The 56,917-nt window shown below is 68.2% G+C and carries 50 protein-coding genes and 4 tRNA genes (2 of these 54 only partly in view); 24 read left to right on the forward strand and 30 right to left on the reverse strand.

The genetic code is table 11. From position 1 onward, the window contains the following. Positions 1–55, reverse strand: partial view of a flagellar filament capping protein FliD gene (gene fliD, locus FQ377_RS10740; protein WP_148601271.1) — the start only. 1,301 nt of this gene lie to the left of the window's left edge; the window shows 55 of its 1,356 coding nt (coding positions 1–55); its start codon is at positions 53–55; its stop codon lies off the left edge, out of view. A 128-nt stretch (positions 56–183) separates the two neighbouring features. Continuing rightward, positions 184–1,014: a flagellin N-terminal helical domain-containing protein gene (locus FQ377_RS10745; RefSeq protein WP_148601272.1), complete on the reverse strand. Its 831-nt coding sequence runs from the start codon at positions 1,012–1,014 to the stop codon at positions 184–186. Positions 1,015–1,266: 252 nt separating this feature from the next. Here FQ377_RS10745 and FQ377_RS10750 point away from each other — a divergent pair, with 252 nt between their 5' ends. Together FQ377_RS10750 and FQ377_RS10755 are read left to right on the forward strand one after the other, a co-directional pair. Next, on the forward strand, positions 1,267–3,546 hold the full coding sequence (locus FQ377_RS10750) for a putative bifunctional diguanylate cyclase/phosphodiesterase (RefSeq protein ID WP_148601273.1): 2,280 nt from the start codon (positions 1,267–1,269) through the stop codon (positions 3,544–3,546). 70 nt (positions 3,547–3,616) lie between these two features. After that, positions 3,617–4,132, forward strand: coding sequence for a DUF2231 domain-containing protein (locus tag FQ377_RS10755; protein ID WP_148601274.1), 516 nt, complete (start codon positions 3,617–3,619; stop codon positions 4,130–4,132). Between the two features lie 21 nt (positions 4,133–4,153). Here FQ377_RS10755 and FQ377_RS10760 read toward each other — a convergent pair whose 3' ends face one another. From FQ377_RS10760 to kdpF, 8 genes are all read right to left on the reverse strand, one after another. Next, the gene (locus FQ377_RS10760; RefSeq protein ID WP_148601275.1) at positions 4,154–4,930 is read right to left on the reverse strand and encodes an SDR family oxidoreductase; all 777 of its coding nucleotides are present in this window, start codon (positions 4,928–4,930) and stop codon (positions 4,154–4,156) included. Positions 4,931–4,940: 10 nt separating this feature from the next. Next, entirely contained in the window at positions 4,941–5,447 is a 507-nt protein-coding gene (locus tag FQ377_RS10765) for a MarR family winged helix-turn-helix transcriptional regulator (protein ID WP_187393332.1), read from the reverse strand. A gap of 189 nt (positions 5,448–5,636) precedes the next feature. Beyond that, positions 5,637–6,344 carry a response regulator gene (locus tag FQ377_RS10770; protein ID WP_148601277.1) on the reverse strand — a complete coding sequence of 236 codons (708 nt, stop codon included), beginning with the start codon at positions 6,342–6,344 and terminating at the stop codon, positions 5,637–5,639. Further along, on the reverse strand, positions 6,341–8,875 hold the full coding sequence (locus FQ377_RS10775; RefSeq protein ID WP_148601278.1) for a DUF4118 domain-containing protein: 2,535 nt from the start codon (positions 8,873–8,875) through the stop codon (positions 6,341–6,343). The genes FQ377_RS10770 and FQ377_RS10775 overlap by 4 nt, the downstream gene beginning before the upstream one ends. Positions 8,876–8,878: 3 nt before the next feature. Next, on the reverse strand, positions 8,879–9,487 hold the full coding sequence (gene kdpC, locus FQ377_RS10780; RefSeq protein ID WP_148601279.1) for a potassium-transporting ATPase subunit KdpC: 609 nt from the start codon (positions 9,485–9,487) through the stop codon (positions 8,879–8,881). A 39-nt stretch (positions 9,488–9,526) separates the two neighbouring features. Further along, positions 9,527–11,686, reverse strand: coding sequence for a potassium-transporting ATPase subunit KdpB (gene kdpB, locus FQ377_RS10785; protein WP_148601280.1), 2,160 nt, complete (start codon positions 11,684–11,686; stop codon positions 9,527–9,529). 3 nt (positions 11,687–11,689) lie between these two features. Then, positions 11,690–13,363, reverse strand: coding sequence for a potassium-transporting ATPase subunit KdpA (gene kdpA / locus FQ377_RS10790; protein ID WP_148601281.1), 1,674 nt, complete (start codon positions 13,361–13,363; stop codon positions 11,690–11,692). Beyond that, positions 13,363–13,452 carry a K(+)-transporting ATPase subunit F gene (kdpF, locus tag FQ377_RS10795; protein ID WP_148601282.1) on the reverse strand — a complete coding sequence of 30 codons (90 nt, stop codon included), beginning with the start codon at positions 13,450–13,452 and terminating at the stop codon, positions 13,363–13,365. Before kdpF ends, kdpA begins: the two co-directional genes overlap by 1 nt. A gap of 381 nt (positions 13,453–13,833) precedes the next feature. Between kdpF and FQ377_RS10800 the strand changes: the two genes are divergently transcribed. The 4 genes from FQ377_RS10800 to FQ377_RS10815 are packed head-to-tail and all read left to right on the forward strand — an operon-like array spanning position 13,834 to position 16,968. Further along, positions 13,834–14,319 (forward strand): flagellar protein FlgN, encoded by a 486-nt coding sequence (locus FQ377_RS10800; protein ID WP_148601283.1) that lies wholly within the window; start codon positions 13,834–13,836, stop codon positions 14,317–14,319. Positions 14,320–14,326: 7 nt separating this feature from the next. Continuing rightward, positions 14,327–15,712, forward strand: coding sequence for a flagellar hook-associated protein FlgK (flgK, locus tag FQ377_RS10805; protein WP_148601284.1), 1,386 nt, complete (start codon positions 14,327–14,329; stop codon positions 15,710–15,712). A 12-nt stretch (positions 15,713–15,724) separates the two neighbouring features. Continuing rightward, the gene (gene flgL / locus FQ377_RS10810; RefSeq protein WP_148601285.1) at positions 15,725–16,600 is read left to right on the forward strand and encodes a flagellar hook-associated protein FlgL; all 876 of its coding nucleotides are present in this window, start codon (positions 15,725–15,727) and stop codon (positions 16,598–16,600) included. Further along, entirely contained in the window at positions 16,597–16,968 is a 372-nt protein-coding gene (locus FQ377_RS10815; RefSeq protein ID WP_148601286.1) for a flagellar assembly protein FliW, read from the forward strand. The genes flgL and FQ377_RS10815 overlap by 4 nt, the downstream gene beginning before the upstream one ends. Positions 16,969–17,049: 81 nt before the next feature. On the opposite strand, the gene FQ377_RS10820 is transcribed toward FQ377_RS10815, so the two are convergent. The 7 genes from FQ377_RS10820 to FQ377_RS10850 form a co-directional block, all read right to left on the reverse strand. Then, complete coding sequence (locus tag FQ377_RS10820) at positions 17,050–17,889, reverse strand: aldo/keto reductase (RefSeq protein ID WP_148601287.1); 840 nt, start codon at positions 17,887–17,889, stop codon at positions 17,050–17,052. Between the two features lie 77 nt (positions 17,890–17,966). After that, complete coding sequence (locus FQ377_RS10825; protein ID WP_148601288.1) at positions 17,967–18,425, reverse strand: hypothetical protein; 459 nt, start codon at positions 18,423–18,425, stop codon at positions 17,967–17,969. A gap of 109 nt (positions 18,426–18,534) precedes the next feature. Beyond that, positions 18,535–18,903: an MGMT family protein gene (locus tag FQ377_RS10830; protein ID WP_222861865.1), complete on the reverse strand. Its 369-nt coding sequence runs from the start codon at positions 18,901–18,903 to the stop codon at positions 18,535–18,537. Continuing rightward, positions 18,900–19,115: a hypervirulence associated TUDOR domain-containing protein gene (locus tag FQ377_RS10835; protein ID WP_148601289.1), complete on the reverse strand. Its 216-nt coding sequence runs from the start codon at positions 19,113–19,115 to the stop codon at positions 18,900–18,902. Before FQ377_RS10835 ends, FQ377_RS10830 begins: the two co-directional genes overlap by 4 nt. 12 nt (positions 19,116–19,127) lie before the next feature. Then, positions 19,128–19,337 carry a YbdD/YjiX family protein gene (locus tag FQ377_RS10840; RefSeq protein WP_148601290.1) on the reverse strand — a complete coding sequence of 70 codons (210 nt, stop codon included), beginning with the start codon at positions 19,335–19,337 and terminating at the stop codon, positions 19,128–19,130. Further along, positions 19,337–21,613 carry a carbon starvation CstA family protein gene (locus FQ377_RS10845; protein WP_148601291.1) on the reverse strand — a complete coding sequence of 759 codons (2,277 nt, stop codon included), beginning with the start codon at positions 21,611–21,613 and terminating at the stop codon, positions 19,337–19,339. Before FQ377_RS10845 ends, FQ377_RS10840 begins: the two co-directional genes overlap by 1 nt. Positions 21,614–21,838: 225 nt before the next feature. Then, the gene (locus FQ377_RS10850) at positions 21,839–22,810 is read right to left on the reverse strand and encodes an NAD(P)H-quinone oxidoreductase (RefSeq protein WP_148601292.1); all 972 of its coding nucleotides are present in this window, start codon (positions 22,808–22,810) and stop codon (positions 21,839–21,841) included. A 61-nt stretch (positions 22,811–22,871) separates the two neighbouring features. On the opposite strand from FQ377_RS10850, the gene FQ377_RS10855 reads away from it, so the two are divergent. Further along, positions 22,872–22,959 (forward strand) — tRNA-Ser (locus tag FQ377_RS10855). A gap of 256 nt (positions 22,960–23,215) precedes the next feature. Next, positions 23,216–27,709, forward strand: coding sequence for an ExeM/NucH family extracellular endonuclease (locus tag FQ377_RS10860; protein WP_148601293.1), 4,494 nt, complete (start codon positions 23,216–23,218; stop codon positions 27,707–27,709). A 96-nt stretch (positions 27,710–27,805) separates the two neighbouring features. Here FQ377_RS10860 and FQ377_RS10865 read toward each other — a convergent pair whose 3' ends face one another. After that, complete coding sequence (locus FQ377_RS10865; protein WP_148601294.1) at positions 27,806–29,758, reverse strand: FAD/NAD(P)-binding protein; 1,953 nt, start codon at positions 29,756–29,758, stop codon at positions 27,806–27,808. A 92-nt stretch (positions 29,759–29,850) separates the two neighbouring features. Here FQ377_RS10865 and FQ377_RS10870 point away from each other — a divergent pair, with 92 nt between their 5' ends. Both FQ377_RS10870 and FQ377_RS10875 read left to right on the forward strand, forming a co-directional pair. After that, positions 29,851–31,956, forward strand: coding sequence for a prolyl oligopeptidase family serine peptidase (locus tag FQ377_RS10870; RefSeq protein WP_148601295.1), 2,106 nt, complete (start codon positions 29,851–29,853; stop codon positions 31,954–31,956). A 73-nt stretch (positions 31,957–32,029) separates the two neighbouring features. After that, a tRNA-Ser gene (locus FQ377_RS10875) sits at positions 32,030–32,120 on the forward strand. A gap of 50 nt (positions 32,121–32,170) precedes the next feature. Here the strand turns inward: FQ377_RS10875 and FQ377_RS10880 are convergent. Beyond that, positions 32,171–34,285: a RecQ family ATP-dependent DNA helicase gene (locus tag FQ377_RS10880; protein WP_148601296.1), complete on the reverse strand. Its 2,115-nt coding sequence runs from the start codon at positions 34,283–34,285 to the stop codon at positions 32,171–32,173. A gap of 91 nt (positions 34,286–34,376) precedes the next feature. Between FQ377_RS10880 and FQ377_RS10885 the strand changes: the two genes are divergently transcribed. Beyond that, positions 34,377–35,783, forward strand: coding sequence for a phosphomannomutase/phosphoglucomutase (locus FQ377_RS10885; RefSeq protein ID WP_262364409.1), 1,407 nt, complete (start codon positions 34,377–34,379; stop codon positions 35,781–35,783). Between the two features lie 83 nt (positions 35,784–35,866). On the opposite strand, the gene FQ377_RS10890 is transcribed toward FQ377_RS10885, so the two are convergent. After that, on the reverse strand, positions 35,867–37,738 hold the full coding sequence (locus tag FQ377_RS10890; protein WP_148601298.1) for a phosphoenolpyruvate carboxykinase (GTP): 1,872 nt from the start codon (positions 37,736–37,738) through the stop codon (positions 35,867–35,869). Between the two features lie 291 nt (positions 37,739–38,029). Between FQ377_RS10890 and FQ377_RS10895 the strand changes: the two genes are divergently transcribed. Together FQ377_RS10895 and FQ377_RS10900 are read left to right on the forward strand one after the other, a co-directional pair. Next, positions 38,030–38,105: transfer RNA gene (locus FQ377_RS10895), tRNA-Arg, on the forward strand. An 89-nt stretch (positions 38,106–38,194) separates the two neighbouring features. Beyond that, positions 38,195–39,613, forward strand: a complete 1,419-nt coding sequence (locus tag FQ377_RS10900; protein ID WP_148601299.1) for a dihydrolipoyl dehydrogenase family protein — start codon at positions 38,195–38,197, stop codon at positions 39,611–39,613. A gap of 56 nt (positions 39,614–39,669) precedes the next feature. On the opposite strand, the gene FQ377_RS10905 is transcribed toward FQ377_RS10900, so the two are convergent. From FQ377_RS10905 to upp, 4 genes are all read right to left on the reverse strand, one after another. Continuing rightward, complete coding sequence (locus tag FQ377_RS10905; protein ID WP_148601300.1) at positions 39,670–40,206, reverse strand: SixA phosphatase family protein; 537 nt, start codon at positions 40,204–40,206, stop codon at positions 39,670–39,672. 31 nt (positions 40,207–40,237) lie between these two features. Then, positions 40,238–41,032 carry a winged helix-turn-helix domain-containing protein gene (locus FQ377_RS10910; RefSeq protein WP_148601301.1) on the reverse strand — a complete coding sequence of 265 codons (795 nt, stop codon included), beginning with the start codon at positions 41,030–41,032 and terminating at the stop codon, positions 40,238–40,240. Positions 41,033–41,441: 409 nt separating this feature from the next. Then, entirely contained in the window at positions 41,442–41,870 is a 429-nt protein-coding gene (locus FQ377_RS10915; RefSeq protein WP_148601302.1) for an Hsp20/alpha crystallin family protein, read from the reverse strand. A 120-nt stretch (positions 41,871–41,990) separates the two neighbouring features. Beyond that, complete coding sequence (upp, locus tag FQ377_RS10920) at positions 41,991–42,626, reverse strand: uracil phosphoribosyltransferase (RefSeq protein ID WP_148601303.1); 636 nt, start codon at positions 42,624–42,626, stop codon at positions 41,991–41,993. Positions 42,627–42,649: 23 nt separating this feature from the next. On the opposite strand from upp, the gene tadA reads away from it, so the two are divergent. The 3 genes from tadA to FQ377_RS10935 all read left to right on the forward strand — a co-directional run bounded on the left by tadA (position 42,650) and on the right by FQ377_RS10935 (position 43,847). Next, positions 42,650–43,162, forward strand: coding sequence for a tRNA adenosine(34) deaminase TadA (gene tadA, locus FQ377_RS10925; protein WP_148601304.1), 513 nt, complete (start codon positions 42,650–42,652; stop codon positions 43,160–43,162). A 38-nt stretch (positions 43,163–43,200) separates the two neighbouring features. Next, on the forward strand, positions 43,201–43,689 hold the full coding sequence (locus tag FQ377_RS10930) for a pyridoxamine 5'-phosphate oxidase family protein (RefSeq protein WP_148601305.1): 489 nt from the start codon (positions 43,201–43,203) through the stop codon (positions 43,687–43,689). A 70-nt stretch (positions 43,690–43,759) separates the two neighbouring features. Continuing rightward, positions 43,760–43,847: transfer RNA gene (locus FQ377_RS10935), tRNA-Ser, on the forward strand. 275 nt (positions 43,848–44,122) lie between these two features. Here the strand turns inward: FQ377_RS10935 and FQ377_RS15240 are convergent. Continuing rightward, positions 44,123–44,311 carry a hypothetical protein gene (locus FQ377_RS15240; protein WP_316245925.1) on the reverse strand — a complete coding sequence of 63 codons (189 nt, stop codon included), beginning with the start codon at positions 44,309–44,311 and terminating at the stop codon, positions 44,123–44,125. A 104-nt stretch (positions 44,312–44,415) separates the two neighbouring features. On the opposite strand from FQ377_RS15240, the gene FQ377_RS15245 reads away from it, so the two are divergent. Beyond that, positions 44,416–44,676 (forward strand): GNAT family N-acetyltransferase, encoded by a 261-nt coding sequence (locus tag FQ377_RS15245; RefSeq protein WP_316245926.1) that lies wholly within the window; start codon positions 44,416–44,418, stop codon positions 44,674–44,676. A 75-nt stretch (positions 44,677–44,751) separates the two neighbouring features. After that, positions 44,752–45,786 (forward strand): S66 family peptidase, encoded by a 1,035-nt coding sequence (locus tag FQ377_RS10945; protein WP_148601388.1) that lies wholly within the window; start codon positions 44,752–44,754, stop codon positions 45,784–45,786. Positions 45,787–46,003: 217 nt separating this feature from the next. On the opposite strand, the gene FQ377_RS10950 is transcribed toward FQ377_RS10945, so the two are convergent. The 4 genes from FQ377_RS10950 to FQ377_RS10955 all read right to left on the reverse strand — a co-directional run bounded on the left by FQ377_RS10950 (position 46,004) and on the right by FQ377_RS10955 (position 47,857). Further along, on the reverse strand, positions 46,004–46,321 hold the full coding sequence (locus FQ377_RS10950) for a hypothetical protein (RefSeq protein WP_148601306.1): 318 nt from the start codon (positions 46,319–46,321) through the stop codon (positions 46,004–46,006). Positions 46,322–46,339: 18 nt separating this feature from the next. Beyond that, positions 46,340–46,477 (reverse strand): hypothetical protein, encoded by a 138-nt coding sequence (locus FQ377_RS14865; RefSeq protein ID WP_187393333.1) that lies wholly within the window; start codon positions 46,475–46,477, stop codon positions 46,340–46,342. An 80-nt stretch (positions 46,478–46,557) separates the two neighbouring features. Beyond that, complete coding sequence (locus tag FQ377_RS14870; RefSeq protein ID WP_187393334.1) at positions 46,558–46,722, reverse strand: hypothetical protein; 165 nt, start codon at positions 46,720–46,722, stop codon at positions 46,558–46,560. Positions 46,723–47,089: 367 nt separating this feature from the next. After that, a complete protein-coding gene (locus tag FQ377_RS10955; RefSeq protein ID WP_148601389.1) occupies positions 47,090–47,857 on the reverse strand; it encodes a type 1 glutamine amidotransferase domain-containing protein in 768 nt (255 codons plus the stop codon). Positions 47,858–47,954: 97 nt separating this feature from the next. Between FQ377_RS10955 and FQ377_RS10960 the strand changes: the two genes are divergently transcribed. Further along, positions 47,955–48,410: a 23S rRNA (pseudouridine(1915)-N(3))-methyltransferase RlmH gene (locus tag FQ377_RS10960; RefSeq protein ID WP_187393335.1), complete on the forward strand. Its 456-nt coding sequence runs from the start codon at positions 47,955–47,957 to the stop codon at positions 48,408–48,410. Between the two features lie 62 nt (positions 48,411–48,472). Here the strand turns inward: FQ377_RS10960 and FQ377_RS14875 are convergent, their stop codons facing one another. Continuing rightward, complete coding sequence (locus tag FQ377_RS14875) at positions 48,473–48,772, reverse strand: hypothetical protein (RefSeq protein WP_187393336.1); 300 nt, start codon at positions 48,770–48,772, stop codon at positions 48,473–48,475. Positions 48,773–48,806: 34 nt separating this feature from the next. Between FQ377_RS14875 and FQ377_RS14880 the strand changes: the two genes are divergently transcribed. The 5 genes from FQ377_RS14880 to FQ377_RS10985 form a co-directional block, all read left to right on the forward strand. Further along, positions 48,807–49,286, forward strand: coding sequence for a DUF4232 domain-containing protein (locus FQ377_RS14880; protein WP_187393337.1), 480 nt, complete (start codon positions 48,807–48,809; stop codon positions 49,284–49,286). 118 nt (positions 49,287–49,404) lie between these two features. Continuing rightward, positions 49,405–54,420: an Lhr family helicase gene (locus FQ377_RS10970; RefSeq protein ID WP_148601308.1), complete on the forward strand. Its 5,016-nt coding sequence runs from the start codon at positions 49,405–49,407 to the stop codon at positions 54,418–54,420. Further along, on the forward strand, positions 54,413–55,231 hold the full coding sequence (locus FQ377_RS10975; RefSeq protein ID WP_148601309.1) for an Fpg/Nei family DNA glycosylase: 819 nt from the start codon (positions 54,413–54,415) through the stop codon (positions 55,229–55,231). The genes FQ377_RS10970 and FQ377_RS10975 overlap by 8 nt, the downstream gene beginning before the upstream one ends. A gap of 39 nt (positions 55,232–55,270) precedes the next feature. Beyond that, entirely contained in the window at positions 55,271–56,260 is a 990-nt protein-coding gene (locus FQ377_RS10980; RefSeq protein ID WP_148601391.1) for an RluA family pseudouridine synthase, read from the forward strand. 56 nt (positions 56,261–56,316) lie between these two features. After that, positions 56,317–56,917, forward strand: the 5' portion of a protein-coding gene (locus FQ377_RS10985; RefSeq protein ID WP_148601310.1) for a TspO/MBR family protein. 734 nt of this gene lie beyond the right edge of the window; the window shows 601 of its 1,335 coding nt (coding positions 1–601); it begins with the start codon at positions 56,317–56,319; its stop codon lies beyond the right edge, outside the window.

The raw sequence follows: 56,917 nt of genomic DNA on the forward strand, positions 1-56,917 counted from the left end.
CGATGAGCTCCTTGGTCTTCAGCCCGCTGGCGATGCCGTCGATGGAGAACGCCATGGAAGTGCCTCTCGTATGGGGCTGGAACTGGGGAGCCGGGATACTGCGGAGAGGCAAATGCACGGTGGCAGGACCGTCGGTCCAGGATCAATCCCGCCACCGTGCACTTTCGCCTACATTCCCACCGTCTAGCGGAGGAGCTGAAGGACACCCTGGTTCATCTGGTTGGCCTGCGCGAGCATCGCGGTACCGGCCTGCGAGAGGATGTTCGAGCGGGTGAAGTCCGCCATCTCCTTCGCCATGTCGGTGTCCGAGATGCGGGACTTGGCCGCCGAGAGGTTCTCCTGCGAGACGTTGATGCTGTTGATCGCGGACTCGAAGCGGTTCTGCACGGCACCGAGCTCGGAGCGCGTCGTGGAGACACCCTTGATGGCGGTGTCCACGGCAGCGATCGTGGTGAGTGCGTTTGCCGCAGAATCGAAATCCAGGGCGCCGATCGTGGTCCCGAGCGTCGAGATGTTGGCTCCCGAGAGGTCCACGCCGATCTGGTCGTTCGCCTCGACGCTTCCTGCACCCACCTGGAACTTCAGATCGGCAGTGCCGTCCAGCAGCTTGATCCCGTTGAAGTTGGTCGAAGCACCGATCCGGGTGAGTTCCTCGGATAGCGCCGTGACCTCGGTCTTGATGGCCGTACGAGCATCCGCGTTGTTCGAGTCGTTACCGGACTGGACCGCCAGGTCACGGACTCGCTGCAGGATGCTGTGGACCTCGGTCAGCGATCCTTCAGCGGTCTGCACCACGCTGATGCCGTCCTGGGCGTTGCGGGCTGCAACTCCCAGTCCACCGATCTGCGAGCGCAGGCCCTCGGAGATCGCCAGGCCGGCGGCGTCGTCGGCTGCACGGTTGATGCGCAGGCCGCTGGAGAGCTTCTCCAGCGACTTCGAGACGTCGTTCTGGGTGTTGGAGAGATTGCGGTACGCGGTGTTTGCTGCGGTGTTGGTGTTGATCTGGAAACCCATGATGTATTCCTCCGTGAAAGGGTTGCTTGCGCCGGCCCGTCCATGGGCCAGCACCAGGAGCTATCGGTCTGCGCCCCGGGGCGTGTTAGGAATCGATGGAAGTATTTTTTTCCAGGACGGCCAGACGCAGGCTCGACCAAGTTTTCGCCGTGGGTTGGGTCGCGGTGCGGCATCCTCGGTCCCCTCGGCCCGGCATGGCCCTATGCTCATGCTGTTGTGATCAGATTCCTGATCCTGTGGACAAGGGAGTGCATGGTGGGTGCTGGTGCCCGTGGAGCCGATCAGGACGACGCGGGACGCGCCGGGGTCTCCCCCCGTCTGGTGATCGCGCTGGGCCTCCTGGCGCTGGTCTGCGGAGTCGTTCTCCTGATCGGTGATCCGGACAGTCCCGATCTGCGCGGTGCCTGGCTGGGGGTCCTCACCCAGCTCGCCGCCGTCGTCGTGTGCGTCCGCGCTGTCGCCCGGACGCGGCTGACCCGGTGGCAGGTGGTCCTCGGCACGGCCGCCATCGTGGTCTACACCGCCGGCGACATCGCCTATCTGGTGCTGCTGGACGGACAGCGTGCCCTCGGCGTCCTGTCCGTGGCGGACGGGGCACATGCCACCTTCTACCCGCTGATGCTCGGCGCCCTCGCCCTGACCATCCGCAAACTCAGGGGTGTCGCCTGGCCGGTGCTGGTGGACAGCATGGTGGGAGCACTCGCTGCGGCAGCTGTCATGGCCCTGATCCTCGCTCCCGTCCTGCAGGCGGGGGAAGCCGGCGGCACCACGTTCGGCCTGGTCACCACCGTCGTCTATCCACTTCTCGATCTGCTGCTGATCACCGCCATCGGCGGTCTGCTCTCCTCCCGGGGACTCCATCTCGGGCCCCGCTGGCCTTTGCTGGTCGCCGGGCTGATCCTGTTCTGCGCCGGGGACATCGCCTTCGCCCTGGACAGGGATGCCTACATGGTCGGGTCGATCGTCGACGCCGGGTGGGTCCTGGGAATCGCCGGGATCGCCGCCTGGATCGACGGCGTCGCGGGGGCCGGTCCGGCGTCAGCGCAGCAGGACCGCCGCGCGCCGGCCCTGCCCACCCTCATGGTCTCCACGACGTCGGCGCTCGCGGTGCTGGTCATCGGATGCCAGCTGCCCATCCCGCTCCTCGCCCAGATCCTCGCCGCGCTGAGCCTCTTGCTGGCAGCCGTACCCCTCGTCTTCAGGAACCGGATGCTCGTGGTCCTCGCGTCCACGGACGAACTGACGGATCTGCCGAACCGCCGGGGCCTGGTCAGGGAACTGACCGGACGGCTGCGTGCCGGTCGCCCCGGCGCCCTGCTTTTCCTCGACCTCGATCGCTTCAAGGACGTCAACGACGCCCTGGGTCATACCGTCGGGGATGCCCTGCTGGTGCAGGTCAGCCAGCGCTTCGCGGGCCGGCTCAAGAGCGGGGATTTCCTCGCGCGGCTGGGCGGGGACGAGTTCGCGGTGTTCCTCGATGGTGCAACCCGGAAGGAAGCCATCACATCGGCACTCCGGCTGGAGGCATCACTCGAGGACCCGATCGAGATCGGTACGGCGTCCCTGAAGCTCAGCGTGAGCATCGGCATAGCGCGCACCCCTGAGAACGGCACGGATATCACCCTGCTGATGCGCAAGGCCGACATCTCCATGTTCCGTGCCAAATCCACCCGCAGCGGACATCATCTCTACAGCGCGGCGGACGACGACGGCGGGGCGCAGAAGCTCGAGCTGCTGCGGGATCTCCGGACCGCCCTCGCGGAGGAGCAGTTCGAACTGCACTACCAACCCAAGGTGCATCTCGCCGATGGCCGCGTCACCAGCGTCGAGGCACTGCTCCGGTGGAACCACCCGGTGCTCGGACAACTTCCGCCCGTGTCGTTCCTGCCCCTGGCCGAGGAGTCCGGGCTGATGCCCGACCTCTCGACGCTCGTGCTCAAGCGCGCCGTGGCACGGGCCACGCAGTGGCGGGCCGAGGGACACGCGATCAGCGTCGCGGTGAATCTGTCTGGTTCCAGCATCCAGGAGAGTCTTCCCCGCCAGATCCGTGGGCTCCTCGAACGGCACGCCCTGCCGGCCGAGTGCCTGATGCTCGAGATCACCGAGGGGATGCTGATGACCAGTCCGGCCTACACCGCCGGCATCCTCCAGAAGCTCCGCACCGCCGGCATCCAGATCTCCGTGGACGACTTCGGCACCGGGTACAGCTCGCTGGCCCACCTGCGCGATCTCCCGGCCGATGAACTCAAACTCGATCGCTCCTTCATCACCGACATGCGCACCGATACTCGTGCCCTCGGCCTGGTGTCCTCGATCGTCGAGCTGGCCCACAGCCTGGAGCTGCGCGTGGTGGCCGAAGGTGTGGACAACGAGGAGACCCGGCTGGAGCTCCGGGCCATGGGCTGCGACCTCGCGCAGGGCTTCCACTTCACCCGGCCACTGCCCGCCGCCGCCGTCGTCCCCTGGCTCACCGCCGCCCGGGTCCCCGACGCGCTCGTGGCCGTCGCGCCCCGGCACCCGGGCCTGCCGTGAACCGTCCTCAACGTCCTCTCAGGTAGCCCCGCTAGTTTCGCTGGTATCCGACCCAGCAGCGAGGAACCCCATGCTCGATACCTTTTTCGGTCTTCCCGTCCACGCACTGATCGTCCACGCGACCGTCGTGATCGTCCCTGCAGCCGCCGTCGCCGTCCTCCTCGCAGCGCTCTGGGGTCGGTTCCGATCCTGGGCCCGATGGGGACCCTTGGCACTGGCCGTCACGGCCGCGATCCTCGCGCCGCTCAGCACGTCCTCCGGGGAGAATCTCCAGAACCGCGTGGGCAACAGCGCCCTCATCGCCGAACACAGTGAACTCGGGGACATGCTGATCTGGTGGGCCATCCCGGTAGCTGTGCTCGCCGCGGTGGGTTACTGGCTGCACAGCTTCAGGGGAGGCCGGAGCGGACGCACCGGCCACAGTGCCCCGCGCGCGGTGTCCGCACTGACAGCTGTGGTCACCGTGGCGGTGTCCATCGGCATGCTCGTCCAGGTGGTCCTGATCGGACACAGCGGAGCGGAAGCAGTCTGGTCGGACTCCGCGGCCTCCGCGATCAGCACCACCGTGCCGGGGCAGCCCGCCTGAGCAGGCCGTCCCGGGGCAGGATCACCAGGTGCTGTCCTGACGCGTCACCGCGTCGTAGCCGCCGTCGAGGAAGATGACCTGCCCGCACAGGTGGGTGTTCTCCTCGCCGGTGAGCCAGGTGAGCAGCGCCGCCGCCGTCTCGGGAGGGAAGGGCCCGTTGAGGGGCATGGGCACCTGCTTGTCGAGCTGCTCGCGGCCGGCTTCGGTACTGACCAGCTCCGCCGTCATGGGGGTGAGGACCACTGCAGGTGCGATCGCGTTCAGGGGGATGTCCGCGCCTGCCCACTGTTCCGTCGGGGCGTTGAGACGGATCCAGCGGGCGAGTGCCTGCTTGCTGGTGGAGTAGATCTGGTAGCCGTTGCCGTCGTCGGCCAGCTCCTGAGCGCGGGTCAGTGCTGCGGCCTCGTCCCCGTCGAGGCAGGCCTCGAGCAGGGCGGTGTCGTGGGGTTGCAGGGAGGCCATCGAGGCGACCGCCGCTGCCCGGGGCGCCTCCGAGCGCTTCAGCAGGGGCTGGAGGGACTCCAGGGTGGCGACTGCCCCGAAGTAGTTCACCAGGACCGTTGCGGGGATGGGTGCGTTCATACCGGCCACGGCGAGGACCGCGTCGATGGAGCCGTCGCTGAGCCGGGTGACTTCCCTGGCCATCTCGGCGCGGCCCTCCTCGGTGCTCAGGTCGGCGGTGATGTCCGCTCCGCGCAGATCGACGCCGATCACGCGGTGACCGTCCTCGCGCAGGCGGGTGGTGGTGGCTTCGCCGATGCCGGAGCCGGCTCCGGTGACTACGTAGGTGCGGGTCATGGGGTGTCTCCTAGGTTTTCTGCGCCGCGCTGAAGCGCAGTGCGTCGGTGTGGAATCTGGTGAGCAGCTGGGCGAAGGTGTCGCGTTCAGCCTGGGTCCACTCGGCCTGGATGGCGTGCATCATCCGATCGCCGGCGTCGACGAGCCCCGCCACGACCCCCTGGCCCTGATCGGTCAGGCGGAGAAGCCCTGCGCGGCCGTCAGCGGTGTCGGCACTGCGCTCGATCAGGTTGTCCTGACCCAGGCGGCGGGTGATCTTGCTGACGTTGGACGCTCCCACGCGTAGCTTCAGGGCGAGCACCGAGGGGCGCAGTTCGCCGTGTCGGCCGAGCAGGGTCAGCGCCGTGACGGAGCCGGCATCCATCCCGGGAGCCGCATCGTCGGTGAGGGTGGTGATGAAGTCGCTGGAACCCCACAGTGCGAAGACCTCGAGCATGGCCGCGAGTCCGGCCGAGCGGTATCCGAGCGGCGCTCCGACGTCGGGCTCTCCGGCCTGTGCCGGCGGATCGGAACTCATCACTACTCCCCTGTCGTCGAACCTCCATCCTACTCCATTTACTGTCCTGACGACAGTACATAGGCCTGGTTCGACGACGTCGACCGGCACAGCTGCGTGCAGGCGAGGAGACGGTGGAGGTTCCGCGAGGCCCGGTCGTGATGATCGCATCGGCACTTTCGCTCATGATCCGTTATGTTGCCGGTAGCTTCACGGCTCAGCTATCGTGCCTTGCTTTCCCTCTGCCACGAAGCGATACCCCATTCCCGTCTCGGTCAGTAGGTGCCGGGGCGCGCTCGGATCCGGCTCGAGCTTCTTGCGGAGCTGGCGGACATACAAGCGGAGATAGCCGGTGTCACGGATGTGCTGGGGCCCCCACACCTCCGTCAACAGCATCTCCTGCGTCACCAGCCGCCCGGAATTCACCATGAGTGTTTCGAGCAGACGCCACTCGGTGCGGGTCAGATGGATATCGGTACCGTCAATGGCCCTGACCACTGATTTCGCGACGAAATCCACACGGACGTTTCCGAAGCTCGCGCCCGCCTCTTCCTGTGCGGGCAGGCGCCGCCGCGTCAGTGCACGCACCCTCGCGAACAACTCATCGGTGAGGAAGGGCTTGGTCACGTAGTCGTCCGCGCCGGCATCCAGGGCCTGCACCTTGTCGATCGAGTCCATCCGCCCGGAGATCACCAGGATGGGCACCGAACTCCAGCCGCGGAGTCCGTGGATGACGTCGATACCACTCAGTCGCGGCATCCCCAGATCCAGCAGCACGATGTCGGGATGATGCTCGGCCGCGCGCCGGAGGGCAGCGGCGCCGTCCTTGGCCGTGACGACGTCGTAGTCATACGCCGTGAAGGTGATGCTCAGGGCCCGGAGGATCTGAGCATCATCATCGGCTATGAGGACCTTCATGGTGCGGCCACACCTCTACTGCCCGACACGTGAGTGTCCGCCCGCTGTTGGTGCTGGAGGGATACCACGGAGGTAAGTCCGCCGCCAGGGGTGTCCTCGAGCGTCAGACGACCCCCCATACCCTCGACGAAGCCTTTGGCCAACGCCATCCCGAGTCCGAGCCCGGCATCGTTGTCGGTGTCACCCAGCCGCTGAAAAGGCAGAAGTACCTGCTCCTTGCGATCATCCGGGATCCCCGGGCCCCGGTCGATGATGCGCAGTTCCGCCCTGCCGCCGAAGTCGCTCACCGACAGGACAGGCGGTTCACCGTCGCCCGAGTAGTGGGAGGCATTCGACAGCAGATTCACCAGGACCCGCTGCAGTAGGACGACATCGGCCAGGAACAGCGGCGACTCGACGGGAAGCTCCAGTTCAATATCACCCGGCCCCAGACCCAGCTCCTCAAGAGCAGGCAGGATGACGTCCTCCGCCCGTATGGGCTCCAATGCCACGCCGAGCACCCCTGCCTGGATACGGCTGGCATCGAGCAGGTCGGTGACGAGGTTCGAGAGAGTCCCGAGGCTCTCCTGTGCAGTCTCCAGCAGCGCAGCCTGCTCCTCCGGGGTGAAGGTGATGTCGGCTGATCCAAGACTCGTAACGGCGGTGGTTGCTGCGGTGAGGGGTCGACGGAGATCGTGTCCGACCGCGGCCAGCAGTGCCGTGCGGACGCGATCGGCCTCGGTCAACGGGCCAACCTCGCTCGCAGTGCGGAAGAGTTCGCGATACTCGAGAGTGGCATCGATCTGGGCTGTGATGACGGCGAGCAGCCGTCGGTCCGCTGCCGCCAGCCCACGGCCATGAAGTTCGAGGACAGCGCGTTCGCCGATCGGGACGCTGACCGGGTAGACCGCCGTGAGCGGAGGCGGCGGCGCCGTCGTGTCCTCACACAGGAGGGTTCCATCGGTTCCCCGAAGCCGGGCAGCGTCAAGTCCGAAAGCTTCCCGGGTACGGGCCACGAGCGCCTGCAGGGCGTCCTGACCGCGGAGGACACTGCCCGACACGGTCGCGAGCAGCTCGGACTCGGCAGTCGATCGCGAGGCCGCACGGGTGCGCCGTGCAGCTTGGTCGACAACGTAGCTGACCAGCACGGCGTTGATGCTGTAGAGGGCAAGGGCCATGAAGTGCGCGGGCTCGCCGATGGTCAGCGTCAGAACCGGTTCGATGAGGAAGTAATCCAGGGTCAGTCCGGACAGGACGGCGGCGAGGAGTGCGGGCCAGATCCCACCGATCAGGGCTACGACGATGACGAGCAGCTGGTAGCTGAGAACGTCTCCGGTGATGGAGTCCTCGCTCCGGAACGCGGTGAGCACGATCGTCAATAGCGGACCGCTGATCAATGCGACGATGGCACCGAGCACACGACGCCGCCAGGAGAGGGCGCCACCGGCATGCGGCAGTGCGAATCTGCTTCCGGCGGAGGCATGGTTGACGATGTGCACGTCGATCTCGCCGGACTCACGGATGACCGTGGCCCCGATCCCCGGGCCGGTCAGGAGCGCGGCGAGGCGCGATCGTCGGCTGACCCCGATGACCAGCTGGCTGGCATTGGCACCCTTCGCGAAGTCGACGAGCGCCGTCGACGTCTGATCACCAACCACCTCGTGGTAGGTTCCGCCGAGTTTCTGCACGAGGGCACGTTGGGCCGCCAGCTCGGCCGGGTCGGTATCCCGCAATCCCTCCTGATTGGTGACGTGCACGGCCAGTAACTGCCCTCCCGTGGATCGGGAGGCGATCCGGGCACCGCGTCGGAGCAGCGTATGCCCCTCGGGGCCGCCGGTCAGTGCGACGACGACCCGCTCGCGGGCTTCCCACTTGTCATCGATGCCCTGTTCGGCGCGGTAGCGCTGCAGTGCACTGTCGACCTCGTCGGCCAGCCAGAGCAGCGTGAGTTCACGCAACGCGGTGAGGTTGGCCACCCGGAAGTAGTTGGACAGCGCCGCGTCGATCCTGCCCGAGGGGTAGATACTGCCACCGGCCAGCCTCCCCCGCAGGGCTTCGGGCGCGAGGTCCACCACCTCGACCTGCGCGGCGCGGCGCAACACCTCGTCCGGTACGGTCTCGCGGTGGGGTACTCCGGTGATGCGTTCCACGACATCGTTGAGGGATTCGATGTGCTGCACGTTGACAGTGGACATGACGTCGATACCGGCGTCCAGCAATGCCTCGACGTCCTGCCAGCGCTTCTCGTGCGCCGTCCCCGGGGCATTGGTATGGGCCAGTTCGTCGACCAGTGCCACCTCGGGTGCGCGGACCAGCAGGGCTTCGAGGTCGAGATCCGTCAGGGGCACGCCCCTGTGGTGCTCACTGCGACGTGGCAGTACCTCCAACCCGTCCACCATCGCCTCGGTGGCCGCGCGCCCGTGCGTCTCGACGATTGCCACGACCACATCGTGCCCGTCAGAACTGAGCCGCTGCCCCTCTTCCAGCATGGCGCAGGTCTTTCCCACACCTGGAGCCGCTCCCAGGAACACCCTCAACCGGCCTCGTGTCATGGTCTAAGTGTCCAGCTGTGCGAGAGCGATGTTCAACTTCAGTACGTTGACCGTCGACTCGCCGAGGTAGCCGAGGTCCGGCCCCTGCGTGTTCGCCTCGACCAGGGCTTCGACGTCGCCTTCCTCCAATCCGCGCTCCGCAGCGATTCGGGGCGCCTGGAGGAGCGCGTAGTCGGGACTGATGTGCGGGTCGAGGCCCGAAGCCGATGCCGTGAGGGCGTCCGCCGGGATCGCTGAGGGGTCCACGCCCTCGAGCTGGGCGATCGGGGCCCGCCGATCATCGATCGCGGCCAGCAGGTCCGGATTCTCGGGGCCGAGGTTGCTGCCGCCCGAGGAAGCGCCGTCGTACCCCGTTCCAGCGGCGGAGGGGCGGGACTGGAACCACTCGGGCAAGGCCTCGCCGGCGTCGTCGGTGAAATCCTGACCGATCAATGCCGAACCCACGTCGACGCCGTTAAGGACAATGATCTGCCCATCGGCGCGGTCCTTCATCGCGACCTGCGCGAGCGACGTGATGGCGAGTGGGTAGGCGACACCTAGAAGGAGCGTCAGGACGACGAGGACGCGGACAGCGGTGCTGAGCTGTCGGACGGTGTTGCGGGAAGAACTCATGGAGTGCCCTTACAGGAGGTGTGCGTGACGCGCGGAAGGTCAGAAGACGGGGAGGAGCGAGAGTGCCAGGTCGATGGCCTTGATGCCGATGAACGGCGCCACGATCCCACCGAGTCCGTAGACGAGCAGGTTGCGGTTCAGGAGGCTTGAGGCGGAGGCTGCGCGGTACTTCACGCCGCGCAAGGACAGCGGAATCAGTGCGACGATGATCAGCGCGTTGAAGATGACTGCCGAGAGGATCGCCGAGGACGGCGAGTTGAGGTGCATGATGTTCAGCGCTGCCAACCCGGGGAAGGCGCCGATGAACATGGCAGGGACGATCGCGAAGTACTTGGCGACGTCGTTGGCGATGGAGAACGTGGTGAGTGCCCCCCGCGTGATGAGCAGCTGCTTGCCGATGCGCACGATGTCGATGAGCTTCGTCGGGTCGGAGTCGAGATCGACCATGTTGCCGGCCTCCTTCGCCGCCGAGGTACCGCTGTTCATGGCGACACCGACATCGGCGAGGGCGAGGGCTGGGGCATCGTTCGTGCCGTCCCCGGTCATGGCCACGAGTGCTCCGCCGGCCTGTTCCTTCCGGATCAGGCACATCTTGTCCTCGGGGGTCGCCTCGGCGAGATAGTCGTCCACCCCTGCCTCCGCTGCGATGGCCTTCGCCGTCAGTGGGTTGTCGCCCGTGATCATGACCGTGCGGATGCCCATGCTGCGTAGCTCCGCGAACCGCTCGGGCAGGCCGTCCTTGACCACGTCCTTGAGGTGGATGACACCGAGGACCCTCGCCACGCCGGCGGCGTCGCGTATGGCGACCACGAGCGGTGTCCCACCGAGCTGCGAGACGCGGCTGACGGCATCGTCCAGCTCTGCAGTTGCCGTGCCGGGACCGGCTGCCACCCAGGCGCGGACCGCGCTTCCGGCACCCTTTCGGACGCTCGAGCCGTCGGGGAAGTCGACCCCGCTCATGCGCGTCTGCGCGGAGAAGGGCACAACGGTTCCCGCGACGTCCGCACGGACAGAACCCTCTATCTCTGCCAGGTCGATGATGGACTTGCCCTCGGGTGTCGGATCGCTGAGCGATGACTGCAGCGCTGCGGTGACGAGGTCGTTGCGATCGGCGCCGTCGACGGAGATGAACTCGCTCGCACGCCGGTTCCCGTAGGTGATGGTGCCAGTCTTGTCGAGGAGGAGGGTCGTGACGTCACCGGCGGCTTCCACCGCCCGGCCGGACATGGCGAGCACATTGTGCTGCACCAGACGATCCATGCCCGCGATCCCGATGGCGGCGAGCAGAGCACCGATGGTGGTGGGGATCAGGCAGACGAGCAGGGCTACGAGAACCGGTACGCTCACCGCGACGTTCGAGGAGCTTCCGATCGGGTTGATGGCGAGGACCACCACGGTGAACACGATGGACAGGGTGGCGAGCAGGATGTTGAGAGCCACCTCGTTCGGGGTCTTCTGGCGTTCCGCACCTTCGACGAGGCGAATCATGCGGTCTAGAAAGGTGTCGCCGGGCCGACTCATGATGCGCACGACGATCCGGTCCGACAGGACCCGCGTGCCGCCGGTGACGGCGGAGCGGTCACCCCCTGACTCGCGGATCACCGGAGCGGACTCACCGGTGATGGCTGACTCGTCCACCGACGCGATGCCCCAGATGATCTCGCCATCACCCGGCACGAGACCGCCTGCCTCGATCACCACGATGTCTCCGAGGTCCAGATCCGACGACGGCATGTCAGTGATCGCGGACCCGAGCGCTCCAGGGTCGGCTGCGGGCACGTACTCCCGGACGACGCGCGCCGTCATGCCCGTCCTGGCCCGACGCAGGCTGGAGGCCTGAGCCTTTCCGCGGCCCTCGGCGACCGATTCCGCGAGGTTCGCGAAGAGGACGGTGAGCCAGAGCCAGAGCGCGATGAGCCACGTGAACGACGCGGGGACCTCGCTGCCACCGGACGTCACCGGACCGCCCAGGAAGGGTTCGGCGATGGCGATGGCGGTGATGAGGACCGCTCCCATCTCGACGATGAACATGACGGGGGTGCGGAACATCTGACGCGGGTCCAGCTTACGGAAGGTACCGGGCAAGGCCTCGATCAGCTGCGCGGCCGAAAATGTGGTGCCGACGCGCTTCATCGGGCGGTCGGCCTCGAGTGTGGATCTGGCACTGCTCTCGGCAGTGGGTCGAGTGGTTGTGGACATGGTCTAAAGCAGTCCTTCCGCAAGGGGACCCAGTGCGAGCACAGGGAAGAAAGTGAGGGCGGCGACGACGACGGTGACGCCGACGAGGAGGGTGATCGATTGGACGCGGTCCGTGGGCAGTGTCCCCGCGGTGGAAGGCACCCTGTCCTGGGCCGCGAAGGATCCGGCGAGGGCGAGTACGAACACCATGGGCAGGAAGCGCCCCAGGAGCATGGTGACGCCGAGTGCGGTATTGAGCCACGGCGTGTTGGCGGTCAGCCCTGCGAATGCAGACCCGTTGTTGTTGGCTGCCGAGGTGAAGGCATACAGCACTTCGGAAAGTCCGTGAAGGCCGGGATTCAGGATCGAGGTGCCCTCGATGTCCGCGCGGAGGGCTGGTACCGCGAAACTGAGCGCGGTGCCCGTCAGCACGAGAATCGGCATGCTGAGGATGTAAAAGCTCGCGAGCTTCATCTCCCTCCCACCGATCCGCTTACCGAGATACTCGGGCGTGCGTCCCACCAGCAGCCCCGAGATGAAAACGGTGACGACGGCGAGGATCAGCATGCCGTACAGGCCCGAACCGACACCACCCGGAGCGACCTCGCCGAGCATCATGTTGATCATCGGGAGCATGCCACCGAACGCCGTATAGCTGTCATGCATCGAATTCACGGCACCTGTCGAGGTGAGCGTGCTGACAGAAGCGAACAGTGTCGATCCGACAATGCCGAAGCGCTGTTCCTTGCCCTCCATCGCCGATCCCGCGGACTGCGATGCACTCCCACGGGCTCCAAGTTCAGCCAGGGTCACAGCGGTCAGCGACAGCAGGAAGATGACGGCCATCGCCCCGAGGATCGCGTAGCCCTGCCGGCGCTGTCCCACGACGGTGCCGAAGGTGCGCGGCAGGCTGAAAGGGATGGCGAGCATCAGGATGATCTGCAGCACGCTGGTCCACGGAGACGGGTTCTCGAACGGGTGTGCGGAGTTGGCGTTGAAGAAGCCGCCGCCGTTGGTGCCGAGCATCTTGATCGCTTCCTGTGATGCGACCGGTCCGCCGGGTACCACCTGCTCAGCTCCCGTGAGGGTGATGACTGTGGAGAAACCGTTGACGTTCTGCACGACTCCTCCGGCGACGAGCAGAACAGCGGCCAGCGCGGCACCCGGCAGAAGGATGCGCAGGAGCGCACGCGTCAGGTCTACCCAGAAGTTGCCGAGCGTGGCACTGCGGCGTGCTGCAAGTCCTCGCACGAAGGCGACAGCGACGGCCAGTCCGACCGCTGCGGAGATGAAGTTCTGCACCGCCAGGCCCCCCGCCTGCACGGCATAACCCATGGTTGCCTCGGGCGAATAGGACTGCCAGTTGGTGTTCGTCACGAAGGAGGCCGCGGTGTTGAACGCCAGACCCTCGGGGACGGACCCGAGCTCCAGAGAATAGGGCAGGAGCGCCTGGGTACGTTGCAGCAGGTACACGAGCAGCACGCCGACCGTGGAGAAGGCGAGGACGCTGGTGAGGTAGGAACGCCAGGACTGGTGCGAATCCGGGTTCACGCCGACGACCCGGTAGAACGCTCGCTCAACCCGGAGGTGGCGCGCGCCCGTGAAGGTGCGCGCCATATGATCTCCCAGCGGGCGGTACAGCAGGACGAGCACGACGACGACGGTCAGTATTGGCAGCACGCCGGAGGCGAAGGTCATCAGAAACGCTCCGGGCGCACGAGGGCGTACACGAGGTAGCCGAGGGCTGCGACGCCGAGAACGAAGGCGATCACGTTGAAGACGATCACAGCTTTTCCACCGCCCGCGCGATCAGCGCGACCGACTTCAACAGGGCCACGACGGCCACGACATAAACGATGTCAAGCACAGGAAACTCCATCAGGCTACGGTCCGCCGGCTGCCTGCCGGTCGGGTACCCCAGGAGGCACGAGCTTCATTACATACCCGCTCCTACCCCGTAACGCCGGCCCTAACGTCTTCCTCACAGCGCCACTTCCCATTCCTACGCATTCCTAACGCTCCCACCCGCTCGGGTCCGGCCATGGGTCCGCTGGTAGGTCGTGGTCGCGGGGCGGCAGCTGTCCTGAGGCACCACTTACAGTGGGGCCGGCCGTGCCGATAGTTCCCACGAATCCACCCGTACATCACTCTGGAGAGGAGGTGGCACCGTGAGCGCCCAGGATCTGTCCACCCTGCTCTGGCAGGAGCGCCAACTTCTGGAACTCCTCGTCTTCAAGCTCGAGGAAGAACAACTCCTGCTGACCTCCGGCAACAGTCGGTGGCTGCATCACGCCACCAGCGAGGTGGAGCAGGTCCTCCAACGCCTCCGCGACACCGGTCTCGCCCGCGCCGTGCACGGTTCGGCCGTCGCCACCGACTGGGGGATCGACGCCGGCGCCACCCTGCGCGAGCTGGCCCTCTCGGCACCCGCAGGGCCCTGGGGTGAACTGCTCACCGCCCACCTCCAGGCCATGACGGCGCTCGTGGCGCAGATCGTCGCACTGCGCGACAGCAACCAGCACTTCCTCAAGGCGGCCAGCCGCTCCACCCAGGAGACCCTGGCGGGGATCGGCACCGGCCCCGGCACCTATGCGGCCGACGGCGCCTCCGCCCTGGGCAGCGGCCACCCGACCCTCCTCAACAAGGATCTGTAGCCGGCCCATGAGCACTTTCAGCGGAATCTCCACAGCCTATTCCGGTCTCGCCGCGGCACGCGCGGGCCTCGACGTGACCGGGCAGAACATCGCCAACGCCACCACCCAGGGATACACCCGGCAACGCCTCGAGACCTCCTCGGCAGCCCCCGTGCGCCCCTCCATGTTCGCAACCGGCGCACGCGTGGGCGAAGGCGTCCTGACGCAGGGCATCGCGCGGCTCGGTGACGCCCACCTCGAAGCGCGCGTGCGCACCACGGCCGGGGCCGCCGGCTATACCGCGGTACGCGCCCAGGCCTTCTCCGCACTCGAGGACAGCCTCCGGGAGCCGGGCAGGAACGGCATCTCGGCGTCGCTCCAGGATTTCTGGGCAGGGTGGCAGGACCTGTCCATCAACCCGGACAAGTCCGCTCCCGCGTCGTCCCTGCTCTCCGTCGCAGGACAGCTCACCTCACGCATCGCCTCCGGCCACCGCGAGATCGAAGCGCAGTGGGCGGCGGCGAGGTCCTCGGCCGAGGGTCTTGTGACCGAGGTCAACGAGGCCGCGTCCCAGGTGGCCGAGCTGAACCGGCAGATCCGCTCCGCCGTCACCTCCGGGACGTCGCCCAATGAGCTCGTCGACCGCAGGACCCAGCTCACGGCGAATCTCGCCGGCCTGACCGGAGCCACGGTCCGCGACAACGCCGATGGTACGGCCGACGTCCTCCTGGCGGGCAATCCCCTGGTCTCCGGTGCCACGTCCAAGGTTCTCCAGGTCACCGGACCCCGGCAGCTCGCAGCCAATGGCAGCGTCGGCATCGAGTGGACCCATCGTCCGGGCGTCCCGGCCGGGATCGAGAGCGGAGAGATCGCGGCGACGCTCTCCCTGCTGGCTCCGGCCGACGACGGCGGCGTCCTCGCGGAGGCAGCCAAGGGCTTCGACGACTTCGCCCGTTCCCTCGCCGACAAGGTCAACACCGGGTATGCCGAAGCCGGCCAGGGTCCCTTCTTCGCCTTCGACGGGACTCGGCCCGCCGCATCGCTGACGGTCGTGCCGACGAAACCCACGGAGCTCGCGGCGAGAGCGGCCGGGGCCGGCGCCTACGACGGATCCATGGCGGATGCGATCAGCAGGATCGGCTCGGGCTCCGACGCACCCGACACCGAGTGGAACGGCTTCGTCGCGGGTCTTGGTGCCGCTGCACGCTCGGAGCTGCAGGGCAATGCCCTCGCCGAGGTCTCCGCGACCTCCGCCCTCCGCCAACAGCTCGGCGCCACCTCTGTCAGCATGGACGAGGAGCAGGTCAAGCTGCTCGAATATCAGCACGCCTATCAGGGCGCCGCGCGCGTGATGACCGCCATCGACGAGATGCTCGATGTCCTCATCAACCGCATGGGAATCGTCGGACGGTAGCGGAAGGCCATCATGATCACTCGCGTCACCCAGCAGACCATGCAGTACGGAGCGCAGCGCTCCCTGCAGACGAATCTCGCCCGCCTCGCCGAACTCCAGGACAAGGCCTCCAGCCAGCGTGCCATCAACCGCCCGTCGGACGACCCAGCGGGAGCCGCCGAATCACTGCGGGTCCGCGGAGAGCTCCGGGCGAACGAGCAGTACGCCCGGAACATCTCCGACGGCGAAGGATGGCTGTCCCAACTCGACAGCGTCATGACCACGACGAAGCAGGCACTCGACCGGGCGAACGAGCTGACGCTGCAGGGCTCCAACTCGTCCCTCAACCCTGCAGCCCGCGACGCGCTCGCGCACAATATCGACTCCCTGCGCAGCGAACTCGTGACGCAGGCCAATGCGACCTACTCCGGCAGGTTCCTCTTCGCAGGCAACGCCGACACGGCCCAGGCGCTCCAGGCAGATCTGACCTTCGCGGGCGGCGGAACGGTGGAACGTCGGCTGGGAGCAGGTGAGACCGTCCGGGTGGACGCCGACGGCGCCTCGGTGTTCGGCAGCGGCGGCGCATCCGTGTTCACGCTGCTGGACGGCATCGCGGCGGACCTTCGTGACGGGAAGGACGTCTCGGTGCACCTCGCCGCCCTCCAGGACCGCATCAAGGCGGTGACCACCGAGCACAGCACCATCGGCGCACGGCATGCGCGCCTGCTCACGGCGAAGGACAGCGTGGCCGATGCCTCCCTGGCACTCGAGGGGCGTCGCTCAGCTGTGGAGGAGGTGGATCTCGCGTCCGTGATCCTGGACCTCAAGATGCAGGAGACGGCCTACCAGAGCGCACTCGCCGTCTCGGCCCGCGTGCTGCAGCCCTCCCTGATGGATTTCCTGCGATGAGGGCAACCTTCCTGAGCCCGCCTCCTGGACTGGCCCCCTTCACGGACTTCCGCCTGGAACAGGTCAGCGGCGCGGAGGGTCTGTTCACCCTGGTCTCGGCCGACCGGCCGGAGGTCCGCCTGTTCCTCCTCGATGCAGCGACCTACCTGCCCGACTACAGCCCGCACTTCTCCGACGCCCAGCGCGAGGCACTCGGACCGGAGGTGCCGAACGCCCACCTGTTCGTCGTCGCCAATCCCGGCTCCGGAGGTACCACGGTGAACCTGGCCGCACCGATCGTGCTCGATCCGGCCACCGGTCACTGCGCCCAGCTGATCCTCGAGAGTGGCGACTACCCGCTGCGGGCCTCCCTGGCGCAGGCGGCCTGACGGCCCAACGGAAGAACCGCCCGGTAAGCCACCGGGCGGTTCTCTCGTTCAGCTGGAAAGCAAGCGGCCCCTGAGGACTGCTCAGGCGAAGTCGGACGTTGCCGGATCCGCGCCGATGCGCCCCTCGGCACCCTTGTCGAGGTTGTTGATGGCCTCGATGTCCTCGTCCTCGAGCTTCACGTCGAGGGCTTCCCAGTTCTCCACGATCCGCGATTCCGTGACGGACTTCGGGATGACCACGTTCCCGAGCGCGAGATGCCAGGCAAGCACCACCTGCGCGGGCGAGGCGTTGCGCTTCGTGGCGATGTCCTGCAGCACGGCGTCGTCGAGCAGTCCCTTGCCGGACCCGATGGGCGAGTAGGCCTGGTGCAGGATGCCCTTCTCGGCCTCGAAGGCACGGAGTTCGGACTGGTTGAAGTAGGGGTGGGTCTCCACCTGGTGGATTGCCGGGACCACGCCCGTTGCGTCGATAATTTCGTTGAGGGTCTCGACGGTGAAGTTCGAGACACCGATGCTCCGTACGCGGCCCTGCTTCTGCAGCTCGATGAGCGCCTTCCAGGTATCCAGGTACTTGCCCTGCTTGGGCTGGAGCCAGTGGATCAGGTACAGATCGAGTGTTTCGAGCCCGAGGAGGTCCATGGAGTCCTCGAACGCCTTGAGGGTGCTCTCGTAGCCCTGGTCCGAGTTCCACAGCTTGGTGGTGATGAACATGTCGTCGTGGCTCAGACCCGAGGAGGCGATGGCGCGTCCCACGCCGCCCTCGTTCCCGTAGATCTTCGCGGTGTCGATGTGTCGGTAGCCGGCCTTGAACGCCTTGCCCACGACATCCTCCGCGACATTGTCCTCGACCTGCCACACTCCGTATCCGAGCTGGGGGATGGTGTGGCCGTCGTTGAACGTGAGGTTCGGTGATGTAGTCATACAGGCGGGAACCAGCGGTGCTCCCCGTTTATTTCTGCCCGGCCCGGCAGCCTGCAAACGGGGCCGGCGCAGACGGGTCAGGAAGCGGTGGACAGCGCGCGCTCGGCCTCCTCGACGTCGTCCAGCACCAGTCGGGCCCGACGTCGCACATTCTCGAGTCCTGCGGAGGCGGCGCCCCACCGTTCGCCGTCGAGCCGTGTCATGGCAGCGGCCTCGGCCGTGGTCGCAACCGCGTTCCCCGCGCGGGAGAGAGCGCGGTGAACCTGCAGGAGGGCACCGGGGATGTCGAGTCCCTTGCTGGGAGAGGAGGACTGCGCCCTCACGCACACCCCCCGGACCCGGGGCAGCAGCCCTCCGAGCTGATCGGCGATCACCACGAGTTCGTTGTAGAGGTCATCGTCCCCGACACCCTCGAGGATCTGGTGATACCGGTCCAGTCCGCGTCGGAAACGATCGTGGGCCCGTCGCCACACCCCGGTGCCCAGCTCGGCGTCGTCCTTCCGCCCCTGCCTCGCTGCCGCGAAGAATGCCGCCACCGCTACGGGTTCCGGCCGCGCGCGAGGATGCCGGCAAGCGGTTCGGTCATGACGCCATGCTCCCACAATCGTCCGTGCACGACCCGCCGGGCGACTGCACCTCGACCCGTCAGTCCAGGCCCTGCCCGTCCGCTCGGATGACCGGCGGCGTATCGGACAGCGGGCCATGCCAGGTGTGGCGCACCTGCGCAAGTTCGACGCGGCCGTTGCGCATCGGCACGCCTTCGGCTCTCAACAGCTCAGCAGCATGGCCGCCCCGGCAGGCCGCCGGTAGGCCGTCCGCTCGCACCACCCGCCACCACGGCACCTCGTCAGGCACTCCACTGACCTCACGGCCGGCTCGTCGCGGCGAGATCCCGATCCGACGGGCGATGTCGCCGTAGGTCACCACGGACCCGGGACCTACCTCGCTGAGCACCGCGCAGACCGTCCCGGCGAGCTCGCCGGTCCCGTCCCTCCGTGCGACGACGGAAGTCACTCGTCGACCCGCCGAAGAGCCCCGCCCTTGTGAGCGGCGATGTGGTCGGTCGTGTCGCTCTTGATCCCGTACTGCGGGTCGTCCTTGGATGCACGACGCGTGTGCCCCTTGTAGTCGAAATCCTCCGTGTGGATCTTCGTCACCGTCCCCGAGACGTGGCCGGCCTCCGAATTCCACGTCACGTGATCGCCGATGCTGAACTTCTCCGACATGTCGACTCCCTCCTAGCAGCAGCGGCCCTCCGGATTGGCCTCCTGGCGATCGGTCTTGTCACGCCAGAATTCACGCTCCGTCATGGGCCCACCCTCCGTGTGCGTCCGCTCATGATGATCGAGATAGGTCTGGTAGGCATTCTCGCCCATCACACCCTTGAAGATCCACGCCAGCTCACGCGCCGTGGCACGGGCGCGGTGCAGAACCTCGGGGACGGTCATCAGTGTCCCGTCCTCGCCGGCCGCTTGCCCGGCTCGACGGCGGCCCACTGCTTCTGGAGCTCCTTCTCGGCGGATGTCGCCATGAGGCCCGACGGTGCGAAGAGGCGCGAGGCCACTGGCTCGTCCTCCGTCTGGGCCCCTCCCCCGTTCCGGTAGGCCTTGATGGTGGCGAGGATGGCCGAAGCGATCACGATGATGGACAGCACCACGAAGACGATGGACAGCGTCCCCTGGATGAAGGTGTTGCGGACCACCGCCTCCATGGCCTCCACGGTCTTCGCTGTGCCGAAACTTTCCTCGCCTGCATCGAGGGCATCGCGGAACGCCGTGTGCTGCGCCCAGTATCCGATGGCGGGGACGGAGGAGAAGATCTTCAGGAACGACGCCGTGATGGTCACCACCGCAGCGAAGGCCAGCGGAAGGGCGGGGATCCACAGGACCCTGAACAGACCCCGCTTGGCGCAGATGGCCATGCAGACCGCGAGCGCGATGGCGGCGAGCAACTGATTGGCGATACCGAAGAGAGGGAACAGGGTGTTGATGCCGCCGAGGGGATCGGTCACGCCCATGATGAGGATGGCCCCCCACCCTGCCACCATGATGGCCGTGCAGATCCAGGCGCCCGTGCGCCACGACGTGTCGCGGAAGCGGGGGACGACGTTGCCGATGCTGTCCTGGAGCATGAAGCGGGCAACGCGGGTGCCGGCGTCGACCGCCGTGAGGATGAACAGGGCCTCGAACATGATGGCGAAGTGGTACCAGAAGGCCATCATGCCGGCGCCACCGAAGACGCCCTGCATGATCTGGGCGATGCCGACGGCGAGGGTGGGGGCACCGCCGGTACGGGAGACGATCGACTCCTCGCCCACGTTGGTCGCCAGTGTGCTCAGGGTGTCCGGGGCGAGATTGACGCCGGTGAGACCGAGACCGTTCACGAAGGCGACGGCTCCCTCGATGGTGCCGCCGGTGGCCGCTCCCGAGGAGTTCATGGCGAAGTAGATGCCGCGATCGATCGACAGCGCCGCGACGAGCGCCATGATGGCTACGAAGGACTCCATGAGCATGCCGCCGTACCCGATGAAGCGCGTCTGGCGTTCCTTCTCGAGCATCTTCGGCGTGGTCCCGGAGGCGATCAGGGCGTGGAAGCCGGACAGCGCCCCGCATGCGATGGTGACGAAGAGGAAGGGGAAGAGCGTCCCCGCGACCACGGGGCCCTTGCCGCTGCTCGCGAATTCGGTGACGGCCGGAACATCGATCTCGGGGCGCGTGATGATGATCGCGACGGCGAGCATCAGGATGGTGCCGATCTTCATGAAGGTGGACAGGTAGTCCCGCGGTGCGAGCAGGAGCCAGACGGGCAGGACGGCGGCGATGAAGCCGTAGATGATGATGCCCCACGCGATCGTGATGCGATCCAGCGTGAACAGGTCGGTGCCCCAGGCGGTCTCGGCGATCCACCCGCCGCCGATGATCGCGAGCAGCAGGAGGGCGAAGCCGATCAGGGAGACCTCGGTGACGCGGCCCGGGCGCAGGTAGCGCAGGTACACGCCCATGAACAGGGCGATGGGGATGGTCATCGAGACGGAGAAGACACCCCACGGGCTCTCGCCGAGCGCGTTGACGACCACGAGCGCGAGGATCGCGACGATGATGATCATGATCGTGAGGGTCGCGATCAGCGCGGCCGTGCCGCCGATCACGCCGAGTTCCTCGCGGGCCATCTGCCCGAGCGAGCGCCCGCCGCGGCGCATGGAGAAGAACAGCACGAGGTAGTCCTGGACGGCTCCGGCGAAGATGACGCCGACGATGATCCAGACCGTGCCGGGCAGGTACCCCATCTGGGCGGCGAGGACCGGGCCCACCAGGGGGCCGGCCCCCGCGATGGCTGCGAAATGGTGACCGAAGAGCACGCGCCGGTCCGTGGCGGCGTAGTCCTTGCCGTCCGCCCTGTACTCCGCGGGCGTGGCCCTGCGGTCATCGGGCTTGAGGAGACTGCGCTCGATGAACTTGGAGTAGAAGCGGTAGGCGATCAGATAGGTGCAGACGGCGGCGAAGACGAACCAGATGGCGTTGACCGTCTCGCCACGGACGACGGCGAGGACGGTCCAGGCCACGCCGCCGAGGAGGGCGATGCCGATCCAGAGGGCGATCTTCAGGGGCGTCCAGCGGCGCTCCTCCGCTTCGGCCCGCTGCGGGTCGACGGCGACCGGCGGCAGATCGGGGTCCGTCACGAGGACGCTCTCCGATCGGTGGGAGCCGCTCTGCTTCTTGCTCATGATGCTCCTCGGGTACGAACGAGTGATACATCAGAAGATAGCAAGGTGGTGAGACGCGCGTCACAGCGCAAGGCCCGCCAGCGACGTCTTGCGCCGAGCGCGGTCCTCCGTGCGCCCAACGGCGGGAGGTAGGGGGCGGCGGCGGTGCGGGACCGCCGCCGCGGTGTCGGGTGAGCGGGGCGGTGTCAGGAGCGGCGGTCTCCTGCAGCCCGGCAGGGACGGGTCTCAGACCTCGAGGAGGATCTTGCCGGTGTGCTCTCCCGCGTCGAAGTAGGTGTGGGCGCGGGCCACCTCGTCCAACGGGAAGACGCGGTCCACGAACGGTCGTACCAGCCCTGAGGCGACCCACGGCCACACGCTCTCGCGAACGGCAGCCATGATCGCGGTCTTCTCTGCGACGGGCCGGGATCTCAGCGTGGTCCCGGCGACGCTCGCCCGCTTGCCCATGAGTGCGGACAGATCGAGTTCGGCCCGTGCGCCGCCCTGCAGTCCGATGACCACGAGGCGCCCACCCGGGGCGAGAGCCTCGATGTTGCGGGAGAGATACTTGGCGCCGACGACGTCGAGGATCACATCGGCACCCCGGCCAGCGGTCGCCATCGAGAGCTGCTCCACGAAATCCTGCTCACGGTGGTTGATGAGGGTAGCCACCCCGAGCGAGCGGGCGACGTCGAGCTTCGTGGCGGATCCCGCAGTGACGTGCGGTACCGCGCCCAGGGCCAGGCTCACCTGGATGGCCATCACCCCGATCCCGCCGGACGCCCCGTGGATCAGGACGTCCTCGCCCCCGGCGAGGCCCGCCTGCAGCACGAGGTTGGACCATACGGTGGCGGCCGTCTCCGGGAGGCCGGCCGCGTGGAGCAGATCCACGCCGTCGGGAGCCGGGACCACCTGCCCTGCCGGGACGGCGACCTTCTGCGCATACCCACCCCCGGCCAGGAGGGCGACGACGGCGTCCCCCTCCTGGAAGGAGGAGCCGTTGGCGTCGACGATGCGCCCGGACACCTCCAGCCCCGGAACAGTCGACGCCCCCGGAGGCGGCGGGTACAGACCCTTGCGCTGCTGCACATCCGCCCGGTTCAGCCCGGCCGCGACGACGTCGATGAGTACCTCACCGGCCGCCGGGACGGGATCGGCGATGTCCTGGACGGAGAGTGCCTCTGGTCCGCCCGCGCCCTCGATCACCACTGCACGCATGTCCGATCCTCCAGTCATAGGTATTTGGGCGTCCCCCATCCCCCGTGAAACACTGACCGCGGGAAGGTTGTCCGAGCGGCCGAAGGAGCTGGTCTTGAAAACCAGTGGGCGGTGACCCCGTCTCAAGGGTTCGAATCCCTTACCTTCCGCCCCTGAGGAGGTTCCGCGCTGCGGGACCTCCTCCTGTGTATCACCCCGACCCCGACCCCGCCTCGCGCCTCTGCGCTCCCCCGACCGACACCGGCCCTGAAGTGTCGCTTTACCGCCCATGATCTGGTTTGCTTCTCCCGGGGATGGAATGTCACCTGCGTCACATACGGTGCTCATGCCAGGACGCCCACCCACCAGGGTCGGCGGGCTCTACTCGCGGCTGTCAGCGGCCATGGTCAAGGAGAAGTCGAACGGATGATCAATTCGTCATGGAGGGGAGCGCTCGGTGCGGCGCTGTCGGTAGGGCTGATCGCCTCACCGATGATCGCACTGCCGGCCAACGCGGTCGAGGCACCATCGGTCACGGCAGCCGTCGCGTCGGACGGCGTCGTCATCAACGAGGTGTTCGTCACGGGCGGCTCCGTGGGGACACCGTTCACCAATAAGTTCGTGGAGCTCTACAACCCGACCGATGCCCCGGTCAGCCTCGACGGCTGGTCGCTGCAGTACCGGGCGCCGGGATCGACCACCACGGCTCCGACTCCGTTCGCCCTCAAGGGCACCATTGCGGCCAAGGGATACTTCCTCGTCCAGGGCTCGTCGAATGCCGCGAACGGCACGGCCCTGCCCACACCCGATCTCGTCACGGGCTTCAATCCCGGAGCCGGCGGCGGCGTCGTCGTGCTCTCGAACCAGGCCGGAACCGTCGGTGTCCTGCCCGCCGGCGACACCACCGGCGTCCCCGGGGCGGTCGACGTCCTTGGTTACGGTGCCGCGACGTCCTTCGAGCAGGCCGCGTCGGCAGCGCCGGGCTCGGGCAACCCGAGGTCCTCCGCCCGCACCGGCTTCTCGGACACGAACAACAACAGCGTGGACTTCACCCTCCAGGACGCCACACCGACGAACGCCCAGGGAACCGGGACACCCCCAGGACCGACGCCGACGCCCACGCCCACGGCACCTCCCGCTCCCGGCACTGTCGTCCCCATCCGCGACATCCAGGGCACGGGAACGGCGACTCCGCTGGCCGGCCAGAACGTCACCACTCGCGGCAGGGTGACGGCCGCCTACCCCACCGGAGGGTTCGACGGCTTCTACCTGCAGACCGCCGGCTCGGCCGCGACAGCCGACCAGGGCGCCTCCGACGCGATCTTCGTCTACTCACCGGCCACCGTGGGCGAAGTCACCGTCGGTGACTTCGTCGAGGTGACCGGGGTGGCCGGAGAAATCTTCGGCCTGACCCAGCTCACCGTCGCCGCCGGCGGCACCGTGAAGCTCACCGAAGCGGCCGAGGAGGTGAAGGCCTCCGGGATCGCACTGCCTGCAACCGAGCAGGCCCGCGAAGCGGTCGAGGGCATGCTCTTCGAGCCGTCCGGGAACTTCACCGTCAGCGACAACTACTCGCTCAACCAGTACGGCGAGCTGACCCTCGCCTCCGGGAGCTCGGTGCTGGTGCAGCCCACGGACATCGCAGCACCGGGCACGCCCGAGAATGCCGCCGTCGCCGCCGACAACGCCGCCAGGAGCATCAGGCTCGACGACGGCGCCAGCACGAACTTCCTCAGCAACGCCAACCGCGGCAAGGTGCTGCCCTACCTCACCACGGACCAGCCGGTCCGCGTGGGCTACAGTGCCGACTTCGTCTCGCCGGTGGTCATGGACTACCGCAACAACTCGTGGAAGTTCCAGCCGCTGGCCGAGCTCGACGGCGCAGCACCCGGCGAGGTCCAGCCGGTCGGCTTCTCCGGGGAGCGGCCCACCGCTCCCGCCGAGGTGGGCGGCACGCTGTCGATCGCCTCGTTCAACGTGCTGAACTACTTCGCCACCACCGGTGAGGAGCTCACCGGCTGCACCTACAACACCGACCGTGCCGGTAACCCCATCACCGTCAACCGGGGCTGCGCTGCCCGCGGTGCGGCGAACCAGGAGAACCTCGAGCGGCAGGAGGCGAAGATCGTCTCCGCGATCAACACCCTCGGCGCCGATGTGGTCACCCTCATGGAGGTCGAGAACTCGGCCGCGCTCGGCAAGGATCGCGACTTCGCCCTGAAGACCCTCGTGGAGGCGCTCAACGAGGAGGCTCCGGGAACCTGGGACTACGTCCGTTCCCCCGCGGCGCTTCCTACGGACGAGGACGTCATCCGCACGGCCATGATCTATCGCACGGCCGCGGCGGAGCCGGTCGGGGAGTCGGTCATCCTCGACGACGACGTCGCGTTCTCCAATGCCCGCAAGCCCCTCGCCCAGGCGTTCAAGCCGGTGGGCGGCTCCGAGGACGAGGTCTTCCTCGCGATCGTGAACCACTTCAAGTCCAAGGGCTCGGGGCCCAGTTCCGGCCCGGACGCCGACTCCGGCGACGGGCAGGGCGCCTGGAACGCAGCCAGGGTGGCCCAGGCCGAAGCTCTTGCCGCCTTCGTGGACGAGGCCCGGACCACGGCGAAGACGGACCGGGTGTTCCTCACCGGCGACTTCAACTCCTACACGCAGGAGGATCCCATGCGGGTCCTCTACGACGCGGGGTACGTCAACCAGGGTCCGGACGACTCGTTCTCATACGTGTTCTCGGGCCTGAGCGGCTCGCTCGACCACGTTCTCGCCTCGCCGGCGGCGAACGCCACCGTCACGGGCGTGGACACGTGGAACATCAACTCCGCCGAATCGGTGGCCCTCGAGTACAGCCGGTACAACAGCAACGTCACCGACTACTACGCCGCTGATCCCTACCGTGCCAGTGATCACGACCCCGTGATCGTGGGGACGGATCCTGCCTTCGGTGCCGGTTCCGGTGCGGGTACCACCGAGGTCAATCTGCTGAACATCAACGATTTCCACGGACGGATCGACAAGAACACGGTGCGGTTCGCGGGGACCGTGGAGCAGTTGCGCGCGGAGTACGGAGAGGGTGACACCGCCTTCCTGTCGGCCGGCGACAACATCGGCGCCTCCCTGTTCGCCTCCTCCCTGCAGGATGACGAGCCGACGATCGACGTGCTCAACGCACTCGACCTGCGCGCCTCGGCCACGGGCAACCACGAGTTCGACAAGGGCATCGACGATCTCAGCGGTCGCGTCACCGATTCGGCCGACTACGACTACCTCGGCGCGAATGTCTACGCCAAGGGCACCGAGGATCCGCTGCTCGAGGAGTACAGCATCATCACGGTCGGCGGGATCGACGTCGCGGTGATCGGTGTGGTCACCGAGGAGACGGCAACGCTCGTCACCCCCGGAGGCATCGAGAACGTCGACTTCGGCAATCCCGTGGAGGCCGTCAACCGCGTCGCCGCGGAGATCGAGGAGCAGGATCTCGCCGATGTCATCGTCGCCGAGTTCCACGAGGGCGCCGGCGACGGCGTCGTCGAGGGTGCGACCATCGAGGAGGAGATCGCTGCCGGCGGCGCCTTCGCGGAGATCGTCACGGAGACCTCGCCGCTGGTGGACGCCATCTTCACCGGGCACACGCACAAGCAGTACGCATGGGACGGCCCCGTGCCGGGTGCAGCGGGTGAGACCAGGCCCATCCTGCAGACCGGGTCCTACGGCGAATTCGTCGGTCAGGTCACGCTGACCGTCGACACCGCGACGGGCGACGTCGATTCCTACACCGCACGAAATGTCGCCCGGACGACCGCCGAGGATGCGGCACTCGTCGCCTCCTACCCGCGGGTGGCCGAGGTGAAGGGCATCGTCGACGCGGCGCTGGCCGAAGCAGCGGTCATCGGGGAGCAGCCCGTCGGTTCGGTCACGGCGGACATCACCACCGCCTTCACCGGGACCGCCCGCGACGACCGCAGCTCGGAATCCACACTGGGCAACCTCGTGGCCGATTCGCTGCGGGCCAGCCTCTCCTCCGCCGAGCGGGGAGGCGCGCAGATCGGCGTCGTCAATCCGGGTGGGCTCCGCAACGAGCTCTACTACGCACCCGACGGTGTGGTGACCTTCGCCGAGGCCAATGCCGTGCTCCCGTTCGTCAACGACCTGTGGACCACCACCCTGACCGGCGCACAGTTCAAGGCGATGCTGGAACAGCAGTGGCAGCCGGACGGGAGCTCGCGGTCGTTCCTCGCCCTGGGCCTGTCGGAGAACGTGAGCGTCACGTACGACCCGGCCCTCGAACGGGGAGCGCGGATCACCTCCGTCCTGATCGACGGCGAGTTCCTCGACCCGGCCAAGGAGTACCGGATCGGCACCTTCAGCTTCCTGGCACAGGGTGGTGACAACTTCACGGTCTTCCGTGAGGGCACCGACACCCGTGAATCCGGGCTGGTGGACCGCGACGCCTGGATCGACTACATCGGAGCCAACAGCCCGCTGTCGCCGTCCTTCGATCGCCGCAGCGTCCAGGTGCAGGGCGCGCCGGCCACCGTGAAGGCGGGCACGGATGTGTCCTTCACGGTGTCGAAGCTGGATCTCACCTCCCTCGGGAGCCCCGCCAACACCACGCTGGCGGCCAGTTTCGTGGCGGTCGGCGGGACGGCCACCCCGCTCGGTTCGGTCCCCGTCTCGAACGGTAGCGCCACCGTGAATCTGAGGATTCCGACGACGCTGAGCGGCCAGGGCCGGATCGTGCTGACCGCTGCGCCGAGTGCCACGACGGTGACCCTGCCGGTCACCATCGAGAGTTCGACGACCCAGCCGCCGAAGCCCTCCTGCGTGAAGCCCAAGCCGCCCACGCAGGCCTGGAACATCGGGGGCTGGATCCGCTACGCGGTGCAGCTCGTCAACTACTACCGCTGCCTCATCCGGTAGTAGCCGGTCCGGGGTCACCCGGCAGCACCTGATCACGGAGGGCCCCCACCGCTGCGGTGGGGGCCCTCCGTGATGATGCGGTGCTTCTTCGCAGTGTCAGCTGCAGTCCGCGCTCTCGTCGCGCCGGAGGATCGCTCCGGCGATACGGTCGGCATCGAGCAGTGTCCGGCCGCCGGCGGCCGGGGCCGCCCCGGCCTCGGCGGCGATCGCCGTACCCCACTGGACGGAGGCCAGCTGGAGTCCGATCACGAACAGGGAGTGCTGCACGGCCCCGCTCCGGTCACGGGCCCGGTAGGGCGGTGCCGTCACGTCGAGTCCGCCGGACGCCACCGGGACCCCGTCGTCGGCCATGAAGACCCTGGGCCTGACCAGGCCCTGGTCGAGGAGCGAGAGCATGAGCGGCGACGCGCTCGACGCGACCCGGTTGGCGGGCATCATCGCCTCCACGAGCCACCGCGCCGAGAACGACTCGCCGTCGACCCACGGCGAGGAGGCGCGGAAGAGACCCTCGTCCCGGTCGACGCCGAAGCCAGGATCGGGGCCCACGAAGTGGACGATCCCCGCCCGTACCAGCGCCGCAAGCTGCGCGATCCTGACCGGCGGCGGACCGCTGGCGAGCCCCTCGACCAGAGGCTCGAACCATCCCTGCAGCTCCGCGTCCCAGGACGCGGCCGAGAGTCCGCCGTCCGCGACGGCCTGCTTGATGACGGCGCGGCCGGCGTTCAGGGCGCCGATCATCATCTTCAGGGGATCGTCCTCGCCCCTCGCCGATCCCTCGGCGTCGGCGTCGAGGTGCTCGAGGACCGCCGCCGTGAACTCCCCGCCCGCGAAGTGCCGGCCAGCGAACGGGCGGGCCAGGGACGGGATCGAGATCCGGTGCTCCTCCGGCACGCAGCGTTCGACGGCATCCCGGACGGCGGCGGACCAGGCCGGCCCCTCGATCGCGAGGCTGTCGTCGAGTTCCCGCAGGAAGGCGTCCACCGATCCGTCGATCAGGTGGGGCGCGGTCCGGGCGAGTGTGGAGTAGTAGGCCCAGAGCGCATCGCGGTGGAGCAGCGGCCAGATGTCATGGTCGAAGCCCGCCTGGATGCCCGAACGCGCGAACGCCAGGACGCGGTCGATGGTGCAGAACCGCAGGGCGACGCTGCGGGGCAGATACGTCTCGAGGGCGGCCTTCGCCCGGTAGGGGATGCCCCGACGCGAGGCAGCGACGAGGCGGGGTTCCCGGCCGGAAGGCGTGTACTCGAGGCGCGAGCCGCCTACGCCCTCGAAGCGGCCACCCCTCCCCTGCGTGAGGGCGATCATCGCGTCGAAGAAATTCAGCCCGAGACCGCGGAACAGCACGGGCTCGTCCTCCGGCAGATCGTCCCAGCAGACATCGCCGGGGACGGCGGGCGGGCGGTATTGCAGGGAATGGTGGACCGCTGCGTCGTGCAGCCTCTCCTGCTCCGGGGTCAGGACCGCGGGGAGATGGCCGAGCGCCAGCACGACGTCGTCGGCATCCAGCCGCGAGTCGTCGTCGAGCGTGACCCGCCACCGCAGGGCCGCCTTCCCGCCGTCCGCGCGGCGCAGACCGATGGCTTCCCTCCGATGGTGCACCACCGTCAGCCCGGGGGGTGCCATGCGGACCACCTCGGCGAACATCCAGGAGAGATAGCGCCCGTAGAGGGCTCTGCTCGGGAAGCCGCTGGAGGTGAGTGCGGCGCACTCACGGCGATCGACGTCGTCGACCAGCACGTGGCCGTCGGCGGCGCGGCGCCGCCACTCGTCGAAGGACAGCGCGAGGGGTGGGGCCGCGAGCGCGGCGGAGGGTGCCCCGACGGGCACCACCGTGGGGTAGAGGCACGGCGTGTTCATGAGGAAGAGCCTCGACTGATCCGTCCGCCAGATGTGGCCCGCGCCGGGTTCGTGCGGTTCGATGACGTGGATCGCCAGCGCCGGAGCGTCGCTCCCGAGCTCCCGGCTCCCCGCGATCAGGCGTTCCACGAAGGAGGTGCCGCGGGGTCCCCCGCCGATGACGACCACCTGCCGCTGACCCTGGTTCTCCACCTGTCAAGAGTAACGAACCCCGCCCCTCCGGCTGTGCGGACGGGCTCCGTGGTGGTCCGCTGCGCTCCCGGAGCCCTGCATAGGATGGGTCCATGACGCACCCCACGGACGCCACGGACGCCACCGACGCCACCGACACGGACGATCCCTTTCTCTGGCTCGAGGACATCTACGGCAAGGAGCAACTCGAGTGGGTGCGCGCCGAGAACGCGCTGACCGAACGCGCTCTCATCACCGACTCGTTCCTCGAGCGGGAACGCAGCCTCCTCGAGGTCCTCGACTCCACGGACCGCATCCCCATGGTGGGCAAGCACGGCTCCTTCTACTACAACTTCTGGCGCGACGGCGAGCACCGCCAGGGCATCTGGCGCCGCACCACCTGGGACAGCTACGCCTCGGAGTCACCGGAGTGGGAGCTCCTCCTGGACGTCGATGCGCTCAGCGCCACGGAGGGCACGGAGTGGGTCTGGTCGGGCGCCCTCTTCCTCCGCCCGCAGGACGGACAGCCCCACGAGCGCGCCCTGATCGCGCTGTCCCCGGACGGCGGCGACGCCGTACGCTACCGCGAATTCGATCTGGGCCTCGCCGCCTTCGTGGACGGTGGATTCGACATCCCGACGGCGAAGAGCCGCATCAGCTGGTCCGATCGCGACACGCTCCTGGTCGGGACGGACTTCGGACCCGGATCCATGACCACGAGTTCCTACCCCCGCACGGTCCGGACGCTGCGCCGCGGCGAAAGCCTGGAGGCCGCCGAACAGTACTTCGAGGTGGCGGAGGACCACATGACGGCGATGGTGGTGCACGATCCCACCCCCGGGTTCGAGCGTGACCTCGCCGTCGACACCCTCGACTTCTACACCCGCCGCTCCTACCTGCGGCAGGACGATGCCTGGCGGCTGATCGAGGTCCCCGAGGACGCGAGCATCTCGCTGCACCGGCAGTGGCTCGTCGTCAGGCCGCGGACGGACTGGACGACGGAGGGTCGCACGTACGGCGCAGGCTCGCTCCTCGTGATCGACGTCGGAGACTTCCTCGCCGGAGACCGCGCCTTCACCACCGTCTTCACGCCGGAGGACACCACGTCGCTGCAGTCCTGGAGCTGGACGCGCGATCACCTGCTCCTGAACCTGCTGCGTGACGTCTCCTCCGAGATCCGCGTGCTCGACCCCGCGAAGGACTGGGAGTCCGAGCTGCTCGATGCCTGCCCGCCGCTGCACTCGGTCGACGCCTACGCCGTGGACGACGAGGACGACGGGACCGGCAACGACTACTGGCTCGTCGCCACCGGTTTCCTGACACCCTCCACGCTCCTCCGGGGCACGATCGGCGGCACGGACGCGGCCGCCGTGAAGCGCTCCCCCTCCTACTTCGACGAGGAGCGCTACGCCGTGGAGCAGTACTTCGCGCACTCGGCGGACGGGACGCGCGTCCCCTACTTCCAGATCGCGGCGAAGGATCTGGTCCTCGATGGGCGCAACCCCACCCTCCTGTCCGGATACGGAGGTTTCGAGCACGCCATGACGCCGGCCTACAGCGGCGTGATCGGCCGCGGCTGGCTGGAGCGTGCCGGGCAGGACGGCCGGAACGGCGTGTACGTCCTGGCCAACATCCGCGGTGGTGGTGAGTACGGACCGCAGTGGCACCGTGCGGCACTGCACGCGAACCGGCATCGCGCGTACGAGGACTTCGCCGCGATCGCCGAGCACCTGGTGGAGCGCGGCGTCACCTCCGCACCCCTGCTGGGCTGCACCGGGCGAAGTAACGGTGGGTTGCTCGTGGGCAACATGCTCACCACCTACCCCCACCTGTTCGGCGCCATCTCCTGCGGCGTCCCGCTGCTCGACATGCGCCGCTACACGAAACTCTCCGCCGGCTTCTCCTGGATCGCGGAGTACGGCGATCCCGACAAGCCCGAGGAATGGGAGTACGTGCGCACGTTCTCCCCGTACCACCTCCTCCGGGAGGACATGCAATACCCGAAGACACTGATCTGGACGGCCACGAGTGATGACCGCGTGGGTCCGGTGCAGGCGCGCAAGATGGCGGCGAGGATGAAGGCGATGGGTCTCGAGGACGTGTGGTTCCACGAGGCCCTCGAGGGTGGGCACGCCGGAGCCTCGGACAACCGGCAGGCCGCCAGGATGCACGCCATGAGCCATGAGTTCCTGTGGAAGGCGTTGACCGGGGATCTCTGAGAACCCGTCCGTGGGATGGTTTTGCTCTTGCCGTCCCCTTCTGGGTAATCTTGGCAGGCTAGAGATAGCTGCTGGAGACGTGCCAGAGCGGCCGAATGGGCTTCACTGCTAATGAAGTGTGGGCCTAAAGCCTACCGGGGGTTCAAATCCCCCCGTCTCCGCCATCGGACCCCCTGGGAACAGGGGGTCCTTTTCGTGGCCGGACCGACCCCTGCTAGGCCTTCAGAGCCAGGGCGAACGGCAGCACCTCGGTTGCTCCGGCGGTCCGCAGGGCCCGCCCGGCCTCGGTGATGGTCCACCGGCTGTCCGCGAGATCGTCCAAGAGCAATACCGGCCCGGGATTCTCCGCGAACCAGGCAGCACCCTCGGCGGGTACGACGAAGTGGTCCCAGACCGCTGCCAGCCTGAACGCGCTGTTGCCTCCGGGCGCCCCCTGCGGTGGGCCGGATGGTGTGTGCAGTGCTCCGAGGTAGGGGATCCGCCCCACTCCGGCGAGGGCCTGCGCAAGGGATCCGATGAGCAGGGGACGCCGCCGGGACGGCACACTCACGACGGCGACGGGCCGCTCCTGCCAGCCCCACTGGGCCAGGACACGGATCACGGCGTCGATCACGGACTGGTCGAGGGGCGCATCCGGGGTAGTGTCGGCCAGAAGCTCACGGAGCCGGGTGCCCCAGCCCAGATCCGTGAGTCGGGCGAGGGCTCGTCCGGGCAGGATGAGTTCAGCGGGCTTGAGCTTGCCCTTCAGGGGGACACCCAGCTTGTCCATACCGCTGGGCCACTGACTCCTCGGCTCGAGTTCCACGCCCACCCGGCTGAGCGCCTGGTCCGCCGAGTCCGACGCGTCGTGGCCCACCTCGTCGGAGTACCAGGGGCCCGCGCAGTTGTCGCAGCGGCCGCAGGGCGCGGCCAGGGGATCATCCAGGGACAGGGCGAGGAACTCCATGCGGCATTGCGTGGTGTTCTCGTAGTCGAGCATGGCCCGCTGCTCCACCACCCGCGCCTCACTGATGCGACCGTAACGCTCGGCGTCGTAGGTCCAGGGCGTCCCTGTGCTCTCCCACCCCCCGGTGACCTTCCGCACCGCGCCGTCGACGTCGAGCACCTTCAGAAGCAGTTCGAGCGGCGTGCGCTTCAGGTTGACGCGCGCCTCCAGTGCCGGCGTCGACAGGACCACGCCCGGCTCCAGGGCTTCCAGGACCCGGAGTGCTGCGTCCTCCGAGGGCATGGACGCCGTGGCGAAGTACTCCCAGATGTCGCGGTCCTCCGCGCCGGGGAGAAGCAGGACATCGGCGTTGGGTGTCCCACGGCCGGCACGTCCCACCTGCTGGTAGTAGGCGACGGGCGAGGACGGCGCACCGAGATGCACCACGAAGCCCAGATCCGGTTTGTCGAAGCCCATCCCGAGCGCGCTGGTGGCCACGAGGGCCTTGACCTCGTTGTTCTTCAGCGCGGCCTCCGCGGCCTCGCGATCGGCCGGATCGGTGCGCCCCGTATAGGCACGGACGGCATGACCGTTCTCCCGCAGCAGGCGCGCGGTGTCCTCGGCCGCGGAGACGGTGAGGGCGTAGATGATGCCGCTGCCCGGAAGATCCGACAGATGGGTCAGGAGCCAGGCGAGGCGCGAACGAGGGCTGGGCAGGCGCAGGACGCCGAGCCGGAGCGACTTGCGGGCCAGCTCCCCGCGCAGCGTGAAGACCTCCGTACCACCGGCACCGAGCTGCTCCTCCACGTCCGCCACCACTCGGGAGTTGGCCGTCGCCGTGGTGGCGAGGACCGGTACGCCCTGGGGCAGACCCGTGATGAGCTCGCGCAGGCGCCGGTAGTCGGGGCGGAAGTCGTGCCCCCAGTCGGAGATGCAGTGTGCCTCGTCGATCACCAGCAGGCCCGTGTGCCGCATCAGCTCCGGCAGGTGCTGCTCGCGGAAGGACGGGTTGTTCAGCCGTTCGGGCGAGACGAGGAGCACGTCCACCTCGTCGGAGCGGAGCTTGTCCGTGATGTCCTGCCAGTCCGTCTGGTTCGCGGAGTTGATCGCTTCGGCACGCACCCCGGCCCGTGCCGCGGCGGCCACTTGGTCACGCATGAGGGCGAGCAGCGGCGAGACGATCAGGGTGGGGCCCTTGCCCCGCGCGCGCAGGAGGAGGCTCGCCACGAAGTAGACGGCGGACTTCCCCCATCCCGTGCGCTGGACGACGAGCGCGCGTCTGCCGTCCTCGACGAGTGCCTCGATGGCCTCGAACTGCCCCTCGTGGAAGCGGGCATCGGCAGACCCCACGAGGGTGTGCAGGATGCTGGTGGCTTGCTCGGAGAGCGTGGTGGTCGGCGACATCGCTCCAGTATCCCAGTCCGCTCCCCCAGTCACGGCGGCCGGAGGCGCATGTGGACATCGGCCGCAGCGCCGCCCCGATACACTTCCAGACGTGAGTACCCTCTTCGATCTTTCTGCATCCTTCAAGGCCTACGACGTGCGCGGCATCGTGGGCGAGACCATCACGGAGGACTCGGTCCGGGCAGTCGGTGCGGCCTTCGTGGACTCCCTGCAGTTGGCGGGCGAGACCGTCCTCGTGGGCGGTGACATGCGCCCGTCGTCGCCCGCGTTCGCCCGCGCCTTCGCCGATGGCGCCACGCTGCGCGGAGCCGATGTGCTCTTCCTCGATCTGATCTCCACCGACGAGTTGTACTACGCGAGCGGGATGCTCGACGCCGCGGGTGTCACGTTCACCGCGAGCCATAACCCCGCGCAGTACAACGGCATGAAGATGACCCGCCCGGGCGCCGTCCCGGTGTCCTCGGAGACGGGGCTCGACGACGTGCAGGCGCGCGCGGAGGCATATCTCACGGCGGGGACCATCCCGGCGGCCGACGTCCGGGGGCAGACCGGCGTGCGAGACATCCTCGAGGAGTACGCGCGGTTCCTGCGCGCCCAGGTGGATCTGTCCTCGTCGCGCCCGCTGAAGATCGTGGTGGACGCCGGCAACGGCATGGCGGGCCTGACCACGCCTGCCGTCCTCGGCGACCGCATGCTCGAGGCGTTGCCGCTGACCATCGTGCCGCTCTACTTCGAGCTCGACGGCACGTTCCCGAACCATCCCGCGAATCCGCTCGAGCCGGAGAATCTGCGTGATCTGCAGGCGGCCGTCGTCGAGCACGGCGCGGACATCGGCATCGCGTTCGACGGCGACGCGGATCGCTGCTTCATCATCGACGAGCTCGGCGAGCCGGTCTCCCCGAGCGCCATCACCGCCATGATCGCTCGCCGGGAGATTGCCCGCGCCCAGGCCGCCGGGGAGTCCGAACCGGTGATCATCCACAACCTCATCACCTCCCGCGCCGTCCCCGAGCTGATCAGGAACGACGGCGGCCGTCCGGTCCGCACGCGGGTGGGCCACTCCTTCATCAAGGCGGTCATGGCCCAGGAGGGTGCCGTGTTCGGTGGTGAGCACTCCGCCCACTACTACTTCCGCACCTTCTGGAACGCCGATACCGGGATGCTGGCGGCCATGCACGTGCTGGCCGCACTCGGCGAGCAGGACGGCCCGCTGTCGGACCTCGGCCGCGAGTACGAGCCCTACGTCTCCTCGGGCGAGGTCAACTCCAAGGTGGCGGACCTCCAGGCCTCCATCGAGCGGGCCAGGGCCGAGTTCGACCAGGAGGGCGTGGTGGTGGACGATCTCGACGGTCTCACCTTCACCCCGGAGCACGGCCACTGGTGGTTCAACCTGCGCCCGTCCAACACCGAGCCGTATCTACGGCTCAATGCGGAAGCGGAGGACAGGGACACCCTCGAGGACCTCGTGCAGCGCGTCCTCGCCGTGGTCCGCGACTGAGACCGAGCCCGCGGCAGGCACCGCGGAACGAGAGCAGGCCCCCTCCGTCGACGGAGGGGGCCTGCTCTCGTGGGTGCTCTGGATCAGACGGTGCTGAAGCGTTCCTTCAGTTCCTCGAGCTGACCCCTCATCTCCTCGGGCAGCGACTCACCGAAACGCTCGTACCACTGCTCGATGCCCTCCAGCTCCTCCGCCCACTCGGCGGCGTCGACGCGCACGGCCGCCTCGACCTCGGCGGGGCTCATGTCGAGGCCCGTGAGATCGAGGGAGTCGCCGGTGGGGACGAAGCCGATCGGTGTCTCGACGGCGTCGGCCGTTCCCTCGAGCCGTTCGATGACCCACTTGATCACACGTGAGTTCTCGCCGAACCCGGGCCAGGCGAATCCGCCGTCGGCCGTGCGGCGGAACCAGTTGACGAGGAAGATCTTCGGCAGGCGGGCCTGGTTCGCGTCCGCGCTGAGGGTGAGCCAGTGCTTGAGGTAGTCACCGGCGTCGTACCCGATGAACGGGAGCATGGCCATGGGGTCGCGGCGCACGCGCCCCACCTCGCCCGCAGCGGCAGCCGTGGTCTCCGAGGACAGCGTGGAACCCATGAAGATGCCATTGGCCCAGTCCCGGGACTGGGTGACCAGGGGTACCGTCGTCTTGCGGCGGCCGCCGAAGAGGATCGCCGAGATTTCGACGCCGTCGGGGTGGTTGTACTCCTCGGCGAGGATGTCCACCTGGTCGATCGGCGTGCAGAACCGCGCGTTGGGGTGGGCGGCGGTGTGCTCCATGTCCGGAGTCCAGTCCCTGCCCTGCCAGTCGGTGAGATGCTCGGGGACCTCCTCGGTCATGCCCTCCCACCACACACCGCCGTCGTCCGTGAGTGCCACGTTCGTGAAGACCGAGTTGCCCTTGGCGATGGCCCGCATCGCGTTCGGGTTGGTCTGCCATCCCGTTCCGGGGGCGACGCCGAACAGGCCTGCCTCGGGATTGACGGCCCTCAGTTCGCCCTCCTCGCCGAATCGCATCCAGGTGATGTCGTCGCCGAGCGTCTCGACCTTCCAGCCCTCGATGGTCGGGTCGAGCAGGGCCAGATTGGTCTTGCCGCAGGCCGAGGGGAAGGCCGCCGAGAGGTAGTAGGTCTTGTCCTGGGGCGAGGTGAGCTTGAGGATCAGCATGTGCTCCGCCAGCCACCCCTCCTCGCGCGCCATGACGGAGGCGATCCGCAGGGCATAGCACTTCTTGCCGAGCAGGGCGTTGCCGCCGTACCCGGAACCGTAGGACCAGATGGAGCGCTCCTCCGGGAAGTGGACGATCCACTTCTCCTCGTTGCACGGCCACGGAACGTCGGTCTCGCCGTCGGCGAGCGGTGCACCGAGGGAGTGGAGGGCCGGAACGAAATCAGCCTCGAGCTCGGTCATGCGGTCCAGGACCGGCGTGCCGATGGTCGCCATGATGCGCATGGACGTGACCACATAGGCACTGTCCGTGATCTCGACGCCGAACTTGGGATCCTTCGCGTCGAGGTGACCCATGACGAAGGGGATGACGTACATGGTGCGGCCACGCATCGACCCGGAGAACAAGCCCTCGAGCTTGGTCTTCATCTCGGTCGGCTCCATCCAGTTGTTGGTGAAGCCCGCCTCCCGCTCGTCCTTCGAGCAGATGAAGGTCTGCTCCTCCACCCGGGCAACGTCCCTGGGATCGGAGAACGCGGCAAAGGAGTTGGGGAACGTGTCCGGGTTGAGCCGCACGAAGGTTCCGGCCTCCACGAGTTCGTCGGTGAGACGCGTGTTCTCGGCTTCGGAACCGTCCACCCACACCACCTCGGTGGGCTGGGTCATCTCCTGGACGTCCCTGACCCAGGCGAGCAACCCCTGATGGCTGGTCGGAGCGGAGCCGTCCGGCAAACCCTTGCCTGCGGGATCGGTGGGGGTGGCCTCATCAGACTGGCGCACGGGATCGCCCATTTGTCTTCCCTTCGTTGGGTGCTCGGTATCTTCCGATGCTAGGGGCGGGCATTTTCATGGAGCGGTGGATTCGGTCGAAAGCGGGCAGTACGCCCCCGTCGATCCGCGGGATGACGGGGTTTCAGGCAGCATACTCCCGCCTGCCTGTGATAAAGGTCATGTAGACCGGTACAGTATACGACCCGCGCTGAGACTGATTAGGCGGAGCACCGATTCCGCGCTAACGTTGTCTACGGCCGAAAGGCCAGCACGTAGAATGCCTCTCCATGTCTGGAACGGCGGACTGCGGATGCGTGCGTAGCTCAACGGATAGAGCATCTGACTACGGATCAGAAGGTTGGGGGTTCGAATCCCTTCGCGCGCACCACATACCCGCAATGACGAAGGGCCCCGACTCCGGTCGGGGCCCTTCGTCGTCGGGTTGCCCGTGTCCCCGCCGGATGCCAAGCTCTGCCTATGAGCGAATACCAGACTGTTGATGTCGTTGTCATCGGCGCAGGCGCCGTCGGTGAGAATGCCGCCGGGCGAGCCGTCCAGAAAGGGCTCTCGGTGGTCCTGGTCGAGGCCGACCTCGTGGGCGGCGAGTGCTCCTACTGGGCGTGCATGCCGTCGAAGGCACTCCTAAGCCCGGGATCCACGCTCAAGGCGGCACGCGGCGTCGCCGGCGCACGCGAGGCCGTCACCGGCTCCCTCGACGTCCAGCAGGTCCTGGAACGCCGCACGTCCTTCACGAGCAACTGGGACGACTCCTCCCAGGAGGAGTGGGTGGAATCCGCCGGCATCACCCTCGAACGAGCCCAGGCCATCGTGTCCGGCGAACGTGAGGTGACCCTCACCCGCAAGGACGGCTCGCAGGCGCGCTACCGGGCCGAGCACGCCGTCGTGCTGGCCACGGGCTCGACGCCGACCATTCCGCCCATCGACGGTCTCGCCGACCTCGACTACTGGACCACCCGGGACGCCACGTCCGCGTCGGAGGTCCCCGCCAGCCTCGCCGTCGTCGGCGGCGGTGTGGCCGGCGTGGAGCTGGCCCAGGCGTGGGCACGGCTCGGAGCCGAGGTCACGGTGGTGGCCCGCGGCGGTATCCTCGCGAACTATCCCCGGGAAGCCTCCGACCTCGTCCTCGCAACACTGCGCGCGGAGGGCGTCACCGTCCTCACGGACACCAGCACCAACTCGGTCCGCCACGACGGCGGCGCCTTCGTGCTCGACGTCGGCGACGGCCACACCGTCACGGCCGAGAAGCTGCTCATCTCCACGGGCCGCCACCCGAACACCGCGGGGATCGGACTCGAGGAGCTCGGCATCGACCCGAAGGAGATGGAGAGCGACGACACCGGGCGTGTGGTCGGAGCCGGCGGATGGCTCTACACCGTAGGTGACGCGCGCGGCCGGGTGCTGCTCACGCACCAGGGCAAGTACGAGGCCCGCCTGACCGCCGACGCCATCGCGGCGAGGTCCACCGGATCGCTGGGTGACACGGCGGAGGAATGGAGTGCCTTCGCGGCGACCGCCGACACCGTCGCCGTCCCCCAGGTGACCTTCACCGATCCACAGATCGCGATGGTGGGGCGCACCGTCGAACAGGCTCGGGACGCCGGGATCGACGCGTCGGAGACCTCGCTGTCCATCGCCGTCGCCGGTTCCGCGCTCCAGGTGGACGACTACGAGGGCTGGGCGCAGCTCGTGGTGGACGAGGAGCGCAAGGTGATCGTCGGGGCCACGTTCGCGGGGCCCGAGGTGGCCGAACTGCTGCACGCCGCAACCATCGCCATCGTCGGTGAAGTACCGCTCGATCGACTGTGGCACGCCGTCCCGGCCTACCCCACCGTCAGTGAGGTATGGCTCCGGCTGCTGGAGCAGTACGGGCTGTAGCCCGGGCCCGATCAGCGCAGGGCCTGATCAGCACAGCCCGATCACGCAGGGCCGGATCAGCGCAGGGTCGGGGCGCGCCGCACCACGAAGTCGGTCACTTCGGCGTTGCGGTGGTCCAGCTCCGCCCACTCCCCGTCGAACGTCAGCACGGTGAGCCCGGCCGTCGGGTAGTCCGTTGCGAGGTCCATGACCGCGCGTTCGCTCGACCGGGCGGACGCCAGGCGCATGGCGAGCTCCTGGACCCCCGGGTTGTGGGCGATGACCAGCAGGCTCGTCACGGTGGCCGGGACGTGGTTGATCAGGGCGAGCATCTCGGTGGGGTGCGCGGCATAGAGGTCGTCCTCCAGCTTCGGCGTGGGCGCCTTGTCCCCCAGTTCCTTGCAGACCCAGGTGCAGGTCTGGCGTGTGCGCAGCGCCGTCGAGACGAGGATGGAGTCGGGGACGGCGTCGTGCTCCACCATCCAGCGGCCGATCAGCGGTGCGTCGGCGTGCCCGCGCGAGCTGAGCGAGCGCTCGTGGTCCGGCACGCCCTGCTGGAACTCGGCCTTCGCGTGGCGAAGGAGCATGAGTTTATTCTGCTGATGGGAGGCCATACCCCAAAGTCTAGGGTGTGGCGCCGGAGGCCTAGATGGAGTACTCCGGCGCGGCCCAGACGACCACCTCGGGGTGGTCGTAGAAGCGGTACCCCTGGCCCCGCACGGTGCGTACGGTGTTGGCCAGGCGTCCCAGCTTCGCCCGCAACCGCCGGATGTGGACGTCGATGGTGCGCTCGTTGGGGACTTCCTCGGCGTTCCGCCAGAGCCCGCAGAGGAGCTCCTCGCGACCGACGGTCCGCGCGGCGTTCTCGACCAGGTAGTTGAGGAGCTCGAACTCCTTGAACGTCAGATTCAGCGTCTGGCCGTCCAGCTGCACCTCGCGGCGGGAGAGATCGATGAGCACGCCCGTGGCGCGCTGCGTCGGGGCAGGTGCCGGATCGGGCCGCGTGCGCCGCGCCACGGTCGGGTCGCCGAGCGCCGCCCGGACGACGTCGATGTCGGACCCCTCGGCGTCGGCCGGGGCGAGGGCCACCGCCGCGTGGCTCGCCGCCATGGGTACGAGGGAGCGCACATAGGCCCTGACGTCCTGGGCGAGATCCGAGAAGGTGGTTCCCGCAGCGGCAGCCGTCGCCTCGTCGAGCGCGACATAGAGGACGAACCCGCGGGGGGACGTGTCCTTCGTGACGGCCTGCGGACCGGGGACGCCATTGGGAGTGACGACGGGGACGGGAGCGGTCAGGGGATCGACGTCGGCCCCGGAGATCTCGTGGAAGCGGGAGGCCCGCTGCGCCTGGGGATCCACCGCCGGCGCGAACTGCCGGCGGGCCGGGCGGTTCTGCGCGGAGCGGAGGGAGATATGGACGTAGCCCTGATTCACTGACATGGATGCAACCTCGTGGAGTGTGCCGTCATCACGGCTCGAATGCGGGATGTGCCCGGTCGGGATGGGAAGTGGTGCCCGCCGTTGGGCAAGAAGTGCGTGGAGCGGTTGGGGTGTAACCGTTACGCGTGCATTCGACAGCAGCACTGAACGGCTCCCGACACGAGGTCGGGAGGCGTGGCTGCAGATGCGAGTGATGTGGTGATCACATGACGAATTATTGCATGTCACATTCGCGCCAGTACAAGTAACAATGAGGAGGGTCCACCATGTGGACAGATCGGTGCTCGAGAGCTTCCCGGCTCTGCCTCTCGAGCACCCCGGCACACGGAAGTGCCCCGGACGGGAGCGGCACGCCGCCCCCGTCCGGGGCACTCTACTCAGGGGGCGGCCCGTGGCCGCTCCTGACCCGTCAGGACGCGCTGCCCTCGAGGACCTCCTGCTTGCCGGTGTGGCTGACGCTGATCTTCCGCGGCTTGGCCTCCTCGGCCACCGGGATGGTCAGCGTGAGCACACCGTCCCGGTACTCCGCCTCGATCTCGTCGAGCGCTACGCCGTAGCCCAGGGTCACCTGCCGGGCGAAGGTCCCGGAGGGGCGTTCGTGGGTCAGCCACTGCACCTGCTCGTCCAGGTCCTGGGTCCGCTCGGCCCGTATGGTCAGCGTGCGGTCCTCGACGTCGACGTCGATGGTTCCGGGGTCGACGCCCGGCATGTCGACGTGCGCGACGAACTGTTCGCCCTTGCGATACAGATCCATGGGCATCGCCGCCGACGCGGGGTTGCGCAGCGCGCCTCCAAGGAGCCGGTCGATGTCACGGAATGGGTCGAATGTGGTTGCCATTGCTTCCTCCTCAGTCATGTCGTGTCCACTCGGGTCCAACCACGGACTTGAGTGGGTATGACTCAACTTTAGAACAGCACTTCAGCCTTCACAAGTCGGCCGGTGGAGATTTTCGAGAGCCTAACCCACGACGCCGTAGAGGCGATCGCCGGCGTCCCCGAGGCCCGGCACGATGTACGACTTCTCGTCGAGCTTCTCGTCGATCGACGCGAGCACGATGGTGACATCACGGTCCTCGAGTTCGGCCTGGAGGGTGGCGAGACCCTCGGGCGCTGCGAGCAGGCAGATGCAGGTGATGTCCGCGGCCCCGCGGGCGAAGAGGAACTTGATGGCTTCGCGGAGCGTGCCGCCGGTGGCCAGCATCGGATCGAGGACGAACACCTGGCGTCCGGTGAGATCGTCCGGCAACCGCTCCGCGTAGGTGATGGCCTCGAGGGTCTCCTCGTTGCGGGCCATGCCGAGGAAGCCCACCTCGGCCGTCGGCACGAGGCGCGTCATGCCCTCGAGCATCCCGAGTCCTGCCCGGAGGATGGGGACCACCAGCGGGGTGGGCTTGACCAACCCCACTCCCTCGGTGCTCGTGACCGGCGTCTGGATCGACACCGTCTCCACGCGCACCTCGCGGGTGGCCTCGTAGGCCAGCAGGGTCACGAGCTCCTCGGTGAGGAGGCGGAACACCGGCGACGACGTGTCCTTGTCCCTCAGAACCGTCAGTTTGTGGGCTACCAGGGGATGGTCGACTACCAGTACACGCATTTCTCAAAAGTACCATTGGGCCCATGACCCACTCCCCGCTGCCCGTGAGCGCTGCGCACCACGCGTGGATGGGCTCGGCGCTGGAGGCTGCGGGGCTCGCGGGCGCCACGGCGGACGTGCCGATCGGCGCCGTCGTCGTCGGACCCGATGGTGCCGTGCTCGGCACGGGCTGGAACCAGCGGGAAGCCCTGGGTGACCCGACGGCGCACGCCGAGGTGCAGGCCATCCGCGCCGCCGCGGTGCGGAGGGCCTCCTGGCGGCTCGAGGACTGCACTCTCGTGGTGACGCTCGAGCCGTGTGCCATGTGCGCGGGAGCCAGTGTTCTGGCCCGCATACCCCGCGTGGTGTTCGGGGCGTGGGACGAGAAGGCGGGCGCCTCGGGGTCCGTGTTCGACGTGCTGCGTGAACCCCGGCTGAACCACTGGACCGAGGTGTTCGCGGGTGTACGGCAGGACGAGTGCGCGGCGTTGCTCACGGACTTCTTCGCCGCCCGGCGGGCGGAGACCGACGTGCTGCGCCGAGGCGATCCTGCGTAGGCTTGGACCATCCGCAGTATCCCCATGAAGGAGTAGACGTGGCAGACCAGCAGGACGGCATGAAGGAAGTACAGGAGATCCTCGGCAAGGCCGACATCGCGATCCTCACCACAGTGAACCTCGACGGACAGCTCGTGAGCCGGCCGCTCGCGCTGCAGGCGAAGGACTTCGACGGCGATCTCTGGTTCTTCACCGAGGACCCCTCCCCCAAGGCCGACGAGATCCGCGCCAACCCGCAGGTGAACGTATCGGCGAGCACGGGCAAGGGCTACGTCTCTGTTGCCGGGACCGCCACGCTGTCGAAGGACCAGGCGAAGATCGACGAGCTCTGGGATCCCTCGGTCTCGGCGTGGTTCGAGAACGGCCGCGACGATCCCGCCGTCACGCTCATCCACGTCGACGCCGACACGGCCGAGTACTGGTCCATGGACGCACCCCGCGTCGTCTCCGCGGTGAAGATGGTGAAGGGTCTCGTGACCGGGAGCAAGCCGGACGTCGGCAACAACGACGTCGTCGACCTGCCCTAGCGTCCGTTCCCGACGGCGCCCGGCCGCCGTTTTGGGCATGTCACCCCCGACCCGGTAAAGTGACGGCGTTGGTGACGTGTCCGAGCGGCCGAAGGTGCAACACTCGAAATGTTGTTTGGTGAAAGCCAACGTGGGTTCAAATCCCACCGTCACCGCCACTTGAAACCCCCGCGAATCCTAGGTACGTACTGGGATTCGCGGGGGTTTTGCTCGAAGAGGATGTAGTTGTCCGCAGGCTTTGGAGTTTTGCTCACCCTCAGCGCGCAGGCACTCGTTAGCGGGAGCGTAGGAGCCGTTGTCGGCATCGCCGCACTGCTTGCTCAGACAGTGAACCTTGTGCGCGCTGCCTCGGCTGCCATCAGTGCTGGCCGGCTGGTCACCCATGGCCGAACCCGCAAGTAGTGAGCCAACGACTCCGCACGAGAACAGGCGACTAACAATGCCCATCAGCTTCACCCCCCTCGACGCCGTCGGGCATGACCGCGAACCACTGATCGACTTCATGATGCGTAACGAGTTCCCCTTCCACGGGAAACCCCACCCCGCCCGGGAAGACATCGAGAACGCCATCAGCGAGGGCGCGTACCAGGACGAGGACAATCAATCCTTCTGGATCGATCATGACGAGCTCGGCCGGATCGGCTTCTTCCGGCTCGAGGACCTCAGCGACCCCACTCCGGTCTTCGATCTCGACTCGACGGCGCCTTCCGGGGAAGAGGACTGGGCGTGGAGGTCCTGCACGCTGCGACGCGTCACGTCTTCACCTCGATGCAGCAGGTCGACCGGTTCGAAGGGCAGACCCGGGAGGACAACATCGCGATGCGCCGAACGTTCCTGAAGTGCGGCTGGGTCAAGGAAGCCCACTACCGGGAGGGCTGGCCCGTCGAGGGCGGCGAGCCTCTCGCGTCGGTGGCCTACGCGATCCTGCGGCGCGACTGGGAAACAGGCCGGACGACGACGTTCGTCTGGGAGGATCTTGTCCTGTGACGAAACGGCCTGGAGCGCCTTGCCAATCCGGTAGAAGCGCCGTGTTTGGATGATGCCGTGACGAACGACCACCGGATGCGGTCCCTGGCGAAGCTCACCGCTGGCGATCGCGTGGCGATCCTGTCGCCGTCGTTCGCTGCTCCTGGTTTCGCCCCTGCTGTCCATGAGCAGGCGATGAACCGTTTCTCGACGGCGACCGGCCTGGTCCCCGTGGAGTTCCCGACCACCCGCCAGCTCGGCGCGAGTCCGCAGGAGCGCGCGCGGGACATCAATGCCGCCTTCGCCGATCCAAGCATCCGGGCGATCCTCGCGACGGTCGGCGGTGACGACCAGGTGACTGTGATCCCCCACCTCGACGCTGAGCTCGCGCGCGCCAACGCGAAGATCTTCCTCGGCTACAGCGACAACACGAATCTGCTCAACTGGCTGTGGGGCAACGGCATCCCGGGCTTCTACGGTGGCTCCAGTCAGGTGCACCTGGGCCCCGGACCACACCTCGACGACGTCCATCTCGCCTCCCTTCGAGCCGCCCTCCTGACGGGGGAGGAACTCGAGATCACCAATCCCGGGGAATCGGAGGACTTCGGCCGGGACTGGCTTGATCCGCGAGCCCTGACAGAATTCGGTGACCGCGAGGGGACCGAGCCGTGGGTCTGGGCCGGGCCGCGGCGTGAGGTGACGGGCCGGACCTGGGGTGGGTGTTTTGAAGTGATCGACCAGTTGGCCATGGCCCAGCGGATGCCCTCGTCCGGTGACCTCGAGGGCGCGATCCTGCTGCTGGAGACGAGCGAGGAACTCCCGCCCGCGAGCGCCGTCAAGCGGTGGGTCCGCTCCCTGGGCGAGGCAGGCATTCTCGGCGCCGTGGCAGGAGTGATCGTCGCCAGACCGCCCACCAGCAGCTCCTCATCGCGTCCGGGCTCCTGCGAGCGCGCCGACCTGAGGGCGCAGCAGCAGGACGCCGTCCTGTCGCAACTCAGTCAGTACAATCCGGACGCGGCGGTCTGCGTCGGCGTCCCCTTCGGGCACACGCGACCCCAGTGGATCCTCCCCTACGGCGGCCAAATTACGCTGAACGGCGACAGCCGGACCATCACCGCGCGCTACAGCTGAGCCTTTTACAGCGAGCCACGGAGACGCACCGTTCACTAGGCTCGAAGACAGATACGATCGTGCGCTTCTCGCACCCTCCCGCCGAACTGTTATCACAGCCTAGGCGGAAAGAAAATCCTGGCTGTAGTACTCGATATCCAGAAATTGTTACCTGTTGTTCGATTCATCCCTGAAGATCGCATCTCTGCCCTCAGCACCGGCCACGCAACAGTGTGTGTCAGGGCAGCAGTAGCGACACAGGGACGACCGCACACCCGACGGCGTGCCCCGCGAGGACCTGCCCCGGAGTGCGAGCTCCGAGCCTGACCCTGGACCAGCCGACCGCGGAGGCCAACAGGAGGGCAAGGGCTGGCCCGAACAGTTCGGCCGGCGCATGCAGGAGTACCAGGAGGAGAGCGCCGGCTCCGAGCGAGAGAGCAGCGAGCGCCATGACCGGGACACGATCCTCACGCACGCTGATGTGGTGGTCGATGACAGCACCGCGATGCTTCAGCCACAGGAGAAGCGCGAACGACAGACCCACGGTGAAGACCATGGCTGTGATCGACTGCAGTCAGGTCACTCCCGGGGTGAGCAGGGGCTGCGTAAGCAGGAAAACACCGACGAGGAAAGTTGGCGCGAAGACCTCGGTGATGATCAGAGCCGGCCTCCGGCTGAGATGGACGCCACCGGTCTGGTCGGTTCTCTGCATCAGCCGACGATGCGAGCGGTTCGCTGGTGCACCTTCACGTCCGTCAGGCAGCGAGCTGCGAACTCAGCACGCCCCACCGATCACTCGGTGTGGCCGGGACGCCCCGCCGCGTCAGCGTCAGCGTAGTAGGAGCGCATCCCGTGCTTAACGCCCAATCGAACGATCACGTACAGGATCAGCGCACCGATCAGCAGGGGCACGATCCACGCGAAGAGGACCACGAATTCGAACCCGTTCAAAGCCATGGCGATCCCATCCCGTATCTCTACACTCACCGTCAGCCTAGCCGGGGTCCTGCACCGCCTACAGCTGCAGCGGATGCGCCGACTGTCGACGGCACCACTGCAGGAGTACGTTCCTGTCCGGGCTCTGGCTGATCCTGAGCCGTCCGTCCAGAGAGGAACACCGCCGAGACCAAAGCGGTCGCGGTTCCACTGGTCATCCTCGACGACGACGACATGACCGCAGATCGGCTGACCCTGAACGGTATTGTTCGTGGGCCGAACGGGCCGGCTTCAGGCGTGTCGATTCCCGCCCCGATACGCACCGGGACCAGCCGGTGCAGGTGAACCGATGGGTTCGCGATGGGCGCGTTCAGCAAGAAGAGTCTGCTCAGTCCTCGGCCTCCTCCGCAGCAGCCTTGAGCGCATCCTTCTCGGCGCGCACGGCCTCCGTCTCGTGCTGCTCCTCGGCCTTCTCCCGATGGATGACCTCCGCGAGGAGCTTCTCCATCTCCTTGGCCACACCGGCGGCGGACGCCGGGTTCTGGCCGGTGACCAGTCGCTCGTCGACCACGACCTTCTCCTCGAAGACCTCCGCGGAGACATGCGTGGCGCCCTGTTCGGCGAGACGGTCGGCCAGGAAGAACGGGATGACCTTGTCCTTGCCGGCGGCGACCTCCTCGTCGTTGGTGAAGGCGGCCACTCTCCGTCCCTCGACGAGGCGGAGTCCGTTCGCCAGTTCCACGTCGAGCAGCCCCGCCGGTCCGTGGCAGACCGCGCCCACCAGGCCACCGGCGTTGTACACGTCGGCAACGAGCTTCTGCAGGCCGCCGCTGTCGGGGAAGTCCCACATGGTGCCGTGTCCACCCACCAGATAGACGCCGTCGTACTGGTCGGGATCGACGACGTCGACGCGCGCCGTGTTGTAGAGGCCGGCTCGCGTGGTCTCGTCCTCGATGAAGGCCACCTGGATGGGATCCGACGTGTCCACCTCGTCGCGCGGGGGCTGTCCACCCTTGATGGAGGCGAAGTCGACGAAGTGGCCGGAATCCTTGAACACCTTCCAGGGATGGGCGGCCTCGGCCACGTTGTAGCCGGTCTTCTCACCCGTGTCACCAAGCTCGGAAACGCTGGTCAGAACCATGAGGATCTTCTTCATGTGATGCTCCTTCTCGTCGGATGCCCCTGTGAGGCGCTGCTGGCCCGGTCCGATCGCCTGCGGCATGGACCCGTGATCCGGGCGATAGCCTGAGCCCATGGTAATCCGGGTGCTCGCAGTGGGCCGCAAGCATGAGAGCTGGGTAGCGGAGGGCATCGAGCGGTACACCAAACGCCTGAAGAAGCCGTTCGATCTCTCCTGGCAGCTGATCGCCCACTCCGCCCGCGAGCACGACGCCGCCCGGGCGGAGGAATCGGAGCGGCTCCTCGCCAAGGTCGGGACCGACTTCGTGGTGCTGCTCGACGAGCGCGGCAAGGCCATCGATTCCCCGGCCCTGTCGCGGACGCTGCTCGCACCCCTGGAGTCCTCACGGAGCGTGACCGTGATCATCGGCGGCGCCTACGGGGTGGACCGGGCGGTTCACCAGCGGGCCGATTTCGTCTGGTCCCTCTCGCCGCTGGTCTTCCCGCACCAGCTCGTGCGCCTCATCCTCGCCGAGCAGGTCTACCGGGCCCAGGAAATAGCGGGCGGTCGCTCGTACCACCACGAATGATCGACCTCGGATAACGATTCGGCACACCTGGCTGCGCCCTCTTGATGTGCGGCTCGCCGACCCTACAGTGAGGGCATGACGACATTGCTGGGGAGCAAATACTGGATCACGACACTTCTGACTGCAGGAGCGCTGGTCGCGGTGAGCGGCTGCACGGCGTCCGCGGTGGGCGACGACGGGGCAGCGGCGCCGGCGTCTTCGTCGGGCACCACGCCCAACGCTGCGAGCGCAGGGACGACCGCCGCTCCTTCCGCCGCGACGGGCGAGACGCCCTCCGCCGCCGCGACGCCGGCAGCCAGCGTGCCGCCCGCCCCGACGACGACGCCGTCCGAACCGCCGGCAGCCTCGTCCGCGCCCGCCAAGTCTGCGGCTCCGAGCTCTGCACCCCGAAGCTCTGTGGCCCCAAACTCTGCACCTCAGAAGTCCGCAGCCTCGTCCTCCGCACCCCTGACGCCGACCACCTGTACGGCAGCCCAGCTCGGTGGAGCGGTCGAGAGCCAGCTCGGTGGGGGCGCCGCCGGCAGTGTGTACCGGACGCTCCGGTTGACCAACGTGTCCGAGGTGGACTGCACCATGGCGGGCTACCCGGGAGTGTCGTTCGTCGATGCTGCCGGGAACCAGCTCGGCGCACCCGCTGACCGCGCCGGCTCCGCCGTCGTTGCCGTCACGCTCGCCCCGGGCACGTCCGTCTCGACGACGCTGCAGCAGACCAACGCGCAGAACTACGGCGCCGACTGCGGTCTCACCCAGGCCTCCGGGGTGCGCGTCTACCCGCCCGGAGCCACGGACTCGCTGATCCTGCCGCAGGACATCGCGGCGTGCTCGGCAGGCTCGATCGTCCTGATGACCGTGGGGACCGTCCAGCCCGTCGGGTGAGGTCGCGGCGGAAGCTGCCAACCTCCGTCCGGCGCGTCATTACTCCCCTTCCCGCAGGCTGGTGGACAGTACGCGGTCGACGCGATCGAGTGTCGGCGCGCTGGGGCATGATGAACAAATGACGCAGGTGCTGACCAGATTCACCCCGGCTACCCATGAGTGGTTCGCCGGAGCCTTCTCGGCACCCACGCCTGCCCAGGAAGGTGCCTGGTCTGCGATCTCCGCCGGATCCAACGCGCTCGTCGTCGCGCCCACCGGATCCGGCAAGACCCTCGCCGCCTTCCTCTGGGCGCTCGACCGGCTGATCGCCTCCGGAGAGGGCAGCGGGGACGACGACGAGCCCGCGCCCACACCGGCCAAGGGCCGGGCTCCGGCGTCGAAGAAGCCGAAGCGCACCACCCGCGTCCTCTACATCTCACCCCTGAAGGCGCTCGGCGTGGACGTGGAGCGGAATCTGCGGGCACCGCTGATCGGCATCACCCAGACGGCCAAGCGCCTCGGCCTGCCGGCACCGAGTATCACGGTGGGTGTCCGCTCCGGCGACACTCCGCAGGCCGAGCGGCGCACCATGCTCACGCGTCCGCCGGACATCCTCATCACCACGCCCGAATCACTGTTCCTCATGCTCACCTCGAAGGCCCGGGAGACCCTGATGGAGGTGGACACCGTCATCATCGACGAGGTCCACGCCGTCGCCGGCACCAAGCGCGGCGCGCACCTGGCCGTGTCGCTGGCCCGGCTCGATGCCCTGCTGGACAAGCCCGTGCAGCGCATCGGGCTCTCCGCCACGGTGGAGCCCAAGGAGACGGTGGCCCGCTTCCTCTCCGGCAATGCCCCGGTGGAGATCGTGGCGCCGCCGTCGAAGAAGCAGTGGGATCTGACCGTCACCGTCCCGGTGGAGGACATGACGGAACTCGGCGGTGCGGCGGCCAACACCGACGACGACGGCGACGCCGTGCCGCAGGCGAGTATCTGGCCGCACGTCGAGGAGAAGATCGTCGACCTGATCGAGCAGAACCGGTCGACGATCGTCTTCGCCAACTCACGCCGGCTGGCCGAGCGCCTCACCGCCCGGCTCAACGAGATCCACGCCGAACGTCGGGAGCGCGACGCCGTCTGGGCAGCCGGTGGCCCGGACGCCGAACGTAGTGCTGCAGAGCTCGGAGCCGCGCCGACGCCGTCGTACGCCCACACCACCAGTACGCCCGCGCAGATCATGGCCCAGTCCGGCCAGACCGAGGGGGCGGAGCCGCTGCTCGCCCGTGCGCATCACGGCTCCGTGTCCAAGGACCAGCGTGCGCTCATCGAGGACGACCTGAAGTCGGGCCGCCTGCGCTGTGTGGTCGCAACGAGCTCACTGGAGCTCGGGATCGACATGGGCGCGGTGGATCTCGTGGTGCAGGTGGAATCCCCCCACTCCGTGGCCAGTGGTCTGCAGCGAGTGGGCCGGGCCGGTCACCAGGTGGGCGAGGTGTCACAGGGAGTCCTGTTCCCGAAGCACCGCGGCGATCTGGTCAACACCACGGTCACGGTGGAGCGTATGCTCGCCGGCCGGATCGAACCCCTGTACATCCCCACCAATCCGCTGGACATCCTGGCGCAGCAGACAGTGGCCGCCGCAGCTCTCGGGACCATCGACGTCGAGGAGTGGTTCGACGTCGTCCGGGCGTCGGCGCCGTTCGCCACCCTGCCGCGGTCGGCCTTCGAGGCGACCCTCGATCTCCTCGCCGGCCGCTATCCCTCGGACGAGTTCGCCGAGCTGCGCCCGCGCATCATCTGGGACCGCGTGGAGGGCACCATCACGGGACGGCCCGGGGCGCAGCGCCTCGCGGTCACCTCCGGCGGCACCATCCCGGACCGTGGACTCTTCGGGGTCTTCCTCGTGGGCTCGGAGGGCGAGGGTGCGCGGGCAGGCGGCCGCCGCGTGGGCGAGCTCGACGAGGAGATGGTCTACGAGTCCCGCGTGGGCGACGTCTTCGCGCTCGGAGCGACGAGCTGGCGGATCGAGGAGATCACGCACGACCGCGTCCTGGTCTCCCCCGCGTTCGGTCAGCCCGGCAAGCTGCCCTTCTGGAAGGGTGACTCGCTCGGCAGGCCGGTGGAACTCGGCCGTGCGCTCGGCGCCTTCAACCGCGAGATGTCCGGCGGAACACCCGAAGCTGCACGCGAGAGATGCGCGGCGATCGGGCTCGACGCCTGGGCCTCCGACAACCTCATCACCTACCTGACGGAGCAGCGCGAGGCCACCGAGGTGGTCCCGAACGACAGGACGCTCGTCGTCGAGCGATTCCACGACGAACTCGGCGACTGGCGCGTCGTGCTGCACAGCCCCTTCGGTATGCCCGTGCACGCACCGTGGGCACTGGCGGTCGGTGCGCGTCTCGAGCAGCGCTACGGCATGGACGGCTCCGCCATGGCGTCCGACGACGGCATCGTGCTGCGCGTGCCGCTCATGGAGGACGAGCCGCCGGGTGCCGATCTGTTCCTGTTCGACGCCGAGGAACTCGACGGCATCGTGACAGCAGAGGTGGGCGGCTCCGCGCTGTTCGCGTCACGCTTCCGTGAGTGCGCAGCTCGGGCACTCCTGCTGCCCCGCCAGAACCCGGGCAAGCGCTCCCCCCTCTGGCAGCAACGGCAGCGCTCGGCCCAGCTGCTCGACGTCGCGAAGAAGTACCCCACCTTCCCCATCGTGCTGGAGACCGTGCGTGAGGTGCTCCAGGACGTCTACGATCTCCCTGCCCTGAAGGACCTCGCGGCATCCCTGGAGCGCAGGGAGCTGCGGATCGTCGAGGTGACCACGCAGCAGCCCTCGCCCTTCGCGCGGTCCATGCTGTTCGGATACGTAGCGTCCTTCCTCTACGAGGGGGACTCCCCGCTGGCGGAGCGCCGCGCCGCCGCGCTCTCGCTCGACCCGACCCTGCTGAACGAACTCCTGGGGCGGGCGGAGCTGCGCGAGCTGCTCGACGCGCGGGTCATCGCCGAGACCGAACTGGAACTGCAGCGGCTCAAGCCGGACCGCCTGGCCCGCGGGCTCGAGGGGGTGGCGGACCTATTGCGCCTCCTCGGGCCGCTCACCGTCGACGAGCTGACCCAACGACTCGAAGCTCCCGCCGGCATCGGGACGACGGCAACGTTCGCCGCAGGACTGGCACCCGCCGACCCCGACGACGTCGAGGGAGATCCGACCGCACCCGTACCCGCGCCCGGCTCCGACGGCGGTTCCGACGGTGATGGCGAACCTGCCGCAGCGTCCGGCCGCGCGTCGCCGAAGCTCGTGCGGGAGCACGTCGCCGCGCTCGTGAAGGCCAACCGGGCGCTGACCGTGAACATCGCCGGCGTGGAGAGGATCTCCGCCGTCGAGGACGCCGCACGCCTGCGCGATGCCCTCGGCGTCCCGCTGCCCATGGGCATCCCGCTGGCGTTCATCGAGCCCGTGGCGGATCCGCTCGGGGACCTCGTGGGACGCTACGCGCGCACCCACGGCCCGTTCACCGCCGCCGAAGCCGCCACGCAGCTGGGACTCGGCGTCGCCGTCGTCGCCGGATCCCTGCAGCGCCTCGCCGGTGCCGGCCGCGTGATCGAGGGCGAGTTCCGCCCCGTCGAGTCGGTCCCGGTGCTCGACATCTCCGCGGAGTCCGGCGCGGCGCCCGGCACCATCACCGTCCACACGCCGGCGGCGAGCGAGTGGTGCGACGTCGAGGTGCTCCGGCGTCTGCGCCGTCGCTCGCTGGCCGCTCTGCGCCAGGAAGTGGAGCCGGTCGACCCTGCGGCCTACGGGCGCTTCCTGCCTGCCTGGCAGCACATCGGCTCCGGCCTGCGCGGGCTCGACGGCGTCATCGCCGTGATCGACCAGCTCTCGGGCGTACCGATCCCCGCGTCCGCCTGGGAGCCGCTGATTCTCGCCCAGCGCGTGGCCAACTACTCCCCGGGCATGCTCGACGAGCTGACCGCGACGGGCGAGGTGCTCTGGTCCGGCGCCGGATCGCTGGCCGGCAACGACGGCTGGATAGCCCTGCACCTGGCCGAGAACGCGTCCCTGACACTCAAGCCCGACCCCGACTTCGAAGCCTCCGCCCTGCAGTCGGCCCTGCTGGAGCTCCTTGCAGGAGGCGGCGGCTACTTCCTGCGCCAGCTAACGCCCCAGCTCGACGTGCAGGAGCCGGTGAGCGACGCGGCGATCGTCACAGCCCTCTGGGATCTCGTGTGGGCCGGGCGCATCAGCAACGACACGTTCACCCCGGTGCGCGCCCTGCTCGCCAACGGCAAGACCGCCCACAAGCAGCGACCCGTCCCGGCACGCGCGCGCACGTCCCGCGCGGGACGCCTCGGCCGCGCCCCGGGCAAGTCCCTCACCGGTGCGTCGATGCGCCTGAGCGCAGCGTCCGGCTCCGGCTCCGATGACGGCGCCGGCGCGAGCGGTGGCTACCAGCGCGCCACGCCTCCCCTGGCGGCCGGGCGCTGGAACATCCTCCCCCCGGTGGAGCCCGAGACGACACTGCACGCCCACGCCACGGCGGAGCTGCTGCTCGATCGCTACGGTGTGGTGACGCGCGGTGCCGTCGGCATGGAGGGCATCCCCGGTGGCTTCGGGCTCATGTACAAGGTGCTGGCCCGACTCGAGGAGATGGGCCGGTGCCGGCGTGGCTACTTCATCGAGCACCTGGGCGCCGCCCAGTTCGCCGTCCCCGCCACGGTGGACCGGCTGCGTTCCTTCAGCGCCGACAACCAGCTCCCCACCGCGCAGGACGTGCTCGGCGGCGAGGCCGCACCGCTGCACGCCGTCGCCCTGGCTGCCACCGACCCGGCGAACCCCTACGGTGCTGCGCTCAGCTGGCCCCAGGCCGACGGCGGCCACCGCGCCGGGCGGAAGGCCGGTGCGCTCGTAGTGCTCGTCGACGGAGCGCTCGCCCTCTACGTGGAGCGGGGCGGCAAGACGCTCCTCGTGTTCACGGAGGACGCCGGCGTGCTGCGCGCCGCGGCACTGGCCCTGGTGACCATCATCAGGCGCGGCGCTGCCGACAAGATGGCGCTGGAGAAGGTCAACGGCGGGGAGATCCTCGACACCGACGTGGGCCGTGCGCTCGCCGACGCCGGCTTCTACACGACACCGAGGGGGCTGAGGATCCGTGCCTGAGGGAGATACCGTGTGGCGGGCCGCCCGCGAACTGCACCGCGCACTGGCAGGGAAGGTCCTCACGCGGTGCGACATCCGGGTGCCGCGGTTCGCCACCGTGGACTTCACCGGCGACACCGTGCAGGAGGCCGTGGCCCGCGGGAAGCACCTGCTGATCCGCGGCGGAGGCGAGGACGGCTGGGACATCCACTCGCACCTCAAGATGGAGGGTCTGTGGCACGTGTATGCGCGTGGGGAGAAATGGCGCCGGCCGGCGTTCAAGGCGCGCTGCATCCTGGAGACCGACGACGCCGTCGTCGTCGGTTTCGAGCTCGGGTTCCTCCGGGTGATCTCCCGGACCGAGGAGGACGACGCCGTCGGCTATCTCGGACCCGATCTGCTCGGCCCGGACTGGGACCCGGACGAGGCGCTGCAGCGGCTGCTCGGGGAGCCGGAGCGGCCCATCGGCCTGGCCCTGCTGGACCAGCGGAATCTCGCCGGGATCGGCAACGTCTACCGGTGTGAGCTGTGCTTCCTGGCCGGTGTCCACCCGCTCACGCCGACGGGCGAGGTGCCGAATCTGCCGCGCATGGTGGAGCTGTCGAAGAAACTCCTCGAAGCGAACAAGAACCGCAGCACCAGGGCCACCACGGGGCAGCTGCGCGGCAACAACCTGTGGGTCTACGGGCGCTCCCGCAGGGGGTGCCTGCGCTGTGGAACCCCTGTGGCGCTGGAGCAGCTCGGGGACAAGGACACCGAGCTGCGCGAGCTCTACTACTGTCCGCACTGCCAGCCGCGAATAGAGGTGCCGGCCCCCACGGCACTACCCTGACGGGGTGGGAACGATGAGGCAGGTGAGCGACGTATGGCGATGAAGTCCCCGCTGCCGGTGCGCGACGGCGTGAACGCGACCCGTCTCCGCCTGCCTGAGGACGGCCCGTGGAGTACGGCGCTCGACTACATCCTCGACCGCTTCGACCACGTGGACCCCGAGGGCATGGGCCGGCGGTTCGACCGCGGGGAAGTGGTGGCCCTCGGCGGAGAGGCCCTGACGCGCTCCACACCGCTGGGTGAGCACACCTTCGTCTGGTACTACCGCGAGTTGCCGGTCGAGGAGCGGCTGCCGGTGGAGCTGTCCGTCCTGCACCGGGACGATCACCTGCTCGTCGTCGACAAGCCGCACTTCCTGCCCACCACGCCCGGTGGCCGGTACGTTGCGGAGTCGGCACTGGTGCGGCTGCGCGTGGAGCTCGGCCTGCCCGATCTCATCCCCATGCACCGCCTCGACCGGATGACTGCGGGCGTGCTGATGTTCTCCGTCAATCCGGACACCCGAGGCGCGTACCAGCTGCTCTTCGAGAACCGGCGGATCCGCAAGGAGTACCGGGCGGTGGCAGCCGTGCGGCCGGAGCTGCGGCTGGAAACGGAGCCGCTGGAGGTGCGGAGCCGCATCGTGAAATCCCGCACGTACCTGCTCGCGCAGGAGGTGGAGGGTCCGGCGAACACGCTGACCACCATCAGCCTGCTCGATCGGACGGGCGAGGGAGCGGAGGAGCGCGGGCTGTACCGGCTGCAACCGCACACCGGCAAGACACACCAGCTCCGACTGCACATGGCATCGCTCGGGCTGGGAATCATCAACGACCCCTTCTATCCCGTGCTGCTGCCGCAGGCACCGGACGACTACAGCAGGCCCCTGCAACTCCTGGCCCACAGCATCGCGTTCACCGATCCCCTGAGCGGCACCGATCGACGCTTCGAGTCAGGCTTGGGCCTGGCCGGATTCTCGCGGGACCACGCGCCTCGGGTTTCCCCGGAGAGCCACGGTGACCCGTCAGGGCGAGAATCGGTACGCTGGTGACGTCATCACGGCGGTACGCCACGCCCTGAAGCAGCATCGGAAGGCCACACCAGAGCATGAGCACCCCGAAGGGCCCGGGACCCCAGCTTCCCGACACACCGGGCAGGCCGCCGCGGATCGCCGCAGACCCGGCCACCACTGGCGGGACGCCCAGCGTCCTCGAACGCCTGAAGGCAGCACGCCCGCGCACGGCCGGATCCGAGCCGTCCACAATTCCGGAGAGCTCCGCGTCGGAGGGTGCGGGCAGTGCCGGTCCTGAGAACAGGGCCGGTGTCGGACCGAGAGATGTCACGCCCCCGACGGATCACCACGAGTCGGGGAACGACGCCGCAGCAGAGGCGGCCGACCGGCGTCGGGCCGGTGTGGAACGACGCCGGGCCGCCGTTCAGAAGGCCCGCCTCACTGCGGGAGCCACTGCCCGGACGATCGGTCGGGGTGGCCGCACCGCCGGTCGATCCATCGGGCGGGGCAGCCGTGTCGCCGGACAGGCCATCGGTCGGGGAAGCGCCGCGGCCGGCCATCGGGTCGAAGCCTGGGACCCGGACATCGTCCGGCAATCGGTGGTCACCCTCAGCGCCGTCGCCTGCATTCTCGGGTCAGCAGCCGGCGTCGGCGTCTTCGGGGGCCCGTCCATCGCGGATGCCGCCGGTGGCCTGT

This window comes from Arthrobacter echini (assembly GCF_008107445.1).
GTDB lineage: Bacteria > Actinomycetota > Actinomycetes > Actinomycetales > Micrococcaceae > Arthrobacter_D > Arthrobacter_D echini_A.

Excerpts from the sequence above, each read along its gene's own strand:
- FQ377_RS10745 (WP_148601272.1), bottom strand. The coding sequence starts at position 1,014 with ATGGGTTTCCAGATCAACACCAACACCGCAGCAAACACCGCGTACCGC.
- FQ377_RS10750 (WP_148601273.1), top strand. The coding sequence starts at position 1,267 with ATGGTGGGTGCTGGTGCCCGTGGAGCCGATCAGGACGACGCGGGACGC.
- FQ377_RS10755 (WP_148601274.1), top strand. The coding sequence starts at position 3,617 with ATGCTCGATACCTTTTTCGGTCTTCCCGTCCACGCACTGATCGTCCAC.
- FQ377_RS10760 (WP_148601275.1), bottom strand. The coding sequence starts at position 4,930 with ATGACCCGCACCTACGTAGTCACCGGAGCCGGCTCCGGCATCGGCGAA.
- FQ377_RS10765 (WP_187393332.1), bottom strand. The coding sequence starts at position 5,447 with ATGAGTTCCGATCCGCCGGCACAGGCCGGAGAGCCCGACGTCGGAGCG.
- FQ377_RS10770 (WP_148601277.1), bottom strand. The coding sequence starts at position 6,344 with ATGAAGGTCCTCATAGCCGATGATGATGCTCAGATCCTCCGGGCCCTG.
- FQ377_RS10775 (WP_148601278.1), bottom strand. The coding sequence starts at position 8,875 with ATGACACGAGGCCGGTTGAGGGTGTTCCTGGGAGCGGCTCCAGGTGTG.
- kdpC (WP_148601279.1), bottom strand. The coding sequence starts at position 9,487 with ATGAGTTCTTCCCGCAACACCGTCCGACAGCTCAGCACCGCTGTCCGC.
- kdpB (WP_148601280.1), bottom strand. The coding sequence starts at position 11,686 with ATGTCCACAACCACTCGACCCACTGCCGAGAGCAGTGCCAGATCCACA.
- kdpA (WP_148601281.1), bottom strand. The coding sequence starts at position 13,363 with ATGACCTTCGCCTCCGGCGTGCTGCCAATACTGACCGTCGTCGTCGTG.
- flgK (WP_148601284.1), top strand. The coding sequence starts at position 14,327 with ATGAGCACTTTCAGCGGAATCTCCACAGCCTATTCCGGTCTCGCCGCG.
- flgL (WP_148601285.1), top strand. The coding sequence starts at position 15,725 with ATGATCACTCGCGTCACCCAGCAGACCATGCAGTACGGAGCGCAGCGC.
- FQ377_RS10815 (WP_148601286.1), top strand. The coding sequence starts at position 16,597 with ATGAGGGCAACCTTCCTGAGCCCGCCTCCTGGACTGGCCCCCTTCACG.
- FQ377_RS10820 (WP_148601287.1), bottom strand. The coding sequence starts at position 17,889 with ATGACTACATCACCGAACCTCACGTTCAACGACGGCCACACCATCCCC.
- FQ377_RS10835 (WP_148601289.1), bottom strand. The coding sequence starts at position 19,115 with ATGTCGGAGAAGTTCAGCATCGGCGATCACGTGACGTGGAATTCGGAG.
- FQ377_RS10840 (WP_148601290.1), bottom strand. The coding sequence starts at position 19,337 with ATGACCGTCCCCGAGGTTCTGCACCGCGCCCGTGCCACGGCGCGTGAG.
- FQ377_RS10845 (WP_148601291.1), bottom strand. The coding sequence starts at position 21,613 with ATGAGCAAGAAGCAGAGCGGCTCCCACCGATCGGAGAGCGTCCTCGTG.
- FQ377_RS10850 (WP_148601292.1), bottom strand. The coding sequence starts at position 22,810 with ATGCGTGCAGTGGTGATCGAGGGCGCGGGCGGACCAGAGGCACTCTCC.
- FQ377_RS10860 (WP_148601293.1), top strand. The coding sequence starts at position 23,216 with ATGATCAATTCGTCATGGAGGGGAGCGCTCGGTGCGGCGCTGTCGGTA.
- FQ377_RS10870 (WP_148601295.1), top strand. The coding sequence starts at position 29,851 with ATGACGCACCCCACGGACGCCACGGACGCCACCGACGCCACCGACACG.
- FQ377_RS10880 (WP_148601296.1), bottom strand. The coding sequence starts at position 34,285 with ATGTCGCCGACCACCACGCTCTCCGAGCAAGCCACCAGCATCCTGCAC.
- FQ377_RS10890 (WP_148601298.1), bottom strand. The coding sequence starts at position 37,738 with ATGGGCGATCCCGTGCGCCAGTCTGATGAGGCCACCCCCACCGATCCC.
- FQ377_RS10900 (WP_148601299.1), top strand. The coding sequence starts at position 38,195 with ATGAGCGAATACCAGACTGTTGATGTCGTTGTCATCGGCGCAGGCGCC.
- FQ377_RS10905 (WP_148601300.1), bottom strand. The coding sequence starts at position 40,206 with ATGGCCTCCCATCAGCAGAATAAACTCATGCTCCTTCGCCACGCGAAG.
- FQ377_RS10910 (WP_148601301.1), bottom strand. The coding sequence starts at position 41,032 with ATGTCAGTGAATCAGGGCTACGTCCATATCTCCCTCCGCTCCGCGCAG.
- FQ377_RS10915 (WP_148601302.1), bottom strand. The coding sequence starts at position 41,870 with ATGGCAACCACATTCGACCCATTCCGTGACATCGACCGGCTCCTTGGA.
- upp (WP_148601303.1), bottom strand. The coding sequence starts at position 42,626 with ATGCGTGTACTGGTAGTCGACCATCCCCTGGTAGCCCACAAACTGACG.
- tadA (WP_148601304.1), top strand. The coding sequence starts at position 42,650 with ATGACCCACTCCCCGCTGCCCGTGAGCGCTGCGCACCACGCGTGGATG.
- FQ377_RS15240 (WP_316245925.1), bottom strand. The coding sequence starts at position 44,311 with ATGATCGATCCAGAAGGATTGATTGTCCTCGTCCTGGTACGCGCCCTC.
- FQ377_RS10945 (WP_148601388.1), top strand. The coding sequence starts at position 44,752 with ATGCGGTCCCTGGCGAAGCTCACCGCTGGCGATCGCGTGGCGATCCTG.
- FQ377_RS10950 (WP_148601306.1), bottom strand. The coding sequence starts at position 46,321 with ATGGTCTTCACCGTGGGTCTGTCGTTCGCGCTTCTCCTGTGGCTGAAG.
- FQ377_RS14865 (WP_187393333.1), bottom strand. The coding sequence starts at position 46,477 with ATGCAGAGAACCGACCAGACCGGTGGCGTCCATCTCAGCCGGAGGCCG.
- FQ377_RS14870 (WP_187393334.1), bottom strand. The coding sequence starts at position 46,722 with ATGGCTTTGAACGGGTTCGAATTCGTGGTCCTCTTCGCGTGGATCGTG.
- FQ377_RS10955 (WP_148601389.1), bottom strand. The coding sequence starts at position 47,857 with ATGAAGAAGATCCTCATGGTTCTGACCAGCGTTTCCGAGCTTGGTGAC.
- FQ377_RS10960 (WP_187393335.1), top strand. The coding sequence starts at position 47,955 with ATGGTAATCCGGGTGCTCGCAGTGGGCCGCAAGCATGAGAGCTGGGTA.
- FQ377_RS10970 (WP_148601308.1), top strand. The coding sequence starts at position 49,405 with ATGACGCAGGTGCTGACCAGATTCACCCCGGCTACCCATGAGTGGTTC.
- FQ377_RS10980 (WP_148601391.1), top strand. The coding sequence starts at position 55,271 with ATGAAGTCCCCGCTGCCGGTGCGCGACGGCGTGAACGCGACCCGTCTC.